The organism is Streptomyces sp. NRRL F-5755 (genome assembly GCF_001279365.1).
Lineage (GTDB): Bacteria > Actinomycetota > Actinomycetes > Streptomycetales > Streptomycetaceae > Streptomyces > Streptomyces rimosus.
Genome location: NZ_LGCW01000295.1, coordinates 284878 through 341600, shown reverse-complemented (window position 1 = coordinate 341600; position 56723 = coordinate 284878). Strand labels below are relative to the sequence as shown.

Below are 56723 nucleotides of genomic sequence, written 5' to 3'. Positions count from 1 at the left end.
GTACCACCAGCTCGTCGAGGGCCGCGAGGGCTTCCGCCTCGGTCGTCGGGGCGGCCACCGCCACCATGCCCGGCTCGAACTCGTCGCCGAGCGTGGCGGCGGCCTGGGCGGCCAGCCGCGCGCCGTCGGGCAGCGCGGCCAGCTCGGCGGCCAGGGCCTCGCGTACGGCGCCGGGCAGCAGGCCGTCGCCGGCGTCGGCCGGGGCGGTGCTCTCGGCGGACGCGGCGCCGGGCGGCGCGGAGCGGGCCAGCGCCTCCAGGTAGAGGGGGTTGCCGCCGCTGGCCTCGTACAGCGCGCGGCGCCGCCGGGCACCGACGGACGGGCCGAGGAATTCCCCGGCCTCCTGAAGGGTGAGCGGCGCGACCTGGATACGGGTGCGCAGGCCCGGCGCGGCGTCGGCGAGCGCCGCGGTGAGCCGGGGGCCCGCCTGCCGGGTGCGGTAGGTGACGGCGAGCAGGATCGGGCCGCGCGGCGCGTGCCGGGCGAGGTGGGACAGCAGCTCCACCGAGCCCTCGTCGGCCCAGTGCACGTCGTCCAGCAGGACGGCGAGGCCGCCGGGGTCGGCGAGGGCTTCCAGCAGGAGGCGTACGGCGCGGTGCAGGCGGTAGCGGTTGAGGCCGGTGCCGGTCGCCGCCGGGCCCTGCCCGGGGCCGCCGTCCGACAGGGACGGGAAGACATCGGCGAGCAGCCGCGCGCTCTCCGCGTCCAGGGCGGCGCGCACCTGCCCGGCCCGGCGGTCCACCTGGTCGTCCAGGGCGTCCACGGCCAGCGACAGCGGTACGTCGTTCTCGTACTCGGTGCCCCGGCCGCGCAGCACGGTCAGCCCGTGCCGGAGCGCGGCCCCGGCGGTCTCGCCGAGCAGCCGGGTCTTGCCCGCGCCCGGGTCGCCGGTCAGTTCCACGAGCCGGAACTCGCCCCCGGCCGCGCGCTCCGCCTCCGCGCCGAGGAGCCGCACGACCTCCGCGCGGCCGACGAGCGCGCGGTTGCCGTCGGGGGACGGGGAACTGTCGGACATCGGGCGGGCCGGTTTCGGTCGGGTGGGCGAAGGGGTGAACGGCGGGTGGCGCCCCAATGGAATATTTTGGTCTATGTAGACTTTTCGGGCAATCGCTCGGAGTGCGGGAGGTCCGGTGCGGCGGGGGTTCCGGAACGCGAGAGCTTTGGGTCGACGGGGGTTTCGCAATGGCGGGGGTGAGGAGGCGGGTGCCGTATGCAGCGCCGCATTCCGCTGTTCACCGGCGAAGGCGTCCGGGACGCCGAGGTCACCGTGCACCCGTTCGCGGCCGGCGACGGACTGGGGCTCACCCTGACCCGCTACCGCCGGACGTCGGCCGCAACGCCCGCGCCGGGCGACGCGGTGCTGCTCGTACACGGCCTGACCACGTCCAGCGACATGTTCGTCATGCCCGAGCACGAGGACCTCACCAGCTACCTGCTCGACCACGGCCACCCCGACGTCTGGGCCCTCGACAGCCGGATGAGCAACCGCTTCCCGTACGACATGGCGTCCCACCGCTTCACGCTCGACGATGTCGCGCTGCACGACTTCCCCGCCGCGTTCGCCGAGATCCGCGCGCACATCGGCCCGGCGGCCCGGCTGCACGTGATCGCGCACTGCCTGGGCGGCGTCACCTTCGCCATGAGCCTGGCCGCCGGCCTCGTCGGCGGCGTCACCAGCGCGGTCGTCAACAGCTCCGCCCTCGTCCTGCGGGTGCCCCGGTGGTCGCGCTGCAAGCTGTACGCGGTCCCCGGCCTGACCGAGTACGTCCTCGGCCTGCCCTACCTCAACCCCGCCTGGCCGCAGGACGCCCCGTTCACCCGCGGCCGCATGATCGCCCGCCTGGTGTCGCTCTTCCACCCCGAATGCCGCGCCGGTTCCTGCCACATGGTGAGCGCCATGTGGGGCTCCGGGCGGCCCGCGCTGTACGAGCACGCGCACCTGTCGCCGGTGACCCACGAGCGCGTCGCCGACCTGTTCGGCGCGACCGGCGTGCACTACTACCGGCACATCCGGGCGATGGTGCGGGCCGGGCGGGCCGTGAAGTACCGCCCCGGCGACCCGGCGTACCGCGACCTGCCCGACGACTACCTGGAGGCGGCGGCCGGCCTGACCACCCCCCTCCTGCTGACCACCGGCGACCGCAACCACGTCATGGCCGACTCCAACCCCGCCTGCTACCGCGAACTGTCGGCCCGCGCGCCCGGGATCTCCCGGCTGCGGATCTTCCCCGGCTACGGCCACCAGGACGTCTTCATGGGCAAGGACAGTGCCCGGGACGTCTTCCCGCACCTGACGGCGTTCCTGGACGCGCACGCGGGGTGAGGGCGGGGCCCGGACGGTTTTCCGTCAACACGTGCTTGCATGCGCACCTGTTGGCTATCGTGGATGTGACCGCACCCCCAGACGCTTCAGCCGCCTCGGATGCCTCGCGCTCGGGAGGACGCATGCTGTCCGTGCTCCGTCACCGCACCTACCGCCGGCTGTTCACCGCGCAGGTGATCGCGCTGGTCGGCACCGGACTGACGACGGTGGCCCTGAGCCTGCTCGCCCACGACATCGCCGGCCGGGACGCCGGGTCGGTGCTGGGGACGGCACTGGCGATCAAGATGGTGGCGTACGTGGGGCTCGCCCCCGTCATCAGCGCCCTCGCGCACCGGCTGCCGCCGCGCCCGGTGCTGGTGGGCGCCGATCTCGTCCGCGCGACGGTGGCGTGCGGCCTGCCGTTCGTCACCGAGGTCTGGCAGGTCTACGTCCTGATCTTCGCGCTGCAAGCGGCCTCGGCCACCTTCACCCCCGCCTTCCAGTCCCTGATCCCCCAGGTGCTGCCCGCCGAGGAGGACTACACCCGCGCCCTGTCCCTCTCCCGCCTCGCGTACGACCTGGAGATGCTGTTCTCCCCGGCGCTGGCCGCCGCGCTGCTCACCTGGATCACCTACAACTGGCTGTTCACGGGCACCGCGGCCGGCTTCCTCGGCTCCGCCGCCCTGGTCCTGTCCGCCGCTCTGCCCGCCGCCACCCGCGCCCCCGCACCCGCCCGCCACGGCCCCGGCCTCCTGTCCCACGCCACCCGGGGGACCCGGCTCTTCCTCGCCACCCCGCGCCTGCGCGCCCTGCTGGCGCTGACCCTGGCGGTGGCCGCGGGCGGCGCGACGGTGATGATCAACACGATCGTCTACGTACGCGACCACCTGGGCCGCGCCACCTCGGACGTACCGCTCGCCCTGGGCGCCTACGGTGCGGGCTCCCTCCTCACCGCCCTTCTGCTGCCCCGCCTCCTCGCCCGCACCGGCGACCGCGCGCTGATGCTGCCCGCCGCCTTCACCTCCGCGGGCCTGCTCCTCGCGCTGGCCGCCGCCACCCGGGCCGCGCCCGGCGCCTGGGCCTGGCCGGCGCTGCTGGCCACCTGGGCCGCCTTCGGCGCCACGGAGTCGCTGATCACGACCCCCACCGGCCGCCTGGTGCGCCGCTCGGCCGCCCCCGGCGACCTCAACACCGCCTTCGCCGCGCAGTTCTCCCTCTCGCACGGCTGCTGGCTGCTGACCTACCCCCTCGCCGGCTGGCTGGGCGCACGGGCCGGCCTGCCGGCCGCCGCTCTCGCCCTCGGCACGGTGGCCCTGGCAGCGGCACTGGCCGCCCGGCGCCTGTGGCCCGCCCCGGACCCCGACCGCCTCACCCACGTCCACACCGCCCTGGCCCACGGCCACCCGCACGTGGCCGGCGCGCTCCGTACGGGCGACGGCTGGCGGCACGCCCACGCCTACGTCATCGACGACCTCCACCACCGCTGGCCCGCGCGAACCGCCGCCGACTGACGGCCCCGTGCGCCTACCATGTGCGCATGAGCGCACGCGTGCACACCGCACCTGCACATGCCCCGCAACAACGGGACGACGGCGAACGGCTGGCCACCGCCGCCGCGGTCCTGGCCCTCCTCGCCGACCGCACCCGCCTCGCCCTGCTCCACCACCTCACCGAGGGCGAGGCGGACGTGGCCACCCTGACCGCCGCGACCGGCGCCGCCCGCCCCTCGGTCAGCCAGCACCTGGCCAAACTCCGCCTGGCCGGCCTGGTCACCACCCGCAAGGACGGCCGCAGAGTCGTCTACCGCCTCCGGCACGGCCACCTCAAACGCCTGGTCGCGGAGGCGCTGAACGTCGCCGATCACAAGATCGGGCAGTTGCCGCCGCACGACTAGGAACGGTCCGCCGGCGCTCTCGCAGTGCCGGCGGAGCCCGTCGGTGCGGCGCGCGAAGGTGCAGGACGACAGTGCCGTCATGGGTACCACTCACCGCATCCGGTCGATGTCCCCCAACGACTCCAGCAGCCCCCGCAGATCCTTCGCCATCCGGTCGCGCTGGGCGCGGGAGAGACCGGCGAGCAGGCGGTTCTGGGTGGCGACGTTGTCGAGCAGGGCCTTGTCGACGAGTTCGAGGCCCGCTTCGGTGAGGGTGACATCGAAGCTGCGGGCGTCGTGGGTGCGGCGGGTGCGGGTGATCAGGCCGCGTTCCTCCAGGCGGTCCAGGCGCTGGGAGATGGCGCCCGAGGTGACCATCGAGGAGTGCATCAGCGCGGCGGGCGTCAGGCGGTGCGGCGGGGGGCTGCGGCGGAGGGTGGCGAGGACGTCGAAGGCCGCGGCGTCGAGGTCGTGGCTCTTGTAGGCAGCGCGCAGCTCCGTCTCGATGATGTGCGCGAGCCGCTTGACGCGGCCGACGACGGCCATGGGGGACGCGTCCAGATCCGGGGCCTGTTCGGCCCACTGCGCCAGGACGCGATCTACGTGGTCGGTCATCTGCCCAGCTTAACGGTTGCCTTAGCGCTGAGATAGATATTGCCTTAGCGCTAAGCTAGTGGTTAGGTTCCTTGGGTGATCGAAGAGACCGTGGCCGAAGAGCCCGCATCCGCTTCCGTTTCCCGTTCCTCTTCCTCTTTCTCTTCTCCTTCCGCTCCGCTGTCCGTGCCGGAGGCCGTACGGACGCGCCGCAGCGTCCGCCACTACCTGCCCGACCCCCTGCCGCCCGAGCAGCTGACCGAACTGCTCTCCCTGGCACTGGAGGCTCCCTCCAGCTGGAACGTGCAGGCCCGTTCCGTCGTGGTCGTCTCCGACCAGGAGGGCCGCGACGGCCTTGTCCGGGCCACCGGCGGCCAGCCGCACCCGGGGGAGGCGCCGGTGACGCTGGTCCTCGTGGCCGCGAGCCGGGCCTGGCGCGAGGATGTGAGCGACATCCACGAGCGGGCACGCGCCAACGGCGCGTGGAACGAGCAGTTCGCCGCCGGGTTCCCGCAGGCGAGTCTGGACTTCCACAAGGACTTGGAGGCGCGGGGTCTGCTGCGCGAGTACGCGGTCAAGGACGCGGTCATCGCCGCCACTTACGCGATGCTCGCCGCCGCCTCCATGGGGCTGGCTAGTTCGCCGATGAACGGCTGGGACGAGGCCGAGGTCAAGAAGGTCATCGGCATCGAGGACCGCGACGACCTGCACATCGCGCTGCTGCTCCCGGTCGGCAGGGCCGCCGAGGAACGCCGGCACCCCGGCCGCAGACCCCTTGCACGCCACGCCTTCGACGGCCGGTACGGACGTGCCTGTCCGTCCACGCCCGGCGGTCTTCCGGGCCGTGCGGGCCATGCGTCCGGAACCGTCGACACGGTCCCGTCCCGATGAAACGCGACCGGATCGTCCTCGACTCCCTCCTGACCGTCCTCGCCCCTTCCGTATGGGGCTCCACTTATCTGGTCACCACCGAACTCCTGCCCCCGGACCGGCCGCTGCTCGCCTCGACGGTCCGGGCCCTGCCCGCCGGGCTGATCCTGCTGGTGCTCGGCCGGTCCCTGCCGCGCGGCGTGTGGTGGTGGCGCGCCCTGGTCCTCGGCGTGCTGAACATCGGCGCCTTCTTCTTCCTGCTGTTCGTCGCCGCGTACCACCTGCCCGGCGGAGTCGCGGCCCTGGTGATGGCCGTCCAGCCGATGGTGGTGCTGGCCCTCTCGGCGCTGGTCCTGAAGGCGCGGGTGGCCCCGGCCCACCTGGCCGCCTGCGTACTGGGCATGTCCGGCGTGGGCCTGCTGGTCCTCCAACCGCATGCGGGGCTGGACGCGATCGGCGTCGGCGCGGGGCTGCTGGGCGCGGTGAGCATGGCGGGCGGCATCGTGCTCACCAAGCGCTGGGGGCGCCCGGCGGACACCGGGCTGCTGACCTTCACCGGCTGGCAGCTGACGGTCGGCGGCCTCGTCCTCGCACCGGTCACCCTGCTCGGCGAGGGGCTGCCCACGACCGTCACCGGGGAAAACGTCCTGGGATTCGCGTATCTCGGGCTGGTCGGGGCGCTGTTCGCCTACGCGGTCTGGTTCCGCGGTGTGGAGCGGCTGCCCGCCCTCACCGTGTCGTTCCTCGGCTTCGCCTCTCCGCTGACCGCCACGGTCCTCGGCTATCTCGTTCTGGACCAGGCCCTGTCGCCCCTCCAACTCGCCGGCGCGCTGGCTGTGGTGGCATCGGTCGTGCTGGTGCAGTACGCGGGAAGCCGTGGCGCGCCGCCCCCGAAAGGGCCTATCGCCCGGGCCCGTACGCGTCCCACAGCTCCCCGGCGAAAAACCGCCCGAACCTGATCAGCCCGTTGAGCGGCGCGGCTCCCGTCGCGCGCATCGTGGTGAGCTGCCGGACGAAGTCCAGGCGTCCCACGCGCACCACGCCGGTGCAGAGCGGCGCCGGCCCCGGCTCCTCGCCCGGTTCGTGGCGCCCCCGGTGGATCTCGACCGCCAGCGTGGTGGTGTCCGCCCACAGGTCGGGACCCGGGTCGTCGCCCACCTCCTTGCGGCCGATGAGCGTCAGCGGCCCGTCCAGGTGGAGGTGGTAGAGCATGCGGCGGCGCCCCGGCAGGCCGCTCGGCACGAACAGGTTGAACCAGCCTTCCCTTACGGGCAGTTGGCCGCCCAGCGGCTCGCAGTCCACCGTCCCGTGCGCGGCGGCCCGGTGGTCCGGCGCGTCGACGAAGGCGTCCACGTCGTCGACGGTGATGGTCAGACGCAGCGTCAGCGCCGGTCCTTCGGCCAGCGCCCCGCGCATGACCTCGGCGAACGTCAGGGCCGTGGCGGGCGCCGGAGCCGGCCGGTGCGCACGCCGGGGCGGCCGGTTCTCCAGCAGGCGGGTGCACATCCGGTCCGCCAGCGCCGCGATCGTCAGCGACGGATTGACGCCGACCGGGCCGGGTAGCGCGGCCGCGTCCGCCACGTACAGACGGGGATGCCCGTACACCTCCCCGTTCGGGTCGCAGACGGCCTCCTCTGGGCGGTCGCCGAGGGGCGCGCCGCCCACCGGGTGGACGGTGACGACCCGCCGCCACCACCAGATGGGGTTGTCCAGGTACCCCGCCCCCATCCCGTCGGCGAGCTGCCGCATGGTGTTGCGGACGCCCTCGTAGTACGCCCGGCTCGTGGCGGTGGTCCACCGTACGTCCAGCCGGCCGTTCCGCAGCCCCATCACCCCGTCGGGCACGTCCCGGCCCACCCCCAGCAGCGGCAGGACGCCGGGGAAGCCCCTGCCGGAACCGAGCAGGGCGGCGATCTCGCCGGAGAGGTTGCTGTCCGACGAGCCGAGAGCGCGCTGCACGGCGAGGCCGGCGGCGAGCGTGGCCAGCCGCCCGGCGCCCCCGGCGAGCCGTACGCCCTCCGCGAGCCAGTTCAGGAAGCCCGGATAGCCGCCGTCCTGCACGATGTGCCCGCGCCCGGTGCCGTCACCCGCCCCGCCCGGTATTCCGACCACCCCGGTGATCACCGGCCCCTGGTCGGGCCGTGGCACCGGCGCGTCCCGGCGCCCGTACAGGAACGTCAGCAGGTCGCCGTTGCCGCAGAACCGGGTGCCCAGCGCGGGGCCCAGGCCGGGCAGTCGCGCGCGGTTGGCCAGCAGCAGGTGGACGGTGCCGTAGGTGCCGGCCGCCAGTACCAGACGGTCGCAGTCGATGTGATGCCGCGGCAGGTCGGCGGTGCGTGCGGGGCGCCCCTCGCCGTCCGTGTCGTGCACGACGTAGCCGACCCGGTAACCACCCCCGTCCAGCGGTTCCACCGTCACGGCCTGGTGCCCGGTCCGCAGGTCGGCGCCGTGCCGGTGCGCGGCGGACAGATAGGTGTGATCGAGGGTGTTCTTCGCGCCGTTGTTGCAGCCGAGGTCGCATTCCCCGGTGAGCCGGCAGGTGCCGCGCGGCACACCGTGCACATTGCCGTACGGCTCGTCCGCGAGCGGCAGTCCGGGGCCGGGCGGCGCCCCGGCGTGCGGCGCGAAGCTGACCGCGAGCGGCGCCGGGGACCACGGCAGTCCGGCCCGTTCCGCCGCCTCCCGCAGCGCCCGGGCCTTCGGCGTGCGGGCGTAGGGCTCGGTCTCGACCGGGTACGGGACCGGGCGCAGTACCGCCTCCACCGCGGCGTAGTGCGGATCGAGGTCCGCGCGGGACAGCGGCCAGGACTCGTGGCCGCCGCCGGGCAGCTCCTCCCGCCGTACGAACCAGTGCGCCTCTTTGCGGAGCAGCACATTGGCGTAGATCAGCGAGCCGCCGCCCAGCCCGCTGGAGACGAGGGAGTCGCAGCCCCGGAACCGCCAGACGTCGAACAGCCCGTACAGCCCCTCGCTCGGGTCCCACAGGGCCCGCCCCAGCTCGGCCGGGGTGCGGGGGAAGCTGCCCGGCGGGTACGCCCGGCCGCGCTCCAGGACGACGACGGACAGTCCCGCCTCCGCCAGCCGGAACGCCGCCACCGAGCCGCCGAAGCCGGAACCGACGACCAGGGCGTCCACCCGCTCGGGCCGCCCCGTACCGTCCCGCTCCGTCGCCTCGGCCACGCTCCGTCCTCCCGGTCCGACGGCGGCCCCGCGAAGCCGCGCGGCCGGCCCTCTCAGTAGAGCAACGGTCCGCCGCGGCCACATCCGGAGCGGGCCGGGGCCGCCGTGGCGGCATCCGGCGCAATCCAGCGATCGGGACGTTAGGGCCCGCGACAGCCGGGAACCCGTGTGCCGCCGACCGGAGCCCGGGCCTCCGCGGCGCCCGCCGGCGGCTCCCGGCCGCGGTCGGCCAACCAGTACGTCCCCTGTACATCGCACGGAGAAAGGCGGAACCCATGCCCACTGCACGCGAGATCATGACCCCCGGAGCCGAGTGCATCGGTGCCGAGGACAGCGTCCTCGACGCGGCCCGCAAGCTCACCGACCTCGGTGTCGGCGCGGTGCCCATCTGCGGTACGGACGACAAGCTCAAGGGCGTCCTGACCGACCGCGACATCGTCGTCAAGGTCCTCGGCCGGGGCAAGGACCCCGCGCAGACCAAGGCCGGCGAGCTGGCGCAGGGCGAGGCGGTCACCATCGGGGCCGACGACGGCACCGAGGAGATCCTCGCGACCATGACGCAGCACAAGGTCCGTCGCCTGCCGGTGATCGACGGGCACCGCCTCGTCGGCATGGTCGCGCTGGCCGACGTGGCCCGCTCGCTGCCCGACGCCAAGGCCGGAGACCTCCTCGAAGCGCTCTCGACCGACTGAGGGCGCCGCCCGCGCCGGGCGTTCCCCGGGCCGCGGGAGTGCGGCCGGGCCGGACCGTAGGCACGATGGTGTACGCGGCGCGAGCGCACCTCCGTAAATCACCGTGAAGTCCGGTTCGAACACCGGTCCGGTTATGGCGCGGCCCCCGCCGTACGGGTATACACGGGCCCAGACGACGGGAGGCACACCATGACCATCGACGGTTTCACGACCTGCCTGTGGTTCGACGGCCAGGCCGAGGAAGCGGCGCACCACTACCTCTCCATCTTCAAGAACTCCCGGCTCGGTGACATCGCCCGCTACAACGAGGCGGGTCCCGGGACGCCCGGTGAGGTGATGGCCGTCGAGTTCGTCCTCAACGGCCAGAAGTTCATGGGGCTCAACGGCGGTCCCGAGTTCACGTTCAACGAGGCCGTGTCGTTCCAGGTCCGCTGTGCCGACCAGGAGGAAGTGGACTACTACTGGGAGCGGCTCACCGACGGCGGCGAGGAAGGGCCCTGCGGCTGGCTGAAGGACAAGTACGGCGTGTCCTGGCAGGTGTTCCCCGCCGAACTCCTCGGCCTGGTCGGCGACTCCGACCCGGCGAAGGCCAAGCGGGCCACCGAGGCGATGTTCCGCATGAAGAAGATCGACCTCGCCGCCATCCGCAGGGCGCACGCCGGGGAGGAGTAGGCCCTCGGCGGGTCTTGCGGGCGTTCCGTACGAGGAGGTCCGTACGGCAGGTCCGTACGGCCGGGGCATGGGCGGACCGAGCGACCCGCCCATGCCCCGCCGTACACTCCGGCCCCGCCGGCCACCCGATTGGCGGCCCCGGTGATGACGAACCGGACACATCGGGTAGTCAGCTCCCATGTTCCTCGCTGCGCCCCTGACGGCCGCGCCCCGGCCGGTCGAACCGCCGACCGCCGCCTCCCACCTCACCATCGGCATCGGCCCCCTCATCGCGGGCATCGCCGTCGTGCTCCTGCTGATCGGCGCCGTGGTGTACGGCTACCGGCGCCGCGCGCGCAGGCAGGACCGCCCGCCGCGCGCCCACGCCCGGCCCCGCGGCAGGGCTGCCCGCAAGGGCACCTCGGCGCGGGCGACCGACGGAGTGTCCCGGGACAGCCACGAGGGGACGCCGCCCGGCGTCCGGGACATGGGCGAGTACGGGACCCGCCCGGGCGACTCCGGCGAACCGCCGCCGTGGGACGAGGGAAAAAGCGGCTCGTTCGGCAACGGCTGAGGTCCGCCGATGGTGTTCCGCAGACGGGCGGCACGGGCGAAGGCCCGGGCCGGGCAGTCGGCGCGTACCGGATTCGAGGCGCTGGACCGGCGGCTGCCGATGGCCGAAGGGGGCAGGGCGCTGCTGCGCAAGGCATTCCCCGACCACTGGTCGTTCCTGCTCGGCGAACTCGCGCTCTACGCCTTCCTCGTGCTCGTCCTCACCGGCACATACCTGACCCTGTTCTTCGATCCGGTGACCGCGCAGACCGTCTACCACGGACGGCACACCCCGCTGTCCGGCCTGCCGATGTCCCACGCCTACGCCTCGGCCCTGCACATCAGCTTCGACATCCGGGGCGGACTGCTGATCCGGCAGATCCACCACTGGGCGGCCCTGGTCTTCGTCGCCGCCCTCTGCGTCCACCTGCTCCGCATCTTCTTCACCGGCGCGTTCCGCAAGCCGCGGGAAGTCAACTGGATCATCGGGGTGACGCTCTTCATGCTGGCGATGCTGGAGGGATTCGCCGGCTATTCGCTGCCCGACGACTCACTGTCCGGGACGGGCCTGCGCACTGCGAACACCATTGTGCTGTCCATTCCCGTCGCCGGCACCTACCTGAGCTTCTTCCTGTGGGGCGGTGAATTCCCCGGCACCGATCTCATCAACCGCCTGTACGGGCTGCACATCCTGCTCGTTCCGGGAATCATGGTCGCGCTGATCACCGTGCATCTGATCCTCGTGGTGTACCTCAAGCACACCCAGTGGAGCCGGCGCGGCAGCACCAACCGCAATGTCGTCGGCCGGCCGATGTACCCGCACTTCACCGCGAAATCCGCCGGCCTGTTCTTCATGACCGCCGGTGTGCTGACGCTGTTCGGCGCGCTGGCCCAGATCAATCCCGTATGGGAATACGGGCCGTACCGGTCGGACCAGGTCGCCACCGGCGCCCAGCCCGACTGGTACGTCGGATTCCTGGAAGGCGCCCTGCGCCTCATGCCGCCGTGGGAAACCGATCTATGGGGCCACACCGTCCTGTGGAGCGTCCTGATCCCGGCGGTGATCCTGCCCGGACTGTTCTTCCTCGTCCTGTACCTCTATCCGTTCTGCGAGAAGTGGGTGACACGGGACGGCACCGAACACCACCTGTGCGACCGGCCGCGGAACCGGCCCACCCGTACGGGACTGGGCGCCGCCGGAATCGTCTTCTACGCGGTGCTCCTCGCCGCCGGCGGCAACGACGTGACCGCCTTCGGCTTCGGCGTCTCGGTGAACGCCCTGACCTGGTTCTTCCGCGTCGCCCTGGTGGCCGGGCCGGTGCTCGCGTTCCTGCTCACCAAGCGGCTCTGCCTCGCCCTGCAGAGCGAGGACCGCGACGCGCTGCTGGAGGGGGAGGAGACGGGCGAGGTGGCACAGGACCCGAGCGGCGGGCTCGACGAGGGGCGGCGCGGCCTCTCGGCGGACCGCCGCTACCGGCTGCTCGTCCGCGACGTCCCCGAGCCGCTGCGGCCCCCCGAGGGCGGCGCCCGCCCGGCCCGGCGGCAGCGGGTGCGCCTGGCGCTGAGCAACTGGTACTACCGCGACCGGGTCGACCTCCCCGTCACCCCCGAGCAGCGGGCTCACGTCGCCGAGCGGACGGCCGGTCCGGAGCGCGGCCCGGACGACTGACCCGCCTACGCGTGCCCGGAGGATTCCAGCACCATGCCGACGACGCACGCCACCAGCAGACCGGCCCCGATGACGAACAGCCACAGGCCGAAGACCACGCCCAGCGCGGTCAGCGCCACCGCCAGACCGGTCAGCGGGGGATAGGCGCTGCGCGGCGGAAAGAATCCCAGGCTGCCGTACCGCTCGCGTACCTCGGCCTCCTTGTGGTCCTCCGGCCGCTCTCCCCGTTTGTGGTGATTGAGCGCGCAGAAGCCGCTCACCAGCGAGGACATCAGGAACGAGACGGCCAGCGCCGCCGTACCGGCCGGTTCCTCCGACCAGAAGGCGTAGCCGAGGCCCGCCACGAAGAAGAAGGCCGCCACTCCGGCGAAGAGAATTGCCTCGGTCTTCACATGTGCCGCTCTCTGTGCGGATCGGGCGTCGGTTCGGTACTGCCGCGCTGCGGCGCGGGCAGCCGCAGCACTTCGGGGTGGTGCAGGTCGAACGCGGGGGAGTCGGACCGTACGCGGGGCAGCGCGTGGAAATTGTGCCGGGGCGGCGGGCAGGACGTCGCCCACTCCAGCGACCTGCCGTAACCCCACGGATCGTCCACCGCCACCTTCGGCGCACAGCGCTCCGTACGCCACACGTTGTACAGGAAAGGCAGCGTGGAAAGCCCCAGCAGGAACGCGCCGACCGAGGAAAGCGAGTTCAGTACGGTGAACCCGTCGGCCGCCAGGTAGTCCGCGTACCGCCGGGGCATTCCGCTGGAGCCCAGCCAGTGCTGCACGAGGAACGTCAGCTGGAATCCGATGAAGAGCGACCAGAAGTGCATCCTGCCCAGCCGCTCGTCGAGCAGGCGCCCCGTCAGCTTCGGCCACCAGAAGTAGAAACCGCCGAACATCGCGAAGACCACCGTGCCGAAGAGGACGTAGTGCAGGTGCGCGACGATGAAATACGAGTCGGTGACGTGGAAGTCCAGCGGCGGCGACGCGATCAGCACCCCGCTCAGCCCGCCGAGCAGAAAGGTCACCAGGAATCCGCCCGCCCACAGCATCGGCGTCTCGAACGACAGGCTGCCGCGCCACATGGTGCCGATCCAGTTGAAGAACTTCACACCCGTGGGCGCCGCGATCAGAAAGGACATCAGGGAGAAGAACGGCAGCAGCACCGCGCCCGTGGCGAACATGTGGTGCGCCCACACGGTCGCCGAGAGCATGGTGATGGCGATGGTCGCGCCCACCATGCCGATGTACCCGAACACCGGCTTGCGGCTGAACACCGGGACGATCTCCGTGATCACGCCGAAGAACGGCAGGGCGACGATATAGACCTCCGGATGCCCGAAGAACCAGAACAGGTGCTGCCACAGGACCGCCCCGCCGTTCGCCGGGTCGTAGATGTGCGCGCCGAAGGTGCGGTCCGCCTCCAGGGCGAGCAGCGCGGCGGTCAGCACCGGGAACGCCAGCAGCGCCAGGATCGAGGTGAACAGCACGTTCCAGGTGAAGATCGGCATCCGGAACATGGTCATGCCCGGGGCGCGCAGGCACATGATGGTGGCGATGAAATTGACCGCGCCCAGGGTGGTGCTCAGGCCCGATACGACAAGGCCCATGGTCCACAGGTCGCCGCCGGTGCCCGGCGTGCGCAGCGCGCTGTTGAGCGGCGCGTAGGCGAACCAGCCGAACGACGCGGCGCCCTGCGGGGTGAGGAATCCCGACACCACGATCAGACCGCCGAACAGGAACAGCCAGTACGTCAGGGCGTTCAGCCGGGGGAAGGCCACATCGGGGGCGCCGATCTGCAGCGGCATGACCGCGTTCGAGAACCCGGCGAACATGGGCGTCGCGAACAGCAGCATCATGATCGTGCCGTGGATGGTGAACAGCTGGTTGTACTGCTCGGCGCTGACGATCTGCAGACCGGGCCGGGCCAGTTCGGCGCGCATCAGCATCGCCAGCGCTCCCGCGAACAGGAAGAAGCCGAAAGCGGTGACGAGGTAGAGGTTCCCGATCACCTTGTGGTCGGTGGTGGTCAGCCAGCGGCGTACGGACCGGCCCACCGTGTTGCGGGGCGCCGCGGCGGCCTCCGTACGCGTGCACTGCTCGACCTGGACCACCGGCAACCTCCGCCCGGCCCGCGCCGGAACCCGGCACGGGGACGCCGACACGTACCGCGACGCACGCGTGCGCCGGACCGGCGCGTGACCGAGCCCGGCACCGGACAGCCTGGCATCAGCGCGGCGGGATTCCCGGCGCCCACGGGGCGGCGCGGGCCGCCGTCACCCGGAAGGGCGCACCGGTGCCCCCGGGGGAGGGGCACCGGTGCGGAAGCGGACGGCGGAGGAACACCGGCATACCGGGGCCGAGTGCTCGGCTCAGGCCCGGCGGGTCCTCTCGGCTGCCGCCGGGCCACGGCGCAGGGAGAGCAGCCTGTGCAGGAGCCCGCCCGGGGATGTGGCGGGCGGGGACTGCTCCGGGACGGGGACGGGAGCCCGGGAGGCTTCGGGAACGGAAGGCTTGTCCCGGGGAGCTTCGGAAACGGGAGCCGTGTCCCGGGCGGTCGCGGGCTCGGAACCGGCCCCGGCGGTGGTCGCGGGGCGGCCGGGCCCGGAGGCCGGTCCGAAGTCGTCCGAGTCGTACGCGAGGGCGCGCAGGTAGCCTTCCAGCGCGCGTTGGGGATCGATGGGCATGACGCACCTCTCCTGCTGGTCGCTGCTGCGGTGTGCGGGAGCGTTCGCGCCTTCTCCGGCGTACGTCGTCAGGGGACGCCGCGCCGGCCGGTTCCGTACGGACCGGCGGCTTCGGAGCGTGGCGGAACGCGGTGCGGTCAGCAGCGCAGCACGGTGTGGTGCGCGCGGGCGTTGGCGTCGTTGCGCACGCCCGGCGGCGGAACGGCCCGGCGGGCGAGGGAGCTGACCCGCACGGGGTGGTGCGGCAGCGAGGGGGCGAGGGTCTGCGCCGTGGGGCAGCGGTCCGTACGCCCCGTCCTGGCCGCCCGGGAAGCGGCCGCCTGGGGAACGCTGTCGTCGGCGGCGAGTTCGGCCGACGCGACGGTGACCTCGGACTGCCCCCGAGCCGGTTCGCAGGCCACGGGAGCCGCACCGCACAGCGTGATCAGCACGGCGACCAGCATCAGGACACCGGCCCGCAGCGGGGACCGGCGCATCGGGCGGCCCCCGTGGTCCAAGCGGTGTCCCCCACGGCTCATGCACAAAGGGTAGTCATTCGATTACCGTCCGCGCATGTCGTCGAACGGGTGAGTTTCCCGCCGCGAAGCCGCTTTCCCGGGCGTGGGGCCTCTGTGCGGCGCACCCGCAGGACCGAACGCGTCCTCCGAAGGAGGTGAAGCGCGGCCCCGCGGGTGTCGGTGACATGCCCCCGGGGGAAAGGATCCAGGCGTCGGCCCGCGCGCACCGTGCTTCGAGCAGAGGCCGGCGGCAGGCAGGTTCCCACCCGGCTCCGCCGCCGAGGAGCTGCCGGGTGTCCCCCCGCACGTTGGAGGAACCATGCCCGTGCAGCCTGCCCCGCTCCGCCCCGTACCCGGCCCACGCGGCCTGCCGTGGCTCGGAAACCTGCCCGCCTTCGGCAAGGACCCGCTGGCGTTCCTGACCCGGCTGCGGGACGCCGGCGACGCCGTGACGTGGTCCCTCGGCCCGCGGCGCAGCCTGTTCCTCTCCCACCCGCAGCACATCGCCGAATTCCTCGCCTCCCGGGACGGCGCCTATGACATCCTGCGGATCGGCTGGGCCCTGCACCAGCTCGTCGGCGAGAGCATCCTGCTCACCGCGGGGGCCGAGTGGCGCCGCAAGCGCGGCATGGTCCAGCCGGCCGTCCGTCCGCGCCAGGTCCGCCGCTTCGCCCGGACCATGGTCGACAGCACCCTCGCGGCGGCCGGCGGCTGGCGCGACGGCGACCGCTTCGACCTGCGGCGGGAGATGACGCTCATCACCCAGCGCGTCGTGCTCCGCACACTGTTCGGCAACGACCTCGGGGACCGGACCCAGGCCCTCGGCGCGGCCATGGCGACGGCCGAACGCGCGGTCGCCACCGAGATCCGCGGCCTGCCTCTGGTCCTCCCGCCGTGGGTGCCGCTGCCCTACCGCCGGCGTCATCTCGATGCCGTCGCCACCATCGACGCCGAGATGCGGCGGCTGATCGGCGCACGGCGGGCCGGGGCGGACGCCGGGGACGGCGCCGGCGCGGACGGCGGCCGGGGCCAGGACGGCGACCTGCTGACCCGGCTGCTCGCGGCACGGGACGAGGAAGGGCGTCCGCTGTCCGCCAAAGAGGTCCGGGACGAGGCGGTGTCGCTCTGGGCGGCCGGTCACGAGACGACCTCCACCGCGTTGACGTGGACCTGGTACCTGCTGTCCCGGTCGCCCGGTGCGCGGGCCCGGCTGGACGACGAACTCGACCGCGTTCTTGGCGGCCGTCCGCCCACCGAAGAGGACTACGAACAGCTGGTCTGGACCCGGCAGATCGTCAAGGAGAGCCTGCGGATGTATCCGCCGATCTGGCTCGTCCCCGCCGTGGCCAAGGAGGGCGTCGTCCTGGGCGGCCGCGCCATTCCCGCCGGTACGACGGTGTGGTGCAGCCAGTGGACGGCCCACCGGGACCCGCGCTGGTTCCGCGACCCCCAGGTGTTCCGCCCCGAACGCTGGGACGCCGACGCCCCCGACGTCATCCCCGAACACGCCTGGTTCCCGTTCGGCGGCGGCTCCCGCGGCTGTATCGGCGCCCGGTTCGCCCAGATGGAGGCGACTCTGCTCATCGCCGCCGTGGCGCAGCGCTTCCACCTGGACGTCACGCCGAAGGAGGCGTCGCCTCGCACGGGCATGGTCATTCAGCCGGCTGTGCCGCTGATCGCCACGGTGCGCGCTCGTTCACGTCCGTAACGGCGTGACGGCCGAAGCAGGCCGCGAACGGTGGCCCCGTCCCAGGTCCGGTCCTTGGCCCGTCAGCCCAGAATCCCCAGCTCCGTATCCGGACGGCAGCCGTAACACGCCTCCACGCCCTGCCCGAGGGCGTCCACCGCCTGCTCGCGGCTGATCGCCCGGCCGCGTGCCTGGCCGCACCCGCCCACATGGACCCGGACGGGGCGCCCGCTGCGGCCGCCGAGCCGTTCGGTCTCCAGCAGCCAGTCGGGCCGTGGCGGCCGGATCGGCGCGGGGCGGTTCCGCTCCTGCTGTTCGAGGAACTGGATGCGGGCCCGGACCGCGGTGAGCTGCAGGCGCAGCCATGTCTCCAAGGTGCGGAGGCGCGGCAGGTCAGGGGGCAGTTCGCTCACGTGTTCGAGTCTAGCCTTCCGGGACACCTCTGTCCGTACGGGCCCGGGCCGGTCGGTCAGCCGTCACGCCCGCTCGGCGCGGCGGCGGAGGAGGAGGGGGCCGCCGCGGGCGGGGCGGCGGTCGCGCGGACCGGAGTACGGCAGGTGACCGCGGCGCACAGGAGCGCGGCGGCGATGCCGCCCAGGTGGGCGCGGCTGGAGAGGGTGGAGGTCAGGACGCATTCCAGGGAGAAGGTCAGCGCCGTGCCGTAGATCAGCAGAGGGGCCCGGCAGGCCCAGCCGACGCAGATCAGCAGCCCCACGACGGCGGCGGACGGCCCCGTGTCGGCCAGGACCGCCTCGCCCGCGGGGACCGCCAGCGGGTGGCCGGGGCCGAGGGTGAGCAGGAACCGGGCGAACAGCGTCGCCGCCGCCGTGACGACGAGGGAGACGGTCGCCGTGCGCACCGTACCGAGGACGCACTCGGCCACCCCGAAGATCACGATCACCTGGGCGAGGGCGCCCCACCAGGGCAGTCCCGGCGCGGGCGCGAACAGCGACAGCGGCAGCCGCAGCGGCACCAGCCAGAGCGGGACGTCGGCCCGCACCCCGCCGAGCGCCCAGACCAGCCGGGAACCGGTGTCCGTCAGGGCGAGGGCATGGCAGGTGATCACCAGGAGCACGGAGGCCGTGGTGAGCGGTACGGCGGCCAGGCGGCGACGGCACAGGGCGGCCCATGTGGGGCCGGCGACGCGGTGCCACTGACCGAGGAGAGCCCGTCCGATGCGCACGGCCGGGTTCGGCGCCGGGGTGTGTGCCGCACGGTCGCCCGGTGCGGCGGCAGGGTGGCCGGGGACCGGCGGACGCGGTGCCGGGCGGTGCGGCGGTCGCCGCTGCGGGTGGGACGGGCGCGTACGAGGGCGCTGCGTGCGGGAGGGCTCCGTACGGGAAAGCTCCGTTCGGGAAGGCTCCGTACGGGAAAGCCGCCGGCGGGAGGGCTGCTGACGGGCGGGCTGCCGGCGGGAGAGGCGCCGTTCGGCTCCCGGCAGGGCCCGTTCCCGGCGCGGCAGGGGCCACCACGCGCCGGTCACGGGCGGGTCCTGCGCGGGCGAATTCCGCACGGACGGGTCCTGCGCGGGCGGGTCCTGTGGGTCATCGAGCCTCCGACGGGAACCGGCGACGGCGTCGCGGTCCGGCGATCGTGATCGGTCGTTCCTCGTTCGCTGCTCACTCGTTCCCCCCGAACGGCTCCCGGGGGCCGTCGGTGGCGGGCAGTTCACCCCTTCGCCACGGGTGCCCCGCCCGGCCACGTACATGTCAGCCGTACGGCGGCGGGCTGACCGCGCGTCAGCCCGCCGCCCCGGCGGATCCGCCCGGCCGCGGGCCGGTCCACCGCCTCCGTCCTGGGGAGATGTCAAATTACGACGTTCCTCGTACAATAAAGATCCCCGCCCGACACCCACACCGATCCCCGGCTGCACACCGACCGTCCGGAGCCGACTTCCAGGAGCCGCCATGCCGACCACCACGACGCCCTCAGCCGACCGGCCCGGTGCCCGTGTCCTGGACCACCCGGACGTCACGGCGATCCGCCTCGAAGACGTGCTGCACGCGCTGGCCGACCCGATGCGGCTGCGCATCGTCCGCTGTCTCGCCGAGGCCCGGGGCGAACTGTCCTGTGCCGGCATCGAGCTGCCGGTCAGCAAGTCCACCTGTACACACCACTACCGGGTGCTGCGTGAACACGGCGTCATCACGCAGATCTACCGCGGTACGGCCAAGATGAACGGGCTGCGCCGCGCCGACCTCGACGCGCTCTTCCCCGGCCTGCTCGAACGGGTCCTGGAGGCGGCGGAACTCCAGGACGGACGGCTGGCCGGCTGAGCGGCCGCACCCGCTCCGTCCGGCATCCGCCGGCCCGCCTTCCACCCCGGCCCGTACGGTCGTATCTCTTGCACCCCGGCCCGTACGGTCGTCCCTGCGCCCGTACGGCACCTGCTCAGCGCTCCCCGCCCGCGGCCGCCACCAGCAGCCCCGGCCAGTCGGCGATCTTCACGGTCGTCCGCCCCAGCTCGCGGCCGAGCGCCGCCTCCGCCGCCTCGATGCTCAGCCAGCCGGGCCAGCGCACCGGCCGCTGCCCCGCCCGCCGCAGCTCGGCCACCGGATCGTCCGGCAGCGGCACCCGCGCCAGCGCCTCCGCGTCCGCCAGCAGCGCGGTCGCGGTCTGCTTCGCGCACGGCCGGTTGGTGCCGATCACCCCGGTCGGGCCGCGCTTGATCCACCCCGCCACGTACTCGCCGGGGGAGGGCGCGCCGTCGCGCAGCACCCGCCCCTCCACGTGCGGCACCGTCCCGGTCGCCGCGTCGAACGGCAGGCCCGGTTGCGGTGTCCCCTTGTACCCGACCGAGCGCAGCACCAGCTGCGCCGCGATCTCCTCGTACTGCCCCGTGCCGGTCACCCCGCCCGACCCGTCCGGCACGGTCCGCTCGAACCGCACCCCGCGCACCCCCGAATCCGGGTCACCGATGATCTCGACGGGCCGGAGGAAGAACCGCAGGTGAATCCGGCGGCGCTTGGCGTGCACCGCTCCCGGCGCCCCGTCCGCCGCGCCTCCCGTCCCTTCCCCACCGGCCGTCTGCCCGGCCCAGCCGCGCAGCACCTCCACGTTGCGCCGGTTCACCGCGGGCAGCCCCGCGGAGTCGCCGTACGCCGGGTCCAGCGCCAGTTCCCCGGGCCGTACGACCACGTCCGCACCCGGCAGCGTGCCCAGTTCCCGCAGCTCCTTGGTGGTGAACTTGGCCTGCGACGGCCCCCGCCGCCCCACCATCCACACATCCTCGACCCGGCTCTCCGCGAGCGCGCCGAGCGCGCCCTGCGGGACGTCCGTACGTGCCAGCTCGTCCGCCCCGCGCGCGAGAATCCGCGCCACGTCCACCGCGACATTGCCCACGCCGATCACCACCGCCGAGCGCGCGGCCAGCGGGAAGCGGCCGTCCGCCGCGTCCGGGTGCGCGCTGTACCAGGAGACGAAGCCGGTGGCGGAGTGGCTGCCGGGCAGGTCCTCGCCCGGAACGCCCAAGTGCCGGTCGGTGGCGGCCCCCACGCAGTACACCACCGCGTGGAACAGACGCCGCAACTGCCGCGGGTCCAGCCCGTCGGCGCCCACGTCGACATTGCCCAAAAAATGCACGCGCGGATGCTCCAGCACCGTACGGAGGTTGTGCTGCAGCGACTTGATCTTCTCGTGGTCGGGCGCGACACCGTAGCGGACCAGCCCGTACGGGCATGGCAGCCGGTCGAGCACATACACCTCGACGTCCGGCACGGCTTCCTGCCCGACCAGCGCCTGAGCGGTGTAGACGCCACTGGGTCCCGACCCGATCACTGCGACGCGAAGCACGAAAGGCCCCTTCCCGCGGATTACTTCCAGAATCCCACCGGTGTGAGGTGGGCGGGAGGTGTGCTGCCGAGGTTGGCGGGCGGGCATGCATGGGGGCGGGCATGTATGGGCTCTTGCCGGGGGCGTCGGGCGGGTGGAGTCCGGCGGGGGAGCGGCACAGGCTCCCCGTCTCTTACGGATCTAGCCTTCCGCCGCGGCAGGCGAATCGGCCGGTGACGGGCCGGGTGGCGTGGAAGGACCGGCCGAGGCCGGGCCGGGCAGCGGCGTGGGCCCCTCCGGGCTGGTGTTCAGGAGCGGAGGCGGGCCCTCCAGCGGCGGTTCCGGGCCTTCGTTCGGCGGCACGCCCAGCTCCCAGTCGAGGCCGTACCGCTGGAACAGCTCGGCCCGCAACCGCGCGGCCGGCATCGGCGCCCCGGGCAGCAGCACCGCCACCACCGACCCCATCAGCAACGCCCGCAGCAGCCGGTAGTCGGTGTCCGGGTCCTTCGAGCCGTACCGCTCGACCGTGTCACGCAGCAGGAACGCCAGCCGCTGCTGCTCGGGGCACTGGATGAAACCTTCCGCCGTCAGGATCCCGGCCATGTGCGTACGCATCAGCAGCGGACGCTCCTGCGCCAGCCCCAGGATCGCGTCGATCGCCCGTGCCAGCCGCTCCCGGCCCGCATCCTCACCCGTCGGCACGGGCTCGCGCTCCAGCGCCGCCTGCAGCGAGTGGTGCATCAGCCGGTGCACGGCGGACTGCAACAGCTGCCGCTTGCCCGGGAAGTAGTACGAGATCAGCCCGCGCGCCGAACCGGCACGGCAGGCGATGTCCCCGAGCGTCGTCGCTTCATACCCGCGCTCGTCCACCAGCTCGACGGTCGCCTGCAACAAGCGCTCCCGGGAACGCCGCCGCAACTCTTCATTGACCGAGGGGCTGCGGGGGGACATGCTGTTAACTCCTGCGTTGACTGGCTGGGAGCCAATATACTCAGCAGGTCTCCGGATGTCCGCCCCGACGCGGCCAGGACTCCGGCCGAGCTGCCCGGGTCGGGCGACGCGGGGGATCGTCCGACCCGGGCGGCTGCGATGCCGGTGGCACGCCCTTGGCCTGCGCCGACCGGGCTTTCAGCGCCTTGCGGTGTGGTGCCGCGCCACGCAGTCCTTTCTCCCCAGCCACTCCCCGGCGGGTCCACGCGCGCGAGGTCGCATGCGCGGGGCCGCATTCTCTGGGCGTTCCCTTCCGGCCGGGCAGGCACCCGGCCAGCCCGGCCGGCCATCGTTGACCACTGCGGGCGGCGGGTCGTCGCGTACCCCGAGCAGCCGACTTTCGACCGCGGAGTGCCACGCTCGAAAAAGCCTCTGTAGCCCGATGCGCCAAAGCGCCTGGAAAGCCTCCGTATGCCACTCTCCGGGGTTTTCCCGGTTCGCATGCAGGGGGGATTGGCTTGCGGGCTGAACGGTGGCGAGGTGGCTGCCTGGGCGTCTTCTCGCCCTGGGTTCGCGTCGGGCTTTCCGTATTCTGGACGGCGTCTCGTCGCCTTCCCGGCCTCGGGATCTGTGGGCCCCGGGGGTCTTCTTCGGTCTGCCCGCAACGCGATTTCCGTCCAGCGATCCGGCCGCTCTCGCGCCATGGGGTGCGGGGGCGCGGTTTGCCATGCCCGAAAAGAGAGCATTGTGACGACTTCCGGCACTCACGCCGCCTCCGACATCTCCGGCGCCGAGCAGAACGGCCATGCCGGGTCTGCCGCGTACGACGCCACCGCGATCACCGTCCTGGACGGGCTCGACGCCGTACGCAAACGGCCCGGCATGTACATCGGCTCCACGGGCGAGCGGGGGCTGCACCACCTGGTGCAGGAGATCGTGGACAACTCCGTCGACGAGGCGCTGGCCGGGGTGGCCGACCGGATCGATGTGACGGTGCTGGCCGACGGCGGTGTACGGGTGACCGACAACGGGCGCGGCATCCCGGTGGGCATGCACCCGGTGGAGAAGAAGCCGGCTTTGGAAGTCGTACTGACGGTGCTGCACGCGGGCGGCAAGTTCGGGGGCGGCGGGTACGCGGTCTCCGGCGGTCTGCACGGGGTGGGCCTGTCGGTGGTCAACGCGCTCTCGACCAGGCTGTCGGCGGAGATCTGGACCGACGGCCACCGGTGGACCCAGGAGTACAAGGGCGGGGCGCCGGTCGCGCCGCTGGCCCGCCACGAGGCCACCTCGAAGACGGGCACGTCCCTGACGTTCTGGGCGGACGGCGGCATCTTCGAGACCACCGAGTACTCCTTCGAGACGCTGGCCAGGCGGTTCCAGGAGATGGCCTTCCTCAACCGGGGGCTGACCCTGACCCTCACCGACGAGCGTGCGTCGGCCCGCGCGACGGTCGCGGCCGACGAAGCGGGCCCGGACTCCGCGGGGGAGCGGGCTGCGAAGACGGTCTCCTACCGCTACGACGGAGGCATCACCGACTTCGTCGCCTGCCTCAACGCCCGCAAGGGTGAGCCGGTCCACCCCTCCGTCGTCTCCATCGCCGCCGAGGACACCGGGCGGCTGCTGTCGGTGGAGGTCGCGCTGCAGTGGAACAGCCAGTTCGCGGACAGTGTCTACTCCTACGCCAACACCATCCGCACCCATGAGGGCGGCACCCACGAGGAGGGCTTCCGTACGGCGCTGACCACGGTCGTCAACCGGTACGCGCGCGAGAAGAAGCTGCTGCGGGAGAAGGACGGCAACCTCACGGGCGAGGACATCCGTGAGGGCCTGACGGCGATCATCTCGGTCAAGCTGGGGGAGCCGCAGTTCGAGGGCCAGACCAAGACGAAGCTGGGCAACGGCGAGGTCAGGACGTTCGTACAGAAGGTCGTGCACGAGCATCTGACGGACTGGTTCGACAGCAACCCCAATGAGGCGGCCGAGATCGTCCGCAAGGCGACGCAGGCGGCCACCGCCCGGCTGGCGGCCCGTAAGGCCCGTGATCTGACCCGCCGCAAGGGCTTGCTGGAGTCGGCGGCCCTGCCGGGCAAGCTGTCGGACTGCCAGTCCGGCGATCCGGCGAAGAGCGAGATCTTCATCGTCGAGGGCGACTCGGCCGGTGGCTCGGCCAAGTCCGGCCGCGACCCGCGGTACCAGGCGATCCTTCCCATCCGCGGCAAGATCCTCAACGTCGAGAAGGCCCGTATCGACAAGATCCTGCACAATCAGGAGGTCCAGGCGATGATCTCCGCGTTCGGCACGGGCGTGCACGAGGACTTCGAGATCGGGAAGCTCCGCTATCACAAGATCATTCTGATGGCGGACGCCGATGTCGACGGCCAGCACATCAACACCCTGCTGCTCACCTTCCTCTTCCGCTTCATGCGGCCGCTGATCGAGGCCGGGCACGTCTACCTCTCCCGACCGCCGCTCTACAAGATCCAGTGGGGCCGGGACCACGTGGAGTACGCATACTCCGACCGCGAACGCGACGTACTCCTGGAACGGGGCCGGCAGGACGGCCGCCGGGTCAGGGACGACTCCATCCAGCGGTTCAAGGGCCTGGGCGAGATGAACGCCGAGGAGCTGCGCATCACGACCATGGACCAGGAGCACCGCGTGCTGGGCCAGGTCACCGTCGACGACGCGGCCGTCGCCGACGCGCTCTTCTCCGTCCTGATGGGCGAGGACGTCGAGGCCCGGCGCTCCTTCATCCAGCGCAACGCCAAGGACGTCCGCTTCCTCGACATCTGACGGCGCCGGAACGTCCACGCGCCCGCGCCGTCCACTCGCCCAGGCCGCGCCTGCGGCCTGGGCGTCCCGCCCTTGCCCGTCCGCAGCTGAAGAGAGCACTGCGTGAGTACGTTCCCCGGCCCGTTGACCAACGAATCTACGCGAGGCCGCCGTTGCTCATCAGCAGCTGACCGTTGATCCACTCACCTTCCCTGGAACACAGGAAATCCACCAGGTGCGCGGTGTCCCGAGGAGTGCCCAGCCGGCCGAGCGGGCTACTGCGGATGCAGTGCTCCCGGACTTCCTCGGTCATCCAGCCGGTGTCGACCGGTCCGGGATCGATCGCGTTGGCGGTCACCCCGAGGTGGGCGAGTTCATGCGCGGCGGCCAGGGTGATGCGGTCCAGGGCTCCCTTGCTCGCCCCGTAGGGCAGATTGCCGACCGTGTGATCACTGGTGAGGCTGATGATCCGGCCGGTGCCTCGTTCCGCGGCGAAACGGCGGCCGAACTCGCGGATGAGCAACCAGGTGGCGCGCGCGTTGACAGCGAAGTGCCGGTCGAAACTCTCGACGGTGGTGTCGAGCAGCCCGGAGTCGACAGACTCGCAATGGCACATCACCAGTGCGGTGACACCGCCCATCCGCTGCTCGACCTCGTCGAATATGCGCGCCGCGGTACCGGGGTCGGCGAGATCCGCCTCGATCGCGATGGTGGACGCACCCTGTTCAACGAGAGCTCGGCTGATGACTTCGGACGCGCCAGGCTCTCTGCCCCAGCTCATGCGGTCGTCATAGGGGGCCCAATAGGTGAAGGCGATGTTCCAGCCCGAAGCGGCCAACCGGCGGGCGATGCCCGCGCCGATACCGGCCGTGCGTCCCACGCCGGTGATCAGGGCGAGCGGACGGCCGGCGGGAGGGCCTTGTTGTTCACGGGCGGGTTCATCGTGGTCGGTATTCGTCGTCACGGTCCGGAATCGTTCCCGAACAGCACTGGGCCGTCAATCACTTACTCGGCGGGCGGTGGGTCCGTGGGATGGGGGAGTTCACTCCTTTGCCGCCTTTCTGCCGTGGCGCCGCACCTAGGCGAATGGTTCCGAGACACCGCGCCGGGCCGGCCGGCATCGGGCCCGCGGGTTCTTAGAAAGCTCTTAAAACTGTTTGCTACGGTCCGATTCGGGTCGGGTCGGCGCCCAACGGCGTTCGCGTCCGGCCGAAGGGAAGCGACGAAGAGCATCCCGGTTTCGGGGGAAACCCAGCGCGTCCGGTACACGGGGAGGTGGACGCCACGAAACGCCGCGTCTGTCCGGTGGGGACGTCCGTGCCGCACCGCGGCCGTACCGGACCGCCGGAATCTGGCTCCGGTCGATTATGTCCTGCCGGTGGAGAAGTCCTGATGCATCTGCCCGAGTGGGCGCAAGCGTTCACGCTTGAGAGCCACCCCGCTGCGTGCAGCTTTCCTTGAATGTCCCGCCAGCCGTACCGGCTTGCCTTTCGCGCCTCTCAGGGAGCGAATTCCTTCAGGCGTGTGGAACGACGGAAGCAGAACGACATGAACGACGACGGGCGGGGCGAGGCGGCAGGCCGCGGCGGACCGTACGACCCGTACGGCGTGCCCGCGCGGCGGAGCGGTCCCGCGCACGGTGCGCACCCACTCATACCGGCCGGGCGCGCGGACGAGCTGGCTGCCCTGGACGCGGTGGCACACGAGGCGCTGGCGGGGCGGGCGCGGGCCGTGCAGTTGGAGGGGAGCGCCGGAATGGGCAAGTCCGCGCTGCTTCACCACTGGCTGGACACGATCCCCGACTTCCGCGTCCTGCGGACGCGCTGCTGCCTGCTCCAGCGCGACGTTGCCTTTGGTACGGCCCGGCGGCTGCTGCGCCCGCTGCTCGCCAGGGCCGGTGCGGCGGAGCGCCAGGCGCTGCTGGCCGGTACGGGGGAGGCGGTGGCGCGTCTGCTGGGCCCCGAGGAGCCCGAGGAGGAATCCGGGGGAGAGGAAGGCGGGTTGGCTCCGGAAGGCACCGTCGAGGTACTGGCGGGCCTGGACCGCATGGTGCTGCGGCTGGCCCAGGAGCATCCGCTGCTACTGGCGATCGATGATCTCCAGTGGGCCGATCCGCTGTCGCTGCGATGGCTGGCGCACCTGGTCAACCGTACGGACGCCTACCCGGTTTTGGTGGCCGTCACCACGCGTACCGGTGAACGCCCGGCTGCCGTCGCCCCGTTCACCGACCTGGTTCATCCCGCCACCTGCCGCACCCTCACGCTGCGGCCGCTCGCCCCGGCGGATGTGGAGGGCCTGGTGGCGGCCGAGTTCGGCGTACCCCGCCCGGACGAGTCCTTCTGCGCCGCCTGCCACGCCGCCACACAGGGACACCCCCTATTCCTGCGCGCCCTACTGGGCGACGCCCGGAGCGCCGGTCTGCGGCCCACCCGCGAGGACCGCGACAAGATCGAGTGTCTGAGTCTCTCCGCGCTTGTGCCCGAAATCGGGCACTGGCTGGGCCGGGGTTCTTCGATCATGGCCGAGCTGGCGCGGGGTATCGCGATCCTGGGCGACGGTACGCCACGGGCGCTGCTCGCGGCGTACTGCGGCACCGGCCAAGCCGTACTCCGCTCGGCCGAGCGGCAACTGCGTTCCCTCGGGCTGCTGCGCGAGGGCGACGACCTGCGGTTCGTCCACCCTGTGGTCCGCGAGGCCGTGCTGACGCAGTGGAGTCCCCAGGAGGTCGGTACGGCGCACGCGCGGGCGGCCCAGGTCCTGCACCTGAGCGGGCGCCCTGCCGAGGAGACGGCCGCCCACATCACGGCCGCCGGGCCCCTGGCCGGCAGCTGGGCCCTGGCCGTCCTGCACCGGGCCGCCGACGAGGCTTTGCGCCGCGGCGCCGCCGAGACGGCCGTCGCCTACCTGCGGCACGCTCTCTTCCAGCCGGCCGCGCCCGCCGAACACGCGCAGGTCCTTCTTCACCTGGCGGACGCCGCGAGTTACTACGACACCGCGCTCGCCGCCTCGTACGGTTCGGCTGCACTGGAGGGCCTCACCGACGAGTCCGCCCGGTGCGCGGCCCTCGGCATCCTGGCGTACTCGCACCTGTTGTCGCCGGGCAGCCTCAGCGGCCGGCTCGGCCTCCAGCGGCTGAGCGCCGAGCTGACCGCCCGCAACAGCACCATGAGCGGCGACCGGGAACTTCTGCTGCGTACCCAGGCGTTGATCGAGTGGCTGGAGTGCGAGCACCCTGCGGCGCGTACGGTGTTCGCCGCTTCCTCCGCCGCGCCCGACGCCGCCTCCGGTGCCGTTCCACATCCCGAGCCGGGCGCTGGGCCCGACGGCGTGCTGGGCGGCGGCACCCTCGGTGAGCGCCAGCTGCTCGCCATCCGCGCCTTCACCGCCCTACGCGCGGGCCGCCCGGCCGAAGAGGTCACCGCGCTGGTGGACCAGGCCCGGGCCAGCCTGCCCGCCTTCTCCCACAGCCTGTTCCCTCTGCACTCCTTCGTCGGTCAGTCCCTCCTGTACCTGGACCGTCTCGACGAGGCAGACGACCTGTGCACCCGCCTGCTGCGCGAGACACAGGACAGCGGCAGAGACCTCCTGGCCACCTACCTGCTCATCTACTGCGCCGCCATCGCCCTGCGCAGAGGGAACATCGCCCAGGCCGCCACCGTGGTACGCACCGTGTCCGAGAGAGCCGGTGCCACGGCCGACTCCCCCTGCCGCACGACGCTGGACATCATCACGATCGACACGCTGGTCGAACAGGACGACCTCCAGGCGGCCGAGCGGACCGCCGCGGGCTACTGCGCGGCAGCCTTGGCGGAGACCTCCTGGGAAGGGCCGCGGTTGCTGATGAGCCTGGCCACGCTGCGCAGCGCCCAGGGCGACCCGCGCAGTGCCCTGGCCCTGCTGCGGGAGAGCAGCCACCACTTCGAAACGGCCGGCATCGTCAACCCGGCCATCGTTCCCTGGCGATCGCGGACCGCCGGCGTCAGGCTCCTGCTGGGCGATACGCGAGCCGCCCGGAACCTGGCCGAACAGGAACTGGAGCTCGCACGGGAATGCCGGATACCGAGGGCCGTCGGCGTGGCCCTGGTGGCCACCGCGAACGCGGCCGAAACCGAGCGGAGTACGGAATTGCTCGCCGAGGCGATCAGCGTCCTGGAGCGCACCCCCGCGCGCCTGGAACTCGCCCGGGCCCTGCACGCCTTCGCGGGTGCGCTGCTGCGCCGCGATGACAAGTCCGGCGCACGCAAGGCGCTGCGCCGCGCGAGGGGCATAGCGGCCCGGTGCGGAGCCTTCCGGCTGGCGGGCCGCGTACAGCAGCGGCTGCACGACGCGGGAGGCCGGGTCACCGGCCGGGAGGCGGACGGCGGCGGCACGCTGACCGCGGGCGAGGAACGCGTCGCCGTACTGGCAGCCGCGGGGATGAGCAACAAGGAAATCGCCCAGTACCTCTTCGTGTCCCTGCGGACCGTGGAGACCCATCTCACCGCGACCTACCGCAAGCTCGGTATTGGCGGGCGTCCTGAATTGGCCGCCGAAATGGCGGCGTTGACCGGTCCGCGTGGCCAAGGACCGGCTCCCGCGGCCTGACCCGCGTCCTCACGGCCTGTCCCCGAAGTCCGCGTCCACGACGGTTTCTCGTGGTTCTCTGCCGCGTTTTCTCGTGGCCCCCGGCCGTCCACGGCCCGTACATGGAAATTACCCTGGTGTTCCCTTCCCGCAGTTCCCTTCGCTGTCACTGCATGACATAACTGGTCCGTATCCGCGAGGCGTTGACCCGTAAACCGGGCCGCCCGTTCACGAGCGCTCCGGCGCCCCGAGAGAAAAGTAGTCAGACATGAGATGGTTGTCCGTTTGCGCCGTAGCGGTCGTGGGAGCCGGAGTGACCGCAGGACCGGCCGTGGCGGCCACGCCGTCCGCCGCGGGGCACCAAGCCGCAACAGCCGGACCGACGGTGCACTGCACGTCGAAGAATCCCGAACTGGCCCGGAAACTGGCGGACGACATAGCCAAGGCGCTGGCCGGCCGCAAGAGCATGGCATCGCTCTCCTTCTACGACCGGCCCACCGCCACCCAGTGCACTTTCGACCCTGACAAACAGTACGACTCGGCCAGCGTGGTGAAGACCATCATTCTCGGCGCGCTGCTGTACCAGAAGGGCGGAACCCTCACCGAGGCGGAAGGCGCCCTCACCCGCAAAATGATCACCGCTTCGGACAACGGTGCCGCAACCGCCCTGTGGAGGCAGCTGTCCGATCTGAAGGACCCGAAGAAGCCGGACCCGGTCAAGGTCCAGGCATTCCTCGACAAGGCCGGGATGCGGGAAACGGTCCCCGACAAAGAGGGGAACTGGGGCCTGACCCAGGTCACCGCGAACGACCAGGCCAAGCTGCTGCGCCTGCTGTCCGGCAACGACAACTCGGTCCTCGGCGCCAAAGCCCGCTCCTACGCGCTCGACCTCATGCGGCAGGTACAGAGCGACCAGCGCTGGGGAGCCACCGCCGGCGCTCCGGCCGACGCCGTGATCCAGGTGAAGAACGGCTGGCTGCAGCGCAGCAGGAATCCCGACGTCCCGGAATTCGACAAGGGGGACTGGAAGGTGAACAGCATGGCCGTCCTCGCGGGGAAGGGCTACGACTCGGGGCTGGTCGTCCTCACCGAGAACAACCGGGTTCCGGTAGGGCGCCCGGCAGAGGACGGGATGAATTACGGCATCGAGACGATAGAGACCATATCGCGCGCTATATATCGAGACGTTTATCCCGGGACGGAAGCCTACAACCCGAGCGGCCCGGCTCCCGCGGCCGCCAAGCCGTCCGCCCAGCCGCCCGTGGCGGGCTGAAACGTCAGGTTGAGCGCCGCAGGGGCGCGTGGGGCCGGAGCGCCGTGGGCGTTCCGGCTCGCCCGCTGTGGGCGCGCAGCGGGGGACGGAGGTGGGAACACCCGGTCGTAGGCGGCCAGTTGCGGTGATGGTGAGCGGCAGGTCCATACGCCACGGCGACGCCGGTACGGGTGGACTCGTAGCGCTTGTGTTGTGGTGGCGGCCCCCGGCCGGAGGGTGGGATGGAGCCGGGGGCCGCCGGTTCGGGGGCGGTCAGCGGTTGCGGACCAGATAGCGGCACCGGTGTGCTGCGTTGCCGGAGCCTGTCGGCGCGGCGCAGGTGTGGGGCCGCGGGTGCTGACCGCAGGCGGCAGGACGGCAACGGGCGGGCGCGGGCGGTGCCTGGTGTGGGGCCATGCGGTGATGGCAGCCGGCAGGTGCCGGCTTCCGATGGCCGGGCGGCGCGGTGACGAGCGAGGTCCGTAGCGCTGGTCCGGTGCCGATTTCACGGGCGAGCAGTTGCGGCACCAGCCCGGCTGCCGTCGCCAGCACACCTATGGCCAGCATCAGGCAAACAGTTCGGAGCATGGCGTCCCCCTACCGTGTGCTGGACACGTCGCCCTGCACACTCGCCGGTCGCATCAATTCCCTGGCGGTCGAAGCGGCCATGGCCGCCGAGCAATCCCGTCCTCGTAGGACACAGGAAAGGGCCCTGGGTCTTTGGCCCGTCTCTCGGGCCCGATCGGGCCCGTTCCGGTTGGCTGCGGGGTGTTTTCGCCTGCCGGTGAGCCACCGTAACGCGAATTCTTAAGACCGGATCTCAGAATTCCGGCTCCGGACGAAATCTCGTGGTCGGGGCGACGCTGTCTCGTGGTGCTACTGCGCTGACGCTGTTGACCGGTCCGGCCTCGGCAGCGCGGCGGCGCGGTGGGGGAGCCGGCCCCGCTCAATCCGTTTCCGATGTGCCGTTCGCTTTCCGGGCCGTGGCTGCGCGCCGTGGCTCCGTGGGCGTCAGCAGCGCGGCGAGCCGGTGGGTGTCCGCGAGGTAGCGCTCGTAGGGGAAGTCGGCCTTGAGGAGGGCGGTGCGGAGTTCTTCCTCCAAGGGCTTGCCCTCGGCCAGGAAGGTGGCCTGGCCCGTCGGCGTGAGGGCGACCAGGCGTCGGCGCCGGTGGGCGGGGTCGACACTGATCGTTACGTACCCCTCCGCCTCCAGCGGGCGCAGGGCGCGGCTGATGGCGGGGTCGGATACGGCCAGGGCCTCGGCGAGCTGGTGCTGGGTGGCGGGCTGGATCTCCTCAAGGGTGCCCAGCAGGCGCAGCTGGCTCGGGGAGAGACGCTGGTCCGGGCCGGAGCGGCGCCGGGCCGCCTCGCCCATCAGCATGACCACGCGGTGCAGGAGCTCTGCCAGTCCTTCGTCCATGCGCCCACCCTACCGGATGCTTGCCCTGTTAATATTAACCATGCAACACTCAAGCTCATGAACACTCTCCCTTACGCCGTTCAGACCGCGTTCCCGCTCCTCTTCATGCTGGTGCCCGCCCTCGGAGCGCTGCTGAGCTGCCGCCGCCGCGCCCCCGGCCGGCCGGCGGCGGAGATCTGGCAGCGCTGGTGGGCCGTCGGCGCCCTCGGCATCGGAAGCCTGTGGATCACGTTCGCGTTCCTGGCGGTCCCGGACGCCATGGCCGACACCATCGGCTTCGCCCGCTCGCCGTTCCAGTTCGAGATCGCCTTCGCCAACCTCGGCCTCGCCGTGCTGGGCTTCCGCGGCGCGTCCGCGTCGCCCCGCGAGCGCCTCACGAGCGGGCTGGCGGCCGCCGCGTTCCTGTGGGGAGCCGCGATCGGCCACGTCCACCAGTGGTTCGCCAACGGCGACCACGCCGCCGGCAACACGGGTGGCATCCTGGCCAACGACCTTCTCATCCCCGCCGTCATGATCGCCCTGGCCACCCGGGACATCCGCCGCGCCGGCCCGGGGCACGCCGCCCGCCCGGCCGTCTGACCGCGTTTCTCCGCAGCCCGCCGCCGAGTTCGGCCGGACGAGTTGCCGGCGGAGCGAGAACGACGGTCTCGCCTCCGCGCAGGGCTTGTGCTGAACTGCGCCACACAATCCGCAAGCGACGATGAGGGGTCCGCGATGCCTCTTGAGGGCGTATACGAGCCGAGTCCGGCGCAGTGGGTGCGCGACCAGGTCGAGTTGTACGAGAGTTCGGGCGGCACGCGGGGGACGACGCTCTGGGACACGGGCCTGCCCGTCGTCATTCTCACGACACGCGGCGCGAAGAGCGGCAGGCTTCGCAAGGTCCCGCTGATGCGCGTGGAGCACGAGGGGCGGTACGCGGCCGTGGCCTCGAAGGGCGGCTTCCCGCGCCACCCGGTCTGGTACTTCAACCTCAAGTCCGACCCGCACGTGGAACTCCAGGACGGGGCCGTACGGCAGGACATGACGGCCCGTGAGGTCGTGGGGGAAGAGAAGGCCGAGTGGTGGGAGCGCGCGGTCGCGGCGTTTCCGATGTACGCCGAATACCAGGAGAAGACCGACCGCGTGATCCCCGTCTTCGTGCTGGAACCGGGCATGTGATGGGCCGGGCGGTCTCATGAGACGGGGTATCTGCGTCTGACCGAGTGGCGGGTGAGGGCAGCTCGATCGCCGCCCTCACCCGCGACCACGGCATCGGATGCCAGCGGATGCGCACGGCGCTTCAAACGAAAGGGGACGCAGGCCCTCCGCCAGGCCGCCAAGCACCGGTGCGGGTACGGGAATTGCGGCCCACTCCTCGCCCCCACCCCCAGGGGGCGCACCCAACCCCCGCGCGCTCCCCAATGACAACCATCCAATGTTTAGGCCTCCTGAACGCAAAGGCGCCCCCTTTCGCGCCGTACCGGCGTCGCGCTGTCACCTGTTTCGCTTATGGCTGCACACGGCCCTCTTGTTCACCAACGGCCGTTCGCCTCACTCCTGTTCACCTTTCGGAGGAAATGTGCCCGTACCGGACCGTGTCCCCGGTTCCGCCGTAGCAGAAAGCATTCACGAGCCGCCCGCGGACGGCGCGCTCACCAGCCTGAGTACGCAGGCCGCGCGCCAACTGGCGACCACCACCAAGACCGAACCCCAGATGCAGGCCATCACCTCACGATGGCTGCTGAAAGCGCTGCCGTGGGTGGACGTCAAGGGCGGCACCTACCGGGTCAACCGGCGCCTGCAACTGCGTATCGGGCGGGGGCGCGTGGAGTTCGAGCACAACGGCGCGGACGACATCAAGGTGATTCCCCGGACGCTCACCGAACTGCCCGCCCTTCGCGGGTATGCCGACACCGAGGTCCTGAAGGAGCTCGCCGGGCGCTTCCGGGTCCGGGAGGTGCGGGCCGGGCAGGTTCTCTTCGAGGCGGGGCAGCCCGCCACCGAGGCGTATCTCGTGGTGCACGGCCGGTTCGCCCGTTACGCGGCCGGCAAGTACGGCGAGGAGGAGGTCGTCGGTGTCGTCACGGACGGCGACCAGATGGGGGACGAGGCGATCGGGCGGCCCGACCCGCGGTGGCTGACGTCGGTCCGGGCCGAGACCGCGGGTGTCCTGCTGGCGCTGCCCTGGGACGTGATCCGGGAGTTCACCGATCGCGTGCCGTCCCTGGCCGCGCACTTCACCGCGTACGCGGAGCGGCAGCGGCGTCCGATGAACCGCCGCGGCGAGGCGGACGTACCGGTGCAGGCGGGACACGTCGGCGAGCCGACACTGTCCGGCGGCTACGTCGACTACGACCTCACCCCGCGGGAATACGAACTCTCCCTGACACAGAGCGTGCTGCGTGTGCATTCCCGGGTCGCCGATCTTTACAACGAGCCCATGGACCAGACGCAGCAGCAACTCCGGCTCACCGTGGAGGAGATCCGCGAGCGCCAGGAGTGGGAGATGGTGAACAACCGGGAGTTCGGGCTGCTGCACAACGTCGATTACGGGCAGCGGATCAGTACGTATACCGGCCCGCCCACCCCCGACGACATGGACGAGCTGCTGTCCATGCGCCGCAAGACGCGGCTGTTCCTGGCCCACCCCAAGGCGATCGCCGCGTTCTTCCGGCAGTGCAACAAGCGCGGCCTGGTTCCGGGGACGGCGGACGTCAACGGGCACCAGGTCCCGGCCTGGCGCGGGGTGCCGATCTTTCCGTGCGGCAAGATCCCCATCAGCGAGACGCACACGAGCAGCATCATCGCGCTGCGTACCGGAGAGGCCGACCAGGGCGTCGTGGGCCTGTACCAGACCGGTCTTCCCGAGGAGCACCAGCCCGGCCTGAACGTCCGGTTCATGGGCATCGACCAGGCCGCCGTCATCAACTACCTCGTCACCGCCTACTACTCGTTGGCCATCCTCGTGCCGGACGCGGCCGGTGTCCTGGAGAACGTCCAGCTCGGGCGCACCGCCGACTGACCCGTGGAGTACGGATCATGACCACACCCACACCCGCCACCGAAACCGCCACCGCGTTCAAGCTGCCCGGCCCGCCAAGCCTCGCCCGCGCCCGGCCGACCCGGCGCGGTGGTGCCGTCCCGGGGCTGAGGTACCGGCCCGTCGCCCCGGCCGACCCGGAGAAGGCCGCGGAGATCGACCGCAGGCTGGAGGAGTGGGCCCGTCAGCTGGACCTGTTCCCCGCGAAGTGGTCGGGCGACTTCACCGACTTCCAGTTCGGCCGGGCCGTCGTCCTGCAACACCCCGCAGCGGCCGACCTGGAACGCCTCACCGCCGCGGGCAAGCTGCTGCTGGCCGAGAACATCGTCGACAGCTGCTACTGCGAGGAGGACGAGGGCAAAGGCGGCGCACGCCGTGGTCTGGGCGGCCGCCTGATCATCGCGCAGTCGGCTCTCGATCCGTTCCACGGCACCCCTGAGACGGAGGAGGAGTGGCGCCAGGGTGTGCAGGCCGACGGGCCCCTGCGCTCGTACTACTGGGCCCTGAAGGACTACGCGGCCCTCGCCACCCCCAGCCAGACCGTCCGGTTCGTCCACGACATGGCCCGGCTGCACCTCGGCTATCTCGCCGAGGCGTCCTGGGCGGAGACGCGGCACATGCCGCGCGTGGGGGAGTACCTGGTGATGCGGCAGTTCAACAACTTCCGCCCCTGCCTGTCGATCGTCGACGCCGTGGACGGCTACGAGCTGCCCGAGGCCGTGTACGCCCGCCCGGAGATCCAGCGGATCACCGCCCTGGCCTGCAACGCCACGACCATCGTCAACGACCTGTACTCCTTCACCAAGGAGCTGGCGAGCGACCCGGACCACCTGAACCTGCCCCAGGTGGTCGCCGCCAACGACCGGTGCGGTCTGAAGGCCGCGTATCTGAAGAGCGTCGATATCCACAACCAGATCATGGAGGCGTACGAGACGGAGGCGGCCGAGCTGGCCGGGACCTCCCCGCTCGTCGAGCGGTACACCCGGAGCCTGTCCGACTGGGTGGCCGGCAACCACGAGTGGCACGCCACCAACTCCGACCGCTACCACCTGCCCAACTACTGGTAGGCCGATCCGGATCCTGCACCACGGCAAGGAGTCACGTTGACCACTGCGCACGTCCCCACCGCACGCCCCATGCCGACCCAGTCCACGTACCAGGCGCGCGTCGCCGAGTACTGGAACACCGAGGAGAACCCGGTCAATCTGGAACTCGGCAAGATCGACGACCTGTATCACCACCACTACGGCATCGGGGACGCCGACCGGTCCGTGCTGGACGAGCCGGACCCCGTCCGGCGCCGCGAACGCATCACCGGCGAACTGCACCGGCTCGAACACGCCCAGGCCGAACTGCTCGTCTCCCACCTCGGCGCGCTGTCGCCCACCGACCGCGTCTTCGACGCCGGGTGCGGACGCGGCGGCGGCAGCGTGGTCGCGCATCTGCGCCACGGCTGCCACACCGACGGGGCCACCATCTCCGCCAAGCAGGCCGACTTCGCCAACGAGCAGGCCCGCAAGCGCGGCATCGACGACAAGGTGCGCTACCACCACCGCAACATGCTCGACACCGGCTTCGCCACCGGCGCGTACGCGGCGTCCTGGAACAACGAGTCGACCATGTACGTCGAGCTGGACCTGCTGTTCGCCGAGCACGCGCGGCTGCTGCGGCGCGGCGGGCGCTATGTGGTGATCACCGGCTGCTACAACGACGCCTACGGGCGCGCCTCCCGCGAGGTGTCCCTGATCAACGCCCACTACATCTGCGACATCCATCCGCGGTCGGCGTACTTCCGCGCGATGGCCCGCCACCGGCTGGTCCCCGTGCACGTCCAGGACCTCACCGCGGCCACCATCCCGTACTGGGAACTGCGCAGCCAGGCCGACCACCTGGTCACCGGCATTGAGGAAACCTTTCTGGCCGCGTACCGCAACGGCAGCTTCCAGTATCTGCTGATCGCCGCCGACCGGATCTGAGGAACGTTCCGGCGCCCCGCCGGGCCGGCCGTGTGCCGTCCGGCGGGGTCTGCGCGCTCCGGGCCGGACCACCGGCGGCGCGACGTTCGCGCCGTCGCACGTCCCGGGGCGTACGCGGGCCAACGGCGCGCGCCGCGCACGCCTTGTTCACCGGCGCCGGTGAGTTTCCGCGCGCCGCCGGTTCCGCCGCCGGCTTCCGGGCACTGTTCCGGTAGCCGAGGTGGTGCCGTTGCCTTCCGGGGCGGTCGTCCGGGAACGACGGCCGGAAGCACGGGAGCAGCCGTCGGTCGCAACGAGACCACCCTGCGCGAGGCGGTGAACCGATGCCGCACCCGTCCGACACGGCCGCCACCGGACCCGAGGAAGATCCCCAGCCGTTCCCGATGCCCCCGCCGGGCAGCATGGGGCCGCCGCCGCAGTATCCGCGGCTGCGCCGCGAGTGCCCACTGGCCAAGGTCGCCACCCCGTTCGGCGCTCCGGCGTGGTACGCCACGCGCTACGACGACGTACGCGATCTGCTCGCCGACGACCGGTTCGTCCGGCCGACCATCGAGGACTGGCCGCCCGGCCCGGATGCCGACCGCGGTCCTGGCCTGCTCACCATGATGGAACTCGAAGGCCCCCGGCACGCGGCCCTGCGCCAAGCGCTGGCACGGCCGTTCAGCGTCCGTGCCGTACGGCGGCGACGGCCCGCCCTCCGTGCCGCCGCCGGCCACCTGCTGGAGCAATTCACCACCACCGGGCCTCCCGGCGACCTGGTGAGCGGCTTCTGCGAACCCTTCCCGCTGCTGGTGACATGCGAGCTGGTGGGCATCCCGTACGACGACCGCGACTTCTTCCTCCCGCCGGCCGATGCCGCGCTCGGCGCGCTGATCACCCTGCCGGAAGGCCGCGAGGCCACCCACCAGCTGCGCGCCTACATGGAGTCGCTGCTCGACCGCCTCGGCCGTACACCGGGCGACGACATCCTCAGCGTGCTGGTCCGCGCCTGTGACCGTGGCGCGGTGGACCGGGAGAGCGTGCTGGCCTTCGGACTGTCGATGCTGGTGGCCGGGTACCGCACCACCACCATGTTCCTGGCCAATGCCGCGCTGGCCCTGCTGTCCGAGCCGGAGCGGTACGCGCGCTTGCTGCGCGACCGCGCGCTGCTGCCGGCCGCCGTGGAAGAGCTGCTGCGCTTCCTCCCCGTACAGAACGGCGTCATCGTCCTCCAGGCCCAGCAGGATGTCGCGCTGCACGGGCGGACCGTACGTGCCGGCGAGGCCGTATTGCCCGTCCTGGCCGCGGCCAACCGCGACGAGCGCGTCTTCCCGGCGGCGGACCGGCTGCTGCTGGACCGGTCGTCCAATCCACATCTGGCATTCGGCCGCGGCCCGCACAACTGCATCGGCGCCCACCTGGCCCGTGCGCAGATGAGCGTGGGCCTGGAAGCACTGCTGGACCGCCTGCCCCGGCTCCGCCTGACCGGAGAGCCCCCGGCCTGGGAAGACCACTCACCCATCCGGTCCCCGCTCACCCTCCCGGTGACGTGGTGACCGTCCCGCCCGCTCGCACGCGACCACGAAAGGAAGCCGAACATGCCCGCATCCTCCGAGGAGTTCGATGCCGTCGTGGTCGGCGGCGGACCCGGCGGGTCGACAGCCGCCGCCCTGATCGCCATGGCCGGACACCGCGTACTGCTGCTGGAACGGGAACGCTTCCCGCGCTACCAGATCGGGGAATCCCTCCTCCCGTCGACCATCCATGGCATCGGGCGCCTCCTGGGAGTGGAGGAGGAACTGCACGAAGCCGGCTTCATGCGCAAGCGCGGCGGCACCTTCCGCTGGGGCTCGGCGCCGGAAACGTGGACATTCTCCTTCGCGGACGCCCCCGGGCTCGGCGAGACCGGGGGCTACGCCTATCAGGTGGAGCGGATGCGGTTCGACGCACTACTGCTGAAGCACGCCGGGCGGGTGGGCGCCGACGTACGCGAAGAATGCGCCGTACGCGCCGTCCACCACCACGACGGCCGCGTCACCGGCCTGACCTACCGCAGCCCGGAGGGCACGGAAGCCGAGGTCCGCGCCCGCTACGTCATCGACGCCTCCGGCAACACCGGCCGCCTGCACACCGCGGCCGGCGGCCGGCGGGTGTACTCCCCGTTCTTCCGCAACATCGCGGTCTTCGGCTACTTCGAAGGGGGACGCCGGCTGCCGCCGCCGAACCAGGGCAACATCCTGTGCGCCGCCTTCGACACCGGCTGGTTCTGGTACATCCCGCTGACCGACCGCCTCACCAGCGTCGGCGCCGTCGTCAACCGCGAACACGCCGACCAGGTACAGGGGAACCCCGAACAGGCGCTGGCCAAGCTGGTGGACCAGTGCGCGCTGGTCCGGGACCACCTGGCGGACGCGCGGCGCGTCACCGAGGGGACGTACGGCAGGGTGCGGGTCCGCAAGGACTACTCCTACTGCAACACCCGGTTCTGGGCGCCGGGCGTGGCGCTGGTCGGCGACGCCGCGTGCTTCATCGACCCCGTCTTCTCCTCGGGCGTGCACCTCGCGACCTACTCCGCCATGCTCACGGCCCGGTCGGTCAACAGCGTGCTGGGCGCCGGCATGGACGAGGGGCGGGCCTTCGGGGAATTCGAGGCGCGCTACCGGCGCGAATACACCGTCTTCCACGACTTCCTCGCCGCCTTCTACAGCATGCAGGCCCCCAAGGACACCTACTTCTGGCAGGCGCACAAGGTGACCGGCGGGCAAGCGGGCGCGCTGGCCTCCTTCATCAACCTGGTCGGCGGCCTGGCCTCGGGCGACCGGGCGCTCATCGACGCTGACCAGCTCACCGGCCGCCTCGCGACCGCCTCACGGGTGCTGGACGAGACCGCCGACGGCTATCAGGCGGACCCGGCCGGCGACCCGTGGGACGAGAGCCCGATGCTCGCCGAGACCTTCGCCCAGAGCGACGCGCTCGCCGGACAAGGAGTCGCCCGCGGCGACTTCGCGGAGAAGACTCCGCAGTTCCCCGGCGGCCTGGTCGCCACCGCGGACGGCATGCACTGGGCGGAGCCCGCCGGGGAGCCTCCCGGCGGCACGCCGTGACCCGCCGCCCCGCCCGGGAGAGCGCTTCCCGGGGCGTTCACAGGAAACCCGTGGGCAGCCAATGTCCCATGGCATGCAGGTATTTGAGAGATGCGGTGAAGGAATAGCAGTCGAACAGAGCCGAGTGTTCCTTGCCCGCGGCGGGCTTGGGGAGGTTCAGTACGTCCCACAGGCGGCCCACATTGGCGTCCGCTGTTTCCGGGGCGATGGAGTTCAGCCAGGGCCGGATGTTGAGGAACGTGGCGGAGAGGAAGCCGTTCTTCACCTCGTCGCCACGGGCCCGCGCCCACCCGACGTTCTCCCCCAGGACGACCATGTCGTTGCCGTAGGAGAGGACCGGCAGCCCCCGGCAGAAGCCCAGGAAGTCGCCGAGCGCTTCCGCCGGAGCGCGGCCTCTTTGGTCCACGTCCTCCTGCGTTATCCCGGTCAGGTCGGTGAAATAGCGCGACAGCTGAGGGTTGGCCAGTGGCCGGACCAGTGCTTCGTACTCCTCTACGACGGAGCAGTCGTCGTTCAGGCGCAAGGCCCCGATCTGCACGATCTCCCGGAGCTGTCCCGGTGCCGACCAGTCCTGTTCGAGGGAGCCCGGCCATGACGTGAACTCCAGGTCGAACACGATGAATTCCGACACACCGGTTTCTCCGTTCCGGAGCGGGCGAATTCCGCTGCCCGCCCGTTCCCATGGCGGGAGCGGGCCGCTCTCAGGGCGGCTACTCACCGGCGGTCCCGGATGCCGGGAGCTGGGCCCAGACCGTCTTGCCCAGGGCGTCCGGAGGGGTCCAGCCCCAGGACTCGCTGATCCGGTCGACGATCCGCAAGCCCCGGCCGCTGTCCGCGCAGGGTTGCGGGGGCGCGAGGGCGGGAGCCGTAGGGCTGGAGTCGGAGACGGCGCACAGGATGCCGGAGTCCTCGTGCGCCAGTGCCAGCCAGGCCACGCACGGCACGTCCGACGCGGGTCCTTCGGCGGCCGTACGCACGGGAGCGGCGTGGCGCAGGGCGTTGCTGACGAGTTCGGAGACCACCAGGGTGGCGTCCGCGACGACCGATGCGTGGATGCCCCAGTCTTCGAGGGTGGTGGCGGTGAAGCGGCGGGCTTCCGCGAGGGTGCGGTAGGCCCCGCTGAGCGCACACACGGCGAAGTGCCGGTCCTGACCCGGCTCCGCGTGGAGGACGTCGTGCACGGTCGGTGCCGGATGTGTCGTCATCACGATCTCCGCCATGGGGCATGTCGGGGGCTGGGCCGCGCTGTTGGGGGAGGGTTACTATCGCGGTCGGCTGTCTTCCGCTGCAAGTACATCTGCAAGTGCATCGGTAAGAACGGCCGTGCGGCGCCTGTTTCGCGCCATACGCGCACGGGTCCGTACCGGTCGCAGGCACACCTCCGGCAAGGGGAGAACCAAATGGAGTCATGGCCCAACGGCATATGCGCCCGCGCTATCGACGGTGCGGTGTGGCGCAAAAGCCGTCGCAGCAATCCCAACGGCAACTGCGTTGAGCTGGCCGTTCTCACCGACGGAGGGGTGGCGGTGCGCAACTCCCGGGATACCGGGGGGCCGGCGCTGATCTATACCCGTGACGAGATCGCGGCCTTCGTCCAAGGGGCCAAGGACGGGGATTTCGACGACCTGGCCGGGCTCGGCTGACGCATATGTCGGCCGGATAGTTACCACGGCTGTACGAACCGTGCACGCGATGGAACACTGGGCGTTCGCCCTACCGACACGGGAGCCAGCATGATCGCGCAGCCAGGGCGCATCCCGCCGCCGCGCCCGCACATCGAGCACCCCCGGGGCGGTCCGACGGTGCTGCGGATCATTCTGGGCACGCAGCTGCGCCGGCTGCGGGAGGCGGCGGGCATCACCCGCGAGGCCGCCGGGGACGCCATCCGCGGCTCGCACGCCAAGATCAGCCGCCTGGAACTGGGCCGCGTCGGCTGCAAGGAGCGCGACGTGGCCGACCTGCTGACGCTGTACCAGGTCACGGACGAGACCGAGCGCGCCGAATTCCTGACGCTGGCCCGCGGGACCAGCACGCCCGGGTGGTGGCACCAGTACAGCGATGTCCTGCCGGGCTGGTTCGAGACGCTCATCGGCCTGGAGGAGGCCGCCTCCGTCATCCGCACCTACGAAGTGCAGTTCATCCCCGGCCTGTTGCAGACGGCGGATTACGCCCGCGCGGTGTGCCGGCTCGGGAACCTCTCCGAGCGGGAGGTCGCACGCCGGGTGGAACTGCGGCTGCGACGGCAGGCGCTGCTCACCGCGCCCGGCGCGCCGCGGCTGTGGGCGGTGATCGACGAGGCGTCCCTGCGGCGCCCGCTCAGCGGCCCCGGCGTGATGGCGGAGCAGGTGCGGCACCTGCTGGAGCTGACGCGCCTGCCCCACGTCACCGTACAGATCGCCCCGTTCCACCTCGGCGGACACGCGGCGGCGGGCGGCCCGATCACGATCCTGCGCTTCCAGGAGCCGGACCTGCCCGACATCGTCTACCTGGAGCAGCTGACCAGCGCGCTCTACCTGGACAAGCGCGACGACGTGGACCACTACCTCGCCGTGATGGACCGGCTCAGCGCCCAGGCCGAATCGCCCCGGGCGAGCCAGGCCATCCTGGAGCAGCTGACCAAGGACGCGGAACAGGACTGAGCGCCGGCCCCTAACCCTTGCGGGCCACCCCGCCGTACTCGATCCACTCCTGGGTGAGCTGCCGGGGGCCGATGTCCGCGTCCGGCTTCCAGGTCGAGACCTCCACCAGGCCCGGTTCGAGGATCTCCAGGCCGTCCAGGAAGGACGCGAGTTCGGCGGCCGTGCGCACCCGTCCCCACTGGCCCTGGGTGTTGACGCGCATGAACTCGGTGACGAAGTCGCGGGTGGCCCGGTCCTCGCTGACGAGCTGGCACACGACCAGGAAACTGCCGGGGACCAGGCGTTCCGCGACCCGCCTGACCAGGCCGGCGGGGTCGTCCTCGTCGGGGATGCAGTGCAGGACGGACACGAACAGCGCGGCCACCGGCTGCTCGAAGTCGATCAGCCGCTCCACCTCGGGGTGCCCCAGGATGCCGTCGGTGTCGCGCATGTCGGCCTGGATGACCGCGGTGTTGCGGTTCTCCTCCAGCAGCGCCCGGCCGTGCGCCAGCACGATGGGGTCGTTGTCGATGTAGACCACCCTGGCGTCGGGGGCGACGCGCTGGGCGACCTCGTGGACGTTGTCCTGGGTGGGCAGGCCGGAGCCGTGGTCGATGAACTGCCGTACGCCCTGTTCCTCCGCCAGCCAGCGGACCACCCGCCGCAGGAACCGGCGGTTGTTGACCGCCAGGATCCGGGTGCTCGGCACGACCTTGTCCAGTTCCTCGCATGCCGCGCGGTCCACGGCGTAGTTGTCCTTGCCACCGAGGTAGTAGTCGTACATCCGGGCCACACTCGGGATGCTGACGTCGACGGTGCCGGACAGTGGCCGCGCGTCCTGACTCATGTGCTGCTCCCGTCGTTCGGGCACCCCGCCGAGGCACCGGTCCGGCCGCTCTCCTGGCAGGTGGGCGTGCCGGTAGGCGTCCAACATACCCAGCCGCGGGCGGGTGTCGCAGGGGTGTGGGCGCACTCCGTCGCGTAACGGGTGCGGCATCGGACGGCCGCGCCGGAACAGGAGCGCGGTGTGGCGGCAAGGGCCGAACGGCCCTAATGTGCCGCACCGGGGTGCCGAATGTGCATCCGGCAGCCGCACCCGGGGAAGCGGCCAACTTATACCACGGACCACCGTGTAAACAGGTTCCTATTTGTGGTATTTGCCATTACTTTATTCGGCACGGAAGATCTTTTTACCTGCGTATGCTTGCCCCTGTCTGCGCTCCGGCCTGTACTGTTGTAAATGGCGTATGCGAAATCTTTTGCTCGCCAAAAGGGTGCGTGGGGGTGCTTCTGGTGACACGGGGGAAGCTTTTGGGTTCCGTCATTCCGGTGCCGATGCTCGCATGGACCGTGCGACTCGCCATCTCCTCGATCGTCCCCTCTCCGATTGTCCCGTCAGGGCGGCCCCGGCCGAATTTTCCTGCGGGTCCGACCAAAGAATGCAGAAATGTTTCTGTGTGCTGGAGGGGCGAATGGATAACAAAGTCATCACCGTCCTCGTCGTCGACGACCAGACCCTGCTCAGGGAGACGCTGTGCGACGTGCTCGCCGCCCAGCCGGACATCAAGGTGGTCGGCGGCCTGGCCAACGGGGAGGCAGCGGTGCACATGGCCGGCGAGCTGCGCCCCGATGTCATTCTGCTGGATGGATCGGAGCCGTACGGAGTCGTCTCCGGCGTCGAAGCCATGCACCGGGTGTCGCCGCGTTCCCAGTGCATCATTTTGACCTCGTTCCATCATCCGGCGCTCGTTCAGCAGGCGCTGCAACTGCGCGTGAGCGGATTTCTGACCAAGAATTTACGGCGCGCCGAGGTGCTCGCCGCCATCCGCAGTGTGACCAGTCATCCGGGGCAGATATTCATGTCTGTACCAAAGGAAAGCATGGCGGCGCTGCCGCACACCTCCACGGCGCGTCTCTCCGCCCGCGAGCTCCAGATAATGGAGAACGTGGCGCGCGGGCTGAGCAACAGCCAGATCGCTGCCCGGCTCACCATCACCGAAGCGACCGTGAAACGCCATCTGAGCAATGTTTTCGAAAAGCTGGGCGCGGTTTCCCGGATCGATGCCGTGAACAAGGCGAAATCCATGCTGATCCTCGGAATCTCCCGGAACACCGGCCCGTACGCACGGCAGGACGGCCCCTACCCACGGCCTGAGGTCCGCCTCCAGGTGCAGGCCGGCACCTGAGACCACCGGACCGCGCCCCGGGCGGAACAGCCGCCGCGGGGTGCGGTCCGGCGCCGGTTCACACGCGCTTGAGCACGTGCAGGATGTACTCGTCCCGGTTGAGCGGGTTGGGCCCCTCGGGCCGCGGCCGCACGGGCGGCTGTCCGGTGGCCGGCCGGTAGCCCCGGTGCTCGGCCAGGAACACGCCCTCGCCCTGGGTCAGTCCGGGAACCCGCTGGTTGAAGTCGTGCACGAGGCTGGTCGGCATCGTGCCCTCCAGGCGGAAGACGTCCCCCTCGGCCGTGGGCACGCCGGGTGTCGCGCCCAGCTCCGCGAGTTTCGCCAGCACCGGGCTGAGCCGGGTGGCGGGCACCTCCAGTTCGAAGGAGCTGACCGGCTCGTGCACTTCGGTACCGGCCTGCCGGAGCGCGTCCATCAGGACCAGCGGCGTGGCCTTGCGGAAGTCGTCGGCCGCGCTGACCGGACTGGCGAAGCCGGTACGGGTCAGGGTGACGGCGCAGTCGGTGACCTGCCAGCCGTACAGACCGTGCCGCAGCGTGGTGTGCACCGTCTCCTCGATGGCCTTGTGGAAGGCCAGGGGGAGCGAGCCCAGTTCCACCGCCAGGCGGAACGTGATGCCCGCGCCCGGCTCGGCCGGTCCGACGTGCAGACCCACGGTCGCCCAGAAGTAGTTGTGCGTCCGCGTGTCCAGCTCGATCAGCGCCTCGCCCGTCCCCACGGGCTTCTCGATGCAGACCGTACGGGTCGGGTCGAAGCGCACCCGTATGCCGAAGGACTCCGCGAGCGTGCTGCCGAGGATCTCCTTCTGCACCTCCCCGTAGAGGCGGACCACCGCGCCGGCCGCGTTCTCCTCGTCCTGCCGCAGGTCGATCGAGGGGTCCTGCTCGTCCAGCATGCGCAGCGCGGCGTGCAGCCGCCCGGCTTCCTCCGGACGCTCCGGCCTGATCACGGTCTCCAGGCTGGGCGGGGCGAAGAAGTTGCGCGGCGGGGGGCCGTCGAGGTGTCCGGCCCGGTCGCCGACCCGTACGTCCTTCAGGCCCCACGCCTGCGCGATGTCCCCGGCGGTCGCCCGGGTCTCGCTGGTCGCCGATCCGTGCTCGAAGACCCGCAGCGCGGTGATCCGTCCGGCGTGCTCGGTGACCCGGCCGGTGTGGTCGACGCGGTGCAGCGTCACCGGATCGCGGGTGCCCAGCGTGCCGGAGACCAGCCGCAGATACGCGACGGCCTCGCCGCGCGCGCCGCGGTCCACCTTGAACACGGTGGCCCGCAGCGGCGCGTCCTGCGACGCGTGCACGGACGGCAGCAACTCCCGGATGCCGTGCACCAGATGGTCCAGGCCCTCGCCGGTCAGCGCGGACCCGAAGTACACCGGGTGCACCAGACCGCGCGCGATCTGCGCGGCCAGTTCCTCCGCGTACTCCTTCTCGGTCAGTACGTGTTCCTCGTCCAGGTAGGCGGTGAGGAACGCGTCGTCGTGGTCGGCCAGCAGCTCACCGACCCGGACGGCGAAGTCCGGGTCGGTGTCCGGTCCGAGCGCGGTCGCGCGGGCCCGCGGCGTGCCGGCGTCCGTCACGGCGGACAGTGCCACCGCGGCGGGGGTGAGCCGGTCGCGGATCTCCCGCAGCACACCGTCGGGGCGCGCGCCGCCCCGGTCGATCTTGTTGACGAAGACCAGCGTGGGAATGCCCAGCCTGCGCAGGGTCCGCATCAGGATGCGGGTCTGCGGCTGGACGCCCTCGACGGCCGAGACCACCAGGACCGCGCCGTCGAGCACCCCGAGCGCCCGCTCGACCTCGGAGATGAAGTCGGAGTGCCCCGGGGTGTCGATGAGGTTGACCTTGAGATCGTCCAGGATGAACGAGGCCACGGCGGACCGGATGGTGATGCCGCGCTGCCGCTCCAGTTCCATCGAGTCGGTCGTCGTGGTGCCGGCGTCCACGCTGCCGATCTCGTCGATCACTCCGGTGCGGTGCAGCAGGCGCTCGGTGAGGCTGGTCTTGCCGGCGTCAACGTGGGCCAGGATGCCCAGATTCAGCTTGTTCATGGAGGGGGTTCGGATTCCTCTGCGTCGTGATGCGGACCTTTCCTGCCGGATTCGTGGTCGCCTGCCGCATCGTTCCGCCCTCTCTGACGTCGCTGTGATCTGCCCGGCGGGAGCACACCCACGGGCATGATCACGGTAGCAAGGGCGGCCACGCAGGGTCAGGGCTTGACGGCGACTATCAGCCAGTCACCGAGGAGGTTGTCGATGCGCTCCGCCTGCCGCACCCGGAAGCCGGCCTCCTCGATCTCCGCGCGGTACTCCTCGACGCTGCTGGACGAGCTGTCGCCGCGGATCAGACCGTGGTTGAGCCGTTGCAGCACGTCGTGCACCGTCGTGGTGGCCGGATCCGTCATCAGGTCGTAGACCACCAGCGCGCCGCCGGAGGGCAGCGCCTCGTGGATGCGCGCGAGGAGCTTGCGCCGCTGCGGTACCGGCCAGTCGGGCAGCACATGCCCGGTGACCACGGCGTCCGCGGCCGGCAGCGGGTCGGTCAGGAAGTCGCCGCCGTGGAAGCGGACGCGGCCTTCGAGGCCGCGCTCACGGATCAGCTCGTCGGCCAGCGGGGCCAGCGCGGGCAGGTCGAACACGGCGCCGTGCAGGTGCGGATGGGCCAGAGCCACCCGTGTGGCGAGGTTGCCCCGGGCGCCGCCGATGTCGATGAAGGACCCGTACCCGCTCCAGTCGACGCGGCGCGCCAGTTCCTCGGCCGTGAAGGAACTGAAGGTGTCGAAGTGCGCCATGACCTGACGGGCCCGCTCCGGGTCCTCGTAGTGCTTGGGGTACGCCTCGGGCCCGTGCGCCTCGGCGCCGGAACCCGCCTCGCCCTCCTGGAGCGCCGTCGTCAGCCCGGCCCATACGTGGTAGTGCTTGCGGGCGTGCTGGAGGACGGTGCCGCCCAGGTACTCGGAGGCGCCGGACACCAGGAACGCCTGGGCGGCGGGGGAGTTGCGGTAGCGGTCGCCGTCCGCCTCCAGCAACTCCAGCGCCACGAGCGCGTCGAGGAACTCCTTGGCCAGCGGATGGACGATCCGCAGCCGGTCCTTCACCTCGCCGGCGGTCGCGGGTCCGTCGGCGAGCAGGTCGAACAGGCCCAGCTCCACGGCGCTGTGCAGGGCTTTCGCCTGGTGGTACGCGGTGGTCAGGTGCAGCAGCGAGCGGGCCTGGGCCACGGGGGCGAGCGGTGTGGTGGTCATGGGACTCCTTGGCCTGGGAAGGGGCAGGGTGCGGAAGGGCGCAGGGAACCGGGTGGGGGTGCCTCACATGGCGGGCGGTCCGAACCAGGTGCGCAGGGCGTCGGTGAGCCCGTCCGTACCCGTCTCCGGGGCCGCGGTCCAGCAGATGTAGCCGTCGGGCCGTACGAGCAGCGCGGCCAGCCCGTCGACCGCGGAGCCCGGCTCCGCGACGCCCTCGGCCGCGACCAGGTCCACCCGGTCCTTCCACGCCGCGGCCTCGTCGGCGAGCGGCTGGTCGCAGCCGAGCGTCAGCAGGACGCCGCGCGCCGCGTGGAAGTACGTGCTCAGCTGCCGGGTGCCGTCCTCGGTGACGAGCGGCAGGTCCGGGACGCGGCGCCCCAGCAGCGGGTGCTCGCCCGGCATGGGGTACCGCACGTCCAGCGCCGAGATGAGGCCCGCCAGATAGCGGTTGGTCTCCGGGACGTGCAGCAGCTCGATCATCAGCTCCCGCAGCCCCTCGTAACGCGGGTCCGGGTCGATCAGCACCGCCTGCGCGCGGGTGTTGCGCAGCACGCCGGCGGCGATCGGGCGGCGCTCGGCCTCGTAGGTGTCCAGCAGCTCCGGCGGAGCCGTGCCCGCGATGGTCGCGCCCAGCTTCCAGCCGAGGTTCACCGCGTCCTGGAAGCCCAGGTTGAGGCCCTGGCCGCCCGCGGGCAGGTGGATGTGGCAGGCGTCGCCGGCCAGCAGGACCCGGCCGTCGCGGTACCGCTCGGCCTGGCGCGAGGTGTCGGTGAGCCGGGAGAGCCAGCGCACGTCGTGCATCCCGAAGTCGCTGCCGGCCACCTCGGTCAGCGCGGCCCGCACGTCCTCCTCGGTGACCGGCGCCCGGCGGTCGGCGTAGGGCCGGTCGAAGAAGGCGACCGTGGCGCGGTAGATGTCCGGCTCCAGCGGGAAGGCGGCGAACCAGGCGCGCAGGTCGTGCCGCATGACGCCGTACGGCCGCATCGGGCCCATGCCCTCGCCGTGCGGCAGCTCCTCACGGAACCGGGCGTCCGCGATCACCGCGAACATGTGCGGGTCCTGCCCGGGGAAGTCGATGCCGAGCAGCTTGCGTACGGTGCTGCCGCCGCCGTCGCACCCCACCAGGTACGCGCACTCGACCTCGTACGGCCCCTCGGGCCCGGTGACGGAGACGGTCACGCCGTCGGCGTCCTGCTCCAGCGACGTCAGCGCGTGCCCGCGCCGCAGCTCGGCCCCCAGCTCCAGGGCCCGCCCGGTCAGCAGCTCCTCGGTACGCACCTGGGGGACGAACAGCGCGTACGGGTGCCGGGTGTCGAACGACGAGAAATCCAGAGGCACTCCGAGGCTGGCGAAGTTCCCGCCGCGCAGCTTCGGCGCCTCGGCCTGGAACTCCTCGCCCAGCCCGCGCATGTCCAGCAGCTCGACGGTGCGCGCGTGCACACCGAGGGCCTTGGAGAAGTCGACCGGCTCCGCCAGGCGTTCCAGCACCAGGGTCCTGGCACCGGCCAGGCGCAGTTCGCAGGCGAGCATCAGGCCGGTCGGCCCGGCGCCGGCGATCACCACGTCGTACCGCATACACGCTCCTCGGATCATCAGTGGGTTGCCGCCGAGCATGCTGACCGCGCGCATTCAAGGCGCCGTCCAGCCGGAATCCGGAGCGGGTGGCTCGAAGTGTGCTCGAAGCGGGCTTCGTAGCGTGTCGGCGACCCTACGGACCCCGAGGACGCTCTATGCCGTTCACCCAGAAGGAAATCACCTACCTGCGCGCGCAGGGCTACGGCCGTCTGGCGACGGTCGGTGCCCACGGAGAACCCCACAACGTGCCCGTCTCCTTCGAGATCGACGAGGAGCGCGGCACCATCGAGATCACCGGCCGGGACATGGGCCGCAGCCGCAAGTTCCGGAACGTGGCGAAGAACGACCGGGTCGCCTTCGTCGTGGACGACGTGCCGTGCCGCGACCCGGAGGTGGTCCGGGCCGTCGTCATCCACGGCACGGCCCAGGCGCTGCCCACCGGCGGCCGGGAGCGCCGGCCGCACTGCGCCGACGAGATGATCCGCATCCACCCCCGGCGCATCGTCACCTGGGGCATCGAAGGGGACCTGTCCACCGGGGTCCACGCACGCGACATCACGGCCGAGGACGGAGGACGGCGATGAGGGAACTGCCCGAATTCCCGTGGGATGTGCTGCTGCCGTACAAGAAGCGGGCCGCGGCCCACCCCGACGGGCTGGTCAACCTGGCCCTGGGCGAACCGGTCGACGCCACGCCCGACGTGGTGCGCGACGCCCTCGCGGCGGCGGCCGACGCGCCCGGCTACCCGCCCACCGAGGGGACGCCCGCGCTCCGCGAAGCGGCCGCCGCCTGGCTGCGCCGCCGCCTGGGCGTGACGGTGGACCCCTCGGCCGTACTGCCCGCGGTCGGCACCAAGGAGCTGATCGCCTGGCTCCCGGCGATGCTGGGCACCGGCCCCGGCGACACGGTGGCCTTTCCCCGGCTGGCGTTCCCCACCTTCGACGTCAGCGCGCGCCTCGCGGGCGCGCAGGGCCGGCCGGTGGATTCACCGCTGGAGCTCGGCAGCGAACCGGTCAAGGTGGTCTGGCTCAACTCGCCGTCCAACCCGGAGGGGCGGGTGCTGTCCGTACCCGAGCTGCGCGAGATCGTGGCCTGGGCGCGGGACCGGGGCGCCGTCCTCGTCAACGACGAGTGCTACATCGAATACGGGTGGGACCGGCGGCCGGTGTCGCTGCTGGACCCGGCGGTGTGCGGCGGCAGCCACGAAGGACTGCTGGCGGTGCACTCGCTGTCCAAGCGGTCCAACCTCGCGGGCTACCGCGCGGGCATCTGCTCCGGCGACCCGGCCCTGATCGCACGCCTCCTCCAGGTGCGCAAGCACGCCGGGCACGCGGTTCCGGCCCCCGTACAGGCGGCCATGGTGGCCGCACTGGAGGACGACGCCCACGTGGAGCGGCAGCGGGACCGGTACGCCTACAGGCGGCGTGTTTTGCGTACGGCCCTGGAGGGGGCCGGGTTCCGCGTCGAGCACTCCGAAGGCGGCCTGTTCCTGTGGGCGACCCGGGGCGAGCCCTGCTGGCCCGCCGTACAGAAGCTGGCCGATCTCGGCATCCTCGTCGCACCCGGTGCCTTCTACGGCGAGGCCGGTGAGCAGTACGTACGGATCGCGTTCACGGCGACCGACGAACGCATCGCCGCGGCCGCCGCCCGGCTGACATGACGGCGGACACCGCGCCCGCCGGGGACCCCGGCACCGCGGGGCCCCGGCCGGTGGCGCTGCTGCTGCCCGGCCAGGGCTCCCAGTACCGGCGGATGGCGGCGGGGCTGTACGCGGCCGAGCCGGTCTTCGCCGAGGCGGTCGACGAGGTGCTGGGCGCGATGGGGTCCGAGGGCGCCCGTATGCACGCCGACTGGCTGGCCGAGCGGCCGGACCTGCCGGTGGATCACGTACTGCGGGCCCAGCCGCTGCTGTTCGCCGTCGACTACGCCCTCGGCCGCCTCGTGACGAGCTGGGGCATCCGCCCGGTGGCGCTGCTCGGCCACAGCATCGGCGAGATGGCGGCCGCCACGCTCGCCGGGGTGTTCACGGTGCGCGACGCCGCGCGGGTGGTGCTCGACCGGGTGACGCGGCTGACGGCCGCGCCCCCGGGCGGCATGCTGGCGGTGGCGGAGTCCGCCGCTTCGCTGGAACCCTTCCTCGGCGACGGCGTGGTGGTCGGCGCCGTCAACGCGCCGCGGCAGACCGTACTCGGAGGCCCGGAGGACGCGCTGCGCGCCGTGGGGGAGACCCTGCGGGCCCGCGGCATCACCGCCCAGCGGGTCCCGGCGCTCAGCCCGTTCCACAGCCCGGCGATCGCCCCGCACGCCAGGGGCGCCGAGGCGGTGCTCGCCACGGTGGAACGCCGGCCGCCGCGCACCGTGGTCCACTCCTGCTACACGGCCGCACCGCTGACGGCACAACAGATCGCCGACCCCGCGTACTGGGCCGCACACCCGGTGGACCAGGTGCGCTTCTGGCCCGCACTGGACGGGCTGCTGTCGCCCGGCGGACTGGTGGTGGTCGAGGCGGGACCCGGCCGTACGCTGTCGAGCCTCGCTCTGCGGCACCCTTCCGTACGGCGTGGGGACTGCATGGTCGTACCGCTGTCACCTAAACGGGCGGGTGGGCCGGAGGACGACCGGGTGGCTTTGGGGGAGGCGATGGACGCCTTGCGGGGTGAGGGGTATCGCATTTCTTGAGGAGGGGCGAGCCGCGATCAGAAGCCGTCGTCCTCCGCCTCGGCTTGAGCGATCCGGGCCCGGACGTCCGGATCGCGGGCGAGGCGCGGGGGAAGTTTCGTCTCCGAGTCGATGCGGACCGAGAGGATGTGGTCGCGCGAGATGCCCGCGTCCGTGAGGTCGGCACCGCGCAGATCGGCTCCGTCCAGGCGCGTCTCACCGAAGGTCAGGCCGGCCAGGTTCGCCCGGTACAGGACCGCGCCGCGCAGGTCGGTGCCCCACAGGTCCGCGCCGCGAAGGTCCGCGCCTCTTAGGTCCGCCTTGCGCAGGGTGGCGTCGGACAGGTCCGCGTCGCGCAGGTTCGCCCGGGCCGGAGTGGCGTCCCGGAGGTCCGCACCGCGCAGATCCGCGTTGGCCAGGTCGGCGCGTGCGAGTCGCGCGCCTCGCAGGTCTGCGCCGCTCAGATGCGCGTCCCTGAGGTAGCAGTCACGGAGGATCGCTCTGCGCAACTGGGCCCGCTGGTGGTCGGCTGCGACGGGAGACGAGGGGTCCCGTCCCAGCTCGACGCCGGGCAGGTGGGTGGAGCGGAGGTCGGGAACGAAAGAGCCGTCGTGGGCGGAGTTCCGGCCGCTGATCACATCGAGCGCGGCCAGGACATCGGGTGGCACCTGTTTGCCGCCTTTCGGCGGGGTGCCGGCATGCGTACGGATGTAGGCGGCCAGGACGTTGGCGATGGTGGGGTGGTCGCGGGGGCGGTCCTGCATGTTGCGCTGAAGGGCGTAGATGCCGCCCAGGCGCACGTCCACCGAATCCTCGCCCAGCTGTCCCACGGCCGCGGTGTACCGCTCGGTGATCTGCCCTTCCTTCGTGGTGCTCAGCTCGTCCCGGGCGATCCGCAACTGGTTGCTCACCTGGCGGTCGGAGAACCAGAGGCTCAGCACGGCGACGACGGAGGCGAGCAGCACTGAAGTCAGCTCGACCAGGCGGGGCCAGTCCAGCCCCGGACGCCGAGGACCGCTGCCGGCTGGTGGCGGACCGCTCCCGGCCCGGGAAGCGCGCCGGACCACGCGGTGCAACTGCTGACTCCGCCGGTTTCGCATGCTGCCATTCGACCGCCTTCGCCGGCGGGCTGTGGCGGGTTCCGCGGAAGCCGTGCGGACGGGCGCCCCAGGTGCTCCCGGGACGCCCGCTCACCCCTGCTACCTACTCCTCCACCACGGCCACCGCCCGCGTCCACCCCGCCCCCGCTCCCGCGATCTTGAACGGGAAGCAGGAGACCAGGAAGCCGTCCGGTCCGGGCAGCGCGCCGAGGTTGTCCAGCCGCTCGATCTGGCAGTACTCGCGCTCCCGTCCCACGAAGTGGGCGGGCCACAGCACCCCGCGGTCGCCGGTGCGCTGGTACTCCTTGATCATGTGCCCGAACGGGGCGTCGAGGCTGAAGGCGTCGGTGCCGATGACCCGGACGCCGAAGTCGAGCAGCAGGTGGGTCGCCGCGGCGTCCAGGCCGGCGAACTCGGTGAAGTATTCGGGCTTTCCGGCCCGCCGGTCGGCGCCGGTGTGCAGCAGCACGATGTCGTACGGACGCGGGTCGCGGCCCGCCTCGTCGAGGGCCCGCCGTATCCGGTCGGCGCCGATGACGCCCACCGGCTCGTCGGTGAGGTCGAGCTTGAGGCCCGGCCGCAGAAACCAGTCCAGCGGCATCTGGTCGATGTGGCGCGGCGTGCCGTAGCGCGCGCGGGACCCGTAGTGCGACGGGGCGTCGACGTGGGTGCCGGTGTGGGTGGTCAGCCGCAGGGTGTCGAGGGACAGCAGTTCGCCGTCCGGGAGGTCGTCCGGGTCGAAGTCGATGCCGTGGTGGCGCCTCATCCCCTCGGCCATGTGCCGGCCGCCCTCGGCCGGGGTGAGGACTTCGTGTTCGACCGGGTCGACCTCCCACCGGCCGGCGTCCACGGTTGTCGACAGATCGATGATGCGCATGTCGGTCCCTTCCGGACGCCTACCGCAGGCAGGCCCCGCCGTCCACGGTGAGCACCTGTCCGTGCAGGCCGCCGGCCTCGGGGCGGCACAGCAGCGCCACCACGTCGGCCACCTCTTCGGCAGTCGCCAGCCGCCCCGTCGGGGTCCGCCGCAGCAGGCCCTCCAGCACCTGGGCCGGTACGGGACCGCCATCGGCGATCTTGCCCGCGGCCACCGCGTTCACCGCGACGCCCTTCCCGGCGAGTTCCACCGCCAGGTACCGCACCAGCGTCTCCAGGGCCGCCTTGGCCATGCCCAGACCCGCGTAGCCGGGGACCACCGTCCGGGCGCCGATGCTGGAGACGGCGACGATACGGCCCGTGTCCGGGGTCATCAGGGTGCCCAGGCGCGCCGCCCCGTACAGCAGCGGTCCGACCGCCACGGCGCCGTCGCCCAGGTACTTGCCGATGTGCGGGGACGCGGTCGGCGCCGGGTGGAAGGAACCGGCGGCGTGCACCAGGACGTCGAGCCGGCCGTGGGTGCGGCGGATGTCTTCCAACAGCCGCACCACCCCGGCGGGGCGGCCGATGTCCGCGCGCATCAGCCGTACCTTGCCGCCCTCCTCGGACAGCTGCCGTTCGGCCGCCAGCGCGCCGTCCTCGTCGTGCGCGTAGTTGAGCAGCACCTCGCTGCCCGCCGCGCTCAGTTTGCGGGCGACGGCCAGCCCGATGCCGCGGGTGCCGCCGATGACCAGTGCCACCGAACCGCCCGCCGCCGGTGCGCCGTTGATCGCTGTCATACGCGTGTCCTCCTTGGTCATTCGGTCGTCACGCCCCGGCGCGTGCCGTCCGGCGCGGGCCGGCCGGCAGAGTCACCGGCGCCGGGCGCGGTGTCCTCCGGGAGCAGGTGCAGTGCCTGGAGCCGGGCGGCCAGGGTTGTGGTGCCGGACCGCTGCCCCTTCGCGGCCAGATAGCCGTCCGGTCGAATCAGCGCCCAGCCGCCGGGAGGGACGCCGAGGGTCTGCCGCAGAGCGTCGTCGGGGTCGGCGAGGGCGGGGCCGGCCTGGCTTTCGTGGGGGGCGACGGTGCGTATCTGTACGGCCCGGCCGTACCGCAGTGCCAGCTCCGCGGCGCCGCCATCCTCAGCGAACAGCAGAAGCAGCCACCGGGGATCGGTGAGCGCCTGCCGCAGCGCCCGGAGGCCGGGGTGGCGCGCCACGTCCTGTTCCGTGCACGCGACCAGATGTCCGGGGCGCACCCCTGCCGCCCCGTCGGCCGTGCCGTACGTCAGCGGACTGTCCGCGTAGTGCAGGGCGAGGCCGGACATTCCCGCCATGATCCGGTGCTCGACGCGCCGTTTGAGCGGGCGCACCGCCTTGAGGAAGGACAGGCCCACGGGCATGGCCACCGGCGCCACGGCGTTGCGCAGCGCCACCAGGGCCGTGGCCGTGCGCGTCGAGGACAGCAGCCTGCCGCCCACCGGGATGCGCTCGGCGGCGTAGGTGTCCAGCAGCTCTTCCCGTGCGTGCCCGCGCACCACGTCCGCCAGCTTCCACGCCAGGTTGTAGGCGTCCTGCATGCCGGTGTTCATGCCCTGGCCGGAGGCCGGGCTGTGGACGTGCGCGGCGTCCCCGGCCACGAAGCAGCGGCCGGAGCGCATGGCGGTGATCATGCGCTGCTGTACGCGGAAGACGGAGACCCAGGTCGGCTCCGAGACCGCCACCGGACGCCCGAGACCGCGCGCCAGGGAGCCGGCGAGCCGGCGCCGCACCGTCTCCGGATCGGCTCCCTGACCTGCGTACTCGGTGTCCACCGCACGCCACTTGCCGGGGTCGGGGAACGGCACCAGCAGCACGGTCCCGGAGCCGGTGTGCACCAGGTGGTTGCTGTCGCGGGACAGGTCGGCGTCCAGGACCACATCCGCGTTGAGCCAGGTCTGCGTCGCGTCGCCGACCAGCCGCAGCCCCAGCCGCTCGCGTACGGTGCTGCGGGAGCCGTCCGCGCCCACCAGCCAGGGCACGGTGACCTGTTCGGAGCGGCCGTCACGGCGCAGTTCGGCGTCGACCCGGTCCCCGGAGGGTGCGCAGTCGGCCAGTTCCACGCCCCACTCGATCCCGACGCCCAGCTCGGCCAGGCGCTCGCGCAGGATCTCCTCCGTACGGACCTGGTCGAGCATCAGGCTGAACGGGTACGCCGTGGGCAGCCTGCCGTAGTTGGTGTCGAAACGGATCAGCTGCCGGCCGCGCAGGTGCACGGTGAAGTGGACGACCGGCCGGCCCCGCGCCACCAGGGCGTCCGCCAGGCCCATCTGGTGGCACGCCTCCAGGGTGCGCGGATGCACGGCCAGCGCCCGGCTGGTGGTCGCCGGACCGTCCGCCCGGTCGATCACCCGGACGCGGACGCGCCGGCGGGTCAGTTCGTGCGCCAGGGTCAGGCCGACGGGTCCGGCGCCGGCGATCAGCACCTGCGG

At 71.8% G+C, this 56723-nt stretch carries 50 protein-coding genes (2 of these 50 only partly in view); 27 read left to right on the top strand and 23 right to left on the bottom strand.

What is annotated here, in order from left to right:
- Nucleotides 1-1015, bottom strand: partial view of a helix-turn-helix transcriptional regulator gene (locus tag ADK86_RS32655; RefSeq protein ID WP_053699833.1) — the beginning only. Its footprint begins 1946 nt before the window's first position; 1015 of the gene's 2961 nt are visible here — the first part of the coding sequence; the start codon lies at nt 1013-1015; its stop codon lies beyond the left edge, outside the window.
- Between the two features lie 195 nt (nt 1016-1210).
- Here ADK86_RS32655 and ADK86_RS32650 point away from each other — a divergent pair, with 195 nt between their 5' ends.
- The 3 genes from ADK86_RS32650 (at nt 1211) to ADK86_RS32640 (ending at nt 4196) form a co-directional block, all read left to right on the top strand.
- Nucleotides 1211-2323: an alpha/beta hydrolase gene (locus ADK86_RS32650; protein ID WP_053699832.1), complete on the top strand. Its 1113-nt coding sequence runs from the start codon at nt 1211-1213 to the stop codon at nt 2321-2323.
- A 122-nt stretch (nt 2324-2445) separates the two neighbouring features.
- Nucleotides 2446-3813, top strand: coding sequence for an MFS transporter (locus ADK86_RS32645; RefSeq protein ID WP_053699831.1), 1368 nt, complete (start codon nt 2446-2448; stop codon nt 3811-3813).
- Between the two features lie 26 nt (nt 3814-3839).
- A complete protein-coding gene (locus ADK86_RS32640; protein ID WP_053699830.1) occupies nt 3840-4196 on the top strand; it encodes an ArsR/SmtB family transcription factor in 357 nt (118 codons plus the stop codon).
- A gap of 90 nt (nt 4197-4286) precedes the next feature.
- Here the strand turns inward: ADK86_RS32640 and ADK86_RS32635 are convergent, their stop codons facing one another.
- Nucleotides 4287-4790: a MarR family winged helix-turn-helix transcriptional regulator gene (locus tag ADK86_RS32635; protein WP_053699829.1), complete on the bottom strand. Its 504-nt coding sequence runs from the start codon at nt 4788-4790 to the stop codon at nt 4287-4289.
- A 75-nt stretch (nt 4791-4865) separates the two neighbouring features.
- Between ADK86_RS32635 and ADK86_RS32630 the strand changes: the two genes are divergently transcribed.
- Nucleotides 4866-5660 carry a nitroreductase family protein gene (locus tag ADK86_RS32630; protein ID WP_053699828.1) on the top strand — a complete coding sequence of 265 codons (795 nt, stop codon included), beginning with the start codon at nt 4866-4868 and terminating at the stop codon, nt 5658-5660.
- Entirely contained in the window at nt 5657-6598 is a 942-nt protein-coding gene (locus tag ADK86_RS32625; protein WP_053699827.1) for an EamA family transporter, read from the top strand. The genes ADK86_RS32630 and ADK86_RS32625 overlap by 4 nt, the downstream gene beginning before the upstream one ends.
- Here the strand turns inward: ADK86_RS32625 and ADK86_RS32620 are convergent.
- On the bottom strand, nt 6540-8819 hold the full coding sequence (locus ADK86_RS32620; RefSeq protein WP_053699826.1) for a GMC oxidoreductase: 2280 nt from the start codon (nt 8817-8819) through the stop codon (nt 6540-6542). The genes ADK86_RS32625 and ADK86_RS32620 overlap by 59 nt on opposite strands.
- Nucleotides 8820-9094: 275 nt before the next feature.
- Between ADK86_RS32620 and ADK86_RS32615 the strand changes: the two genes are divergently transcribed.
- The 4 genes from ADK86_RS32615 to ADK86_RS32600 all read left to right on the top strand — a co-directional run bounded on the left by ADK86_RS32615 (nt 9095) and on the right by ADK86_RS32600 (nt 12383).
- Nucleotides 9095-9511: a CBS domain-containing protein gene (locus ADK86_RS32615; protein ID WP_030597850.1), complete on the top strand. Its 417-nt coding sequence runs from the start codon at nt 9095-9097 to the stop codon at nt 9509-9511.
- Nucleotides 9512-9700: 189 nt separating this feature from the next.
- A complete protein-coding gene (locus ADK86_RS32610; protein ID WP_053699825.1) occupies nt 9701-10183 on the top strand; it encodes a VOC family protein in 483 nt (160 codons plus the stop codon).
- A gap of 178 nt (nt 10184-10361) precedes the next feature.
- Nucleotides 10362-10736 (top strand): DUF6479 family protein, encoded by a 375-nt coding sequence (locus ADK86_RS32605; RefSeq protein WP_053699824.1) that lies wholly within the window; start codon nt 10362-10364, stop codon nt 10734-10736.
- A 9-nt stretch (nt 10737-10745) separates the two neighbouring features.
- The gene (locus tag ADK86_RS32600; RefSeq protein ID WP_107088618.1) at nt 10746-12383 is read left to right on the top strand and encodes a cytochrome b; all 1638 of its coding nucleotides are present in this window, start codon (nt 10746-10748) and stop codon (nt 12381-12383) included.
- Nucleotides 12384-12388: 5 nt separating this feature from the next.
- On the opposite strand, the gene ADK86_RS32595 is transcribed toward ADK86_RS32600, so the two are convergent.
- From ADK86_RS32595 to ADK86_RS32580, 4 genes are all read right to left on the bottom strand, one after another.
- Nucleotides 12389-12775 (bottom strand): cytochrome c oxidase subunit 4, encoded by a 387-nt coding sequence (locus ADK86_RS32595; protein ID WP_053699823.1) that lies wholly within the window; start codon nt 12773-12775, stop codon nt 12389-12391.
- Nucleotides 12772-14481, bottom strand: coding sequence for a cytochrome c oxidase subunit I (gene ctaD, locus ADK86_RS32590; RefSeq protein ID WP_053699822.1), 1710 nt, complete (start codon nt 14479-14481; stop codon nt 12772-12774). The genes ADK86_RS32595 and ctaD overlap by 4 nt, the downstream gene beginning before the upstream one ends.
- Before the next feature lie 258 nt (nt 14482-14739).
- A complete protein-coding gene (locus ADK86_RS32585) occupies nt 14740-15054 on the bottom strand; it encodes a hypothetical protein (protein WP_053699821.1) in 315 nt (104 codons plus the stop codon).
- A gap of 137 nt (nt 15055-15191) precedes the next feature.
- Nucleotides 15192-15572 carry a hypothetical protein gene (locus ADK86_RS32580; protein ID WP_159394012.1) on the bottom strand — a complete coding sequence of 127 codons (381 nt, stop codon included), beginning with the start codon at nt 15570-15572 and terminating at the stop codon, nt 15192-15194.
- Nucleotides 15573-15870: 298 nt separating this feature from the next.
- Between ADK86_RS32580 and ADK86_RS32575 the strand changes: the two genes are divergently transcribed.
- Nucleotides 15871-17259: a cytochrome P450 gene (locus ADK86_RS32575; protein WP_053699819.1), complete on the top strand. Its 1389-nt coding sequence runs from the start codon at nt 15871-15873 to the stop codon at nt 17257-17259.
- Between the two features lie 62 nt (nt 17260-17321).
- Here the strand turns inward: ADK86_RS32575 and ADK86_RS32570 are convergent, their stop codons facing one another.
- Both ADK86_RS32570 and ADK86_RS32565 read right to left on the bottom strand, forming a co-directional pair.
- Nucleotides 17322-17651, bottom strand: a complete 330-nt coding sequence (locus ADK86_RS32570; protein WP_053699818.1) for a DUF6233 domain-containing protein — start codon at nt 17649-17651, stop codon at nt 17322-17324.
- Between the two features lie 56 nt (nt 17652-17707).
- Complete coding sequence (locus ADK86_RS32565) at nt 17708-18421, bottom strand: hypothetical protein (RefSeq protein WP_053699817.1); 714 nt, start codon at nt 18419-18421, stop codon at nt 17708-17710.
- A gap of 724 nt (nt 18422-19145) precedes the next feature.
- Between ADK86_RS32565 and ADK86_RS32560 the strand changes: the two genes are divergently transcribed.
- A complete protein-coding gene (locus ADK86_RS32560) occupies nt 19146-19514 on the top strand; it encodes an ArsR/SmtB family transcription factor (protein ID WP_053699816.1) in 369 nt (122 codons plus the stop codon).
- Between the two features lie 115 nt (nt 19515-19629).
- Here ADK86_RS32560 and ADK86_RS32555 read toward each other — a convergent pair whose 3' ends face one another.
- A complete protein-coding gene (locus ADK86_RS32555) occupies nt 19630-21030 on the bottom strand; it encodes an FAD-dependent oxidoreductase (protein WP_053699815.1) in 1401 nt (466 codons plus the stop codon).
- A 180-nt stretch (nt 21031-21210) separates the two neighbouring features.
- On the bottom strand, nt 21211-21960 hold the full coding sequence (locus ADK86_RS32550; RefSeq protein ID WP_053699814.1) for a TetR/AcrR family transcriptional regulator: 750 nt from the start codon (nt 21958-21960) through the stop codon (nt 21211-21213).
- Nucleotides 21961-22686: 726 nt separating this feature from the next.
- Between ADK86_RS32550 and gyrB the strand changes: the two genes are divergently transcribed.
- Complete coding sequence (gene gyrB / locus ADK86_RS32545) at nt 22687-24732, top strand: DNA topoisomerase (ATP-hydrolyzing) subunit B (RefSeq protein WP_053699813.1); 2046 nt, start codon at nt 22687-22689, stop codon at nt 24730-24732.
- A 136-nt stretch (nt 24733-24868) separates the two neighbouring features.
- Here gyrB and ADK86_RS32540 read toward each other — a convergent pair whose 3' ends face one another.
- Complete coding sequence (locus ADK86_RS32540) at nt 24869-25675, bottom strand: SDR family oxidoreductase (protein ID WP_053699812.1); 807 nt, start codon at nt 25673-25675, stop codon at nt 24869-24871.
- A gap of 584 nt (nt 25676-26259) precedes the next feature.
- On the opposite strand from ADK86_RS32540, the gene ADK86_RS32535 reads away from it, so the two are divergent.
- Together ADK86_RS32535 and ADK86_RS32530 are read left to right on the top strand one after the other, a co-directional pair.
- Nucleotides 26260-29295: a helix-turn-helix transcriptional regulator gene (locus ADK86_RS32535; RefSeq protein ID WP_078952403.1), complete on the top strand. Its 3036-nt coding sequence runs from the start codon at nt 26260-26262 to the stop codon at nt 29293-29295.
- Between the two features lie 310 nt (nt 29296-29605).
- Nucleotides 29606-30547 carry a serine hydrolase gene (locus ADK86_RS32530; RefSeq protein WP_234346149.1) on the top strand — a complete coding sequence of 314 codons (942 nt, stop codon included), beginning with the start codon at nt 29606-29608 and terminating at the stop codon, nt 30545-30547.
- Between the two features lie 925 nt (nt 30548-31472).
- Here the strand turns inward: ADK86_RS32530 and ADK86_RS32525 are convergent.
- On the bottom strand, nt 31473-31946 hold the full coding sequence (locus ADK86_RS32525) for a MarR family winged helix-turn-helix transcriptional regulator (protein WP_053699810.1): 474 nt from the start codon (nt 31944-31946) through the stop codon (nt 31473-31475).
- Nucleotides 31947-32003: 57 nt separating this feature from the next.
- On the opposite strand from ADK86_RS32525, the gene ADK86_RS32520 reads away from it, so the two are divergent.
- The 7 genes from ADK86_RS32520 (at nt 32004) to ADK86_RS32490 (ending at nt 40024) form a co-directional block, all read left to right on the top strand.
- Nucleotides 32004-32525 (top strand): DUF6790 family protein, encoded by a 522-nt coding sequence (locus ADK86_RS32520; RefSeq protein ID WP_053699809.1) that lies wholly within the window; start codon nt 32004-32006, stop codon nt 32523-32525.
- A 135-nt stretch (nt 32526-32660) separates the two neighbouring features.
- A complete protein-coding gene (locus tag ADK86_RS32515) occupies nt 32661-33104 on the top strand; it encodes a nitroreductase family deazaflavin-dependent oxidoreductase (RefSeq protein ID WP_053699808.1) in 444 nt (147 codons plus the stop codon).
- A 400-nt stretch (nt 33105-33504) separates the two neighbouring features.
- The gene (locus tag ADK86_RS32510; protein WP_053699807.1) at nt 33505-34947 is read left to right on the top strand and encodes a family 2B encapsulin nanocompartment shell protein; all 1443 of its coding nucleotides are present in this window, start codon (nt 33505-33507) and stop codon (nt 34945-34947) included.
- 17 nt (nt 34948-34964) lie between these two features.
- Nucleotides 34965-36032, top strand: coding sequence for a family 2 encapsulin nanocompartment cargo protein terpene cyclase (locus ADK86_RS32505; RefSeq protein ID WP_053699806.1), 1068 nt, complete (start codon nt 34965-34967; stop codon nt 36030-36032).
- Nucleotides 36033-36068: 36 nt separating this feature from the next.
- Nucleotides 36069-36941 carry a geranyl diphosphate 2-C-methyltransferase gene (locus tag ADK86_RS32500; RefSeq protein WP_053699805.1) on the top strand — a complete coding sequence of 291 codons (873 nt, stop codon included), beginning with the start codon at nt 36069-36071 and terminating at the stop codon, nt 36939-36941.
- A 323-nt stretch (nt 36942-37264) separates the two neighbouring features.
- Nucleotides 37265-38476, top strand: a complete 1212-nt coding sequence (locus ADK86_RS32495) for a cytochrome P450 (protein ID WP_053699804.1) — start codon at nt 37265-37267, stop codon at nt 38474-38476.
- Nucleotides 38477-38518: 42 nt separating this feature from the next.
- Nucleotides 38519-40024 (top strand): tryptophan 7-halogenase, encoded by a 1506-nt coding sequence (locus ADK86_RS32490; protein ID WP_053699803.1) that lies wholly within the window; start codon nt 38519-38521, stop codon nt 40022-40024.
- Nucleotides 40025-40061: 37 nt separating this feature from the next.
- Here the strand turns inward: ADK86_RS32490 and ADK86_RS32485 are convergent, their stop codons facing one another.
- Together ADK86_RS32485 and ADK86_RS32480 are read right to left on the bottom strand one after the other, a co-directional pair.
- Nucleotides 40062-40655, bottom strand: coding sequence for a 3'-5' exonuclease (locus ADK86_RS32485; protein ID WP_053699802.1), 594 nt, complete (start codon nt 40653-40655; stop codon nt 40062-40064).
- A gap of 79 nt (nt 40656-40734) precedes the next feature.
- Complete coding sequence (locus ADK86_RS32480) at nt 40735-41229, bottom strand: ATP-binding protein (RefSeq protein WP_053699862.1); 495 nt, start codon at nt 41227-41229, stop codon at nt 40735-40737.
- Between the two features lie 195 nt (nt 41230-41424).
- On the opposite strand from ADK86_RS32480, the gene ADK86_RS32475 reads away from it, so the two are divergent.
- The gene (locus ADK86_RS32475) at nt 41425-41667 is read left to right on the top strand and encodes a DUF397 domain-containing protein (protein ID WP_030181452.1); all 243 of its coding nucleotides are present in this window, start codon (nt 41425-41427) and stop codon (nt 41665-41667) included.
- A 90-nt stretch (nt 41668-41757) separates the two neighbouring features.
- On the top strand, nt 41758-42663 hold the full coding sequence (locus tag ADK86_RS32470; protein ID WP_053699801.1) for a helix-turn-helix domain-containing protein: 906 nt from the start codon (nt 41758-41760) through the stop codon (nt 42661-42663).
- Nucleotides 42664-42673: 10 nt separating this feature from the next.
- On the opposite strand, the gene ADK86_RS32465 is transcribed toward ADK86_RS32470, so the two are convergent.
- Complete coding sequence (locus ADK86_RS32465) at nt 42674-43489, bottom strand: SAM-dependent methyltransferase (protein WP_053699800.1); 816 nt, start codon at nt 43487-43489, stop codon at nt 42674-42676.
- A 625-nt stretch (nt 43490-44114) separates the two neighbouring features.
- On the opposite strand from ADK86_RS32465, the gene ADK86_RS32460 reads away from it, so the two are divergent.
- Nucleotides 44115-44828: a LuxR C-terminal-related transcriptional regulator gene (locus tag ADK86_RS32460; RefSeq protein ID WP_053699799.1), complete on the top strand. Its 714-nt coding sequence runs from the start codon at nt 44115-44117 to the stop codon at nt 44826-44828.
- A gap of 58 nt (nt 44829-44886) precedes the next feature.
- Here ADK86_RS32460 and otr(A) read toward each other — a convergent pair whose 3' ends face one another.
- The 3 genes from otr(A) to ADK86_RS32445 all read right to left on the bottom strand — a co-directional run bounded on the left by otr(A) (nt 44887) and on the right by ADK86_RS32445 (nt 49640).
- On the bottom strand, nt 44887-46872 hold the full coding sequence (gene otr(A), locus ADK86_RS32455) for a tetracycline resistance ribosomal protection protein Otr(A) (RefSeq protein ID WP_053699798.1): 1986 nt from the start codon (nt 46870-46872) through the stop codon (nt 44887-44889).
- A gap of 158 nt (nt 46873-47030) precedes the next feature.
- Nucleotides 47031-48065 carry a methyltransferase gene (locus ADK86_RS32450; protein ID WP_050506752.1) on the bottom strand — a complete coding sequence of 345 codons (1035 nt, stop codon included), beginning with the start codon at nt 48063-48065 and terminating at the stop codon, nt 47031-47033.
- Between the two features lie 63 nt (nt 48066-48128).
- The gene (locus ADK86_RS32445) at nt 48129-49640 is read right to left on the bottom strand and encodes an FAD-dependent monooxygenase (protein WP_053699797.1); all 1512 of its coding nucleotides are present in this window, start codon (nt 49638-49640) and stop codon (nt 48129-48131) included.
- 155 nt (nt 49641-49795) lie between these two features.
- Here ADK86_RS32445 and ADK86_RS32440 point away from each other — a divergent pair, with 155 nt between their 5' ends.
- Genes ADK86_RS32440 through ADK86_RS32430 form a run of 3 tightly spaced genes read left to right on the top strand, consistent with a single transcriptional unit; the run spans nt 49796 to nt 52319 of the window.
- Nucleotides 49796-50224 carry a PPOX class F420-dependent oxidoreductase gene (locus ADK86_RS32440; RefSeq protein WP_003981035.1) on the top strand — a complete coding sequence of 143 codons (429 nt, stop codon included), beginning with the start codon at nt 49796-49798 and terminating at the stop codon, nt 50222-50224.
- Nucleotides 50221-51300 (top strand): 4-dedimethylamino-4-oxo-anhydrotetracycline transaminase OxyQ, encoded by a 1080-nt coding sequence (oxyQ, locus tag ADK86_RS32435; protein ID WP_053699796.1) that lies wholly within the window; start codon nt 50221-50223, stop codon nt 51298-51300. The genes ADK86_RS32440 and oxyQ overlap by 4 nt, the downstream gene beginning before the upstream one ends.
- The gene (locus tag ADK86_RS32430) at nt 51297-52319 is read left to right on the top strand and encodes an acyltransferase domain-containing protein (protein WP_053699795.1); all 1023 of its coding nucleotides are present in this window, start codon (nt 51297-51299) and stop codon (nt 52317-52319) included. The genes oxyQ and ADK86_RS32430 overlap by 4 nt, the downstream gene beginning before the upstream one ends.
- Before the next feature lie 17 nt (nt 52320-52336).
- Here ADK86_RS32430 and ADK86_RS32425 read toward each other — a convergent pair whose 3' ends face one another.
- From ADK86_RS32425 to ADK86_RS32410, 4 genes are all read right to left on the bottom strand, one after another.
- Nucleotides 52337-53398, bottom strand: coding sequence for a pentapeptide repeat-containing protein (locus ADK86_RS32425; RefSeq protein ID WP_234346148.1), 1062 nt, complete (start codon nt 53396-53398; stop codon nt 52337-52339).
- 103 nt (nt 53399-53501) lie between these two features.
- Complete coding sequence (locus ADK86_RS32420) at nt 53502-54275, bottom strand: cyclase family protein (protein ID WP_053699793.1); 774 nt, start codon at nt 54273-54275, stop codon at nt 53502-53504.
- A gap of 19 nt (nt 54276-54294) precedes the next feature.
- Entirely contained in the window at nt 54295-55053 is a 759-nt protein-coding gene (locus tag ADK86_RS32415) for an SDR family oxidoreductase (RefSeq protein WP_030596588.1), read from the bottom strand.
- A 17-nt stretch (nt 55054-55070) separates the two neighbouring features.
- Nucleotides 55071-56723, bottom strand: partial view of an FAD-dependent monooxygenase gene (locus ADK86_RS32410; RefSeq protein ID WP_053699792.1) — the 3' portion only. It continues 21 nt past the right edge of the window; only the last 1653 of its 1674 coding nucleotides appear in the window; its start codon lies beyond the right edge, outside the window — the gene reads right to left on this strand; its stop codon occupies nt 55071-55073.

Coding starts and splice junctions, on each gene's coding strand:
- ADK86_RS32650 (WP_053699832.1), top strand. CDS start 1,211: ATGCAGCGCCGCATTCCGCTGTTCACCGGCGAAGGCGTCCGGGACGCC.
- ADK86_RS32645 (WP_053699831.1), top strand. CDS start 2,446: ATGCTGTCCGTGCTCCGTCACCGCACCTACCGCCGGCTGTTCACCGCG.
- ADK86_RS32640 (WP_053699830.1), top strand. CDS start 3,840: ATGAGCGCACGCGTGCACACCGCACCTGCACATGCCCCGCAACAACGG.
- ADK86_RS32635 (WP_053699829.1), bottom strand. CDS start 4,790: ATGACCGACCACGTAGATCGCGTCCTGGCGCAGTGGGCCGAACAGGCC.
- ADK86_RS32625 (WP_053699827.1), top strand. CDS start 5,657: ATGAAACGCGACCGGATCGTCCTCGACTCCCTCCTGACCGTCCTCGCC.
- ADK86_RS32615 (WP_030597850.1), top strand. CDS start 9,095: ATGCCCACTGCACGCGAGATCATGACCCCCGGAGCCGAGTGCATCGGT.
- ADK86_RS32610 (WP_053699825.1), top strand. CDS start 9,701: ATGACCATCGACGGTTTCACGACCTGCCTGTGGTTCGACGGCCAGGCC.
- ADK86_RS32605 (WP_053699824.1), top strand. CDS start 10,362: ATGTTCCTCGCTGCGCCCCTGACGGCCGCGCCCCGGCCGGTCGAACCG.
- ADK86_RS32600 (WP_107088618.1), top strand. CDS start 10,746: ATGGTGTTCCGCAGACGGGCGGCACGGGCGAAGGCCCGGGCCGGGCAG.
- ADK86_RS32585 (WP_053699821.1), bottom strand. CDS start 15,054: ATGCCCATCGATCCCCAACGCGCGCTGGAAGGCTACCTGCGCGCCCTC.
- ADK86_RS32580 (WP_159394012.1), bottom strand. CDS start 15,572: ATGAGCCGTGGGGGACACCGCTTGGACCACGGGGGCCGCCCGATGCGC.
- ADK86_RS32575 (WP_053699819.1), top strand. CDS start 15,871: ATGCCCGTGCAGCCTGCCCCGCTCCGCCCCGTACCCGGCCCACGCGGC.
- ADK86_RS32560 (WP_053699816.1), top strand. CDS start 19,146: ATGCCGACCACCACGACGCCCTCAGCCGACCGGCCCGGTGCCCGTGTC.
- ADK86_RS32550 (WP_053699814.1), bottom strand. CDS start 21,960: ATGTCCCCCCGCAGCCCCTCGGTCAATGAAGAGTTGCGGCGGCGTTCC.
- ADK86_RS32535 (WP_078952403.1), top strand. CDS start 26,260: ATGAACGACGACGGGCGGGGCGAGGCGGCAGGCCGCGGCGGACCGTAC.
- ADK86_RS32525 (WP_053699810.1), bottom strand. CDS start 31,946: ATGGACGAAGGACTGGCAGAGCTCCTGCACCGCGTGGTCATGCTGATG.
- ADK86_RS32520 (WP_053699809.1), top strand. CDS start 32,004: ATGAACACTCTCCCTTACGCCGTTCAGACCGCGTTCCCGCTCCTCTTC.
- ADK86_RS32515 (WP_053699808.1), top strand. CDS start 32,661: ATGCCTCTTGAGGGCGTATACGAGCCGAGTCCGGCGCAGTGGGTGCGC.
- ADK86_RS32505 (WP_053699806.1), top strand. CDS start 34,965: ATGACCACACCCACACCCGCCACCGAAACCGCCACCGCGTTCAAGCTG.
- ADK86_RS32495 (WP_053699804.1), top strand. CDS start 37,265: ATGCCGCACCCGTCCGACACGGCCGCCACCGGACCCGAGGAAGATCCC.
- ADK86_RS32490 (WP_053699803.1), top strand. CDS start 38,519: ATGCCCGCATCCTCCGAGGAGTTCGATGCCGTCGTGGTCGGCGGCGGA.
- ADK86_RS32480 (WP_053699862.1), bottom strand. CDS start 41,229: ATGACGACACATCCGGCACCGACCGTGCACGACGTCCTCCACGCGGAG.
- ADK86_RS32475 (WP_030181452.1), top strand. CDS start 41,425: ATGGAGTCATGGCCCAACGGCATATGCGCCCGCGCTATCGACGGTGCG.
- ADK86_RS32470 (WP_053699801.1), top strand. CDS start 41,758: ATGATCGCGCAGCCAGGGCGCATCCCGCCGCCGCGCCCGCACATCGAG.
- ADK86_RS32465 (WP_053699800.1), bottom strand. CDS start 43,489: ATGAGTCAGGACGCGCGGCCACTGTCCGGCACCGTCGACGTCAGCATC.
- ADK86_RS32460 (WP_053699799.1), top strand. CDS start 44,115: ATGGATAACAAAGTCATCACCGTCCTCGTCGTCGACGACCAGACCCTG.
- ADK86_RS32450 (WP_050506752.1), bottom strand. CDS start 48,065: ATGACCACCACACCGCTCGCCCCCGTGGCCCAGGCCCGCTCGCTGCTG.
- ADK86_RS32445 (WP_053699797.1), bottom strand. CDS start 49,640: ATGCGGTACGACGTGGTGATCGCCGGCGCCGGGCCGACCGGCCTGATG.
- ADK86_RS32440 (WP_003981035.1), top strand. CDS start 49,796: ATGCCGTTCACCCAGAAGGAAATCACCTACCTGCGCGCGCAGGGCTAC.
- oxyQ (WP_053699796.1), top strand. CDS start 50,221: ATGAGGGAACTGCCCGAATTCCCGTGGGATGTGCTGCTGCCGTACAAG.
- ADK86_RS32430 (WP_053699795.1), top strand. CDS start 51,297: ATGACGGCGGACACCGCGCCCGCCGGGGACCCCGGCACCGCGGGGCCC.
- ADK86_RS32425 (WP_234346148.1), bottom strand. CDS start 53,398: ATGCGAAACCGGCGGAGTCAGCAGTTGCACCGCGTGGTCCGGCGCGCT.
- ADK86_RS32420 (WP_053699793.1), bottom strand. CDS start 54,275: ATGCGCATCATCGATCTGTCGACAACCGTGGACGCCGGCCGGTGGGAG.
- ADK86_RS32415 (WP_030596588.1), bottom strand. CDS start 55,053: ATGACAGCGATCAACGGCGCACCGGCGGCGGGCGGTTCGGTGGCACTG.